The organism is Methylobacterium sp. J-059 (assembly GCF_022829485.1).
In the GTDB taxonomy this organism is placed as follows: domain Bacteria; phylum Pseudomonadota; class Alphaproteobacteria; order Rhizobiales; family Beijerinckiaceae; genus Methylobacterium.
Genome location: NZ_JAKSYA010000020.1, coordinates 1 through 56,252, shown reverse-complemented (window position 1 = coordinate 56,252; position 56,252 = coordinate 1). Strand labels below are relative to the sequence as shown.

The 56,252-nt window shown below is 68.8% G+C and carries 49 protein-coding genes, 2 tRNA genes and 5 pseudogenes (1 of these 56 running past the window's edge); 15 read left to right on the top strand and 41 right to left on the bottom strand.

Annotated features, from left to right (window positions below; translation table 11 throughout):
- Nucleotides 1–582: the 3' portion of a Crp/Fnr family transcriptional regulator gene (locus MKK55_RS01555; protein WP_243932950.1), read on the top strand. Its footprint begins 93 nt before the window's first position; the window shows 582 of its 675 coding nt (coding positions 94–675); its start codon lies beyond the left edge, outside the window; the stop codon is at nt 580–582.
- A gap of 542 nt (nt 583–1,124) precedes the next feature.
- Here MKK55_RS01555 and MKK55_RS01550 read toward each other — a convergent pair.
- Entirely contained in the window at nt 1,125–2,063 is a 939-nt protein-coding gene (locus MKK55_RS01550; RefSeq protein ID WP_243932949.1) for an IS481 family transposase, read from the bottom strand.
- A gap of 89 nt (nt 2,064–2,152) precedes the next feature.
- Here MKK55_RS01550 and soxC point away from each other — a divergent pair.
- Nucleotides 2,153–3,289, top strand: a pseudogene (gene soxC / locus MKK55_RS01545) (sulfite dehydrogenase); the annotation flags it as partial.
- Nucleotides 3,270–3,821, top strand: a pseudogene (locus tag MKK55_RS01540) (c-type cytochrome). The pseudogenes soxC and MKK55_RS01540, both read left to right, overlap by 20 nt.
- A 35-nt stretch (nt 3,822–3,856) precedes the next feature.
- On the opposite strand, the gene MKK55_RS01535 reads toward MKK55_RS01540, so the two are convergent.
- The 9 genes from MKK55_RS01535 to MKK55_RS01495 all read right to left on the bottom strand — a co-directional run bounded on the left by MKK55_RS01535 (nt 3,857) and on the right by MKK55_RS01495 (nt 12,749).
- Nucleotides 3,857–4,942 (bottom strand): YeiH family protein, encoded by a 1,086-nt coding sequence (locus MKK55_RS01535; RefSeq protein WP_409565999.1) that lies wholly within the window; start codon nt 4,940–4,942, stop codon nt 3,857–3,859.
- A 155-nt stretch (nt 4,943–5,097) separates the two neighbouring features.
- Nucleotides 5,098–5,448, bottom strand: a complete 351-nt coding sequence (locus MKK55_RS01530) for a cytochrome c (RefSeq protein WP_243932947.1) — start codon at nt 5,446–5,448, stop codon at nt 5,098–5,100.
- Between the two features lie 11 nt (nt 5,449–5,459).
- The gene (locus MKK55_RS01525; RefSeq protein ID WP_243932946.1) at nt 5,460–6,674 is read right to left on the bottom strand and encodes a molybdopterin-dependent oxidoreductase; all 1,215 of its coding nucleotides are present in this window, start codon (nt 6,672–6,674) and stop codon (nt 5,460–5,462) included.
- A 47-nt stretch (nt 6,675–6,721) separates the two neighbouring features.
- Nucleotides 6,722–7,450 carry a GntR family transcriptional regulator gene (locus MKK55_RS01520; protein ID WP_243932945.1) on the bottom strand — a complete coding sequence of 243 codons (729 nt, stop codon included), beginning with the start codon at nt 7,448–7,450 and terminating at the stop codon, nt 6,722–6,724.
- A 155-nt stretch (nt 7,451–7,605) separates the two neighbouring features.
- Nucleotides 7,606–8,601, bottom strand: coding sequence for an Ldh family oxidoreductase (locus MKK55_RS01515; protein WP_243932942.1), 996 nt, complete (start codon nt 8,599–8,601; stop codon nt 7,606–7,608).
- Entirely contained in the window at nt 8,598–9,575 is a 978-nt protein-coding gene (locus MKK55_RS01510; RefSeq protein ID WP_243932940.1) for a hydroxyacid dehydrogenase, read from the bottom strand. Before MKK55_RS01510 ends, MKK55_RS01515 begins: the two co-directional genes overlap by 4 nt.
- 30 nt (nt 9,576–9,605) lie before the next feature.
- On the bottom strand, nt 9,606–10,991 hold the full coding sequence (locus tag MKK55_RS01505; RefSeq protein ID WP_243932938.1) for a cation:dicarboxylate symporter family transporter: 1,386 nt from the start codon (nt 10,989–10,991) through the stop codon (nt 9,606–9,608).
- Between the two features lie 152 nt (nt 10,992–11,143).
- A complete protein-coding gene (locus tag MKK55_RS01500) occupies nt 11,144–12,406 on the bottom strand; it encodes a UxaA family hydrolase (RefSeq protein ID WP_243932936.1) in 1,263 nt (420 codons plus the stop codon).
- A 25-nt stretch (nt 12,407–12,431) separates the two neighbouring features.
- The gene (locus MKK55_RS01495; RefSeq protein ID WP_147763436.1) at nt 12,432–12,749 is read right to left on the bottom strand and encodes a UxaA family hydrolase; all 318 of its coding nucleotides are present in this window, start codon (nt 12,747–12,749) and stop codon (nt 12,432–12,434) included.
- Nucleotides 12,750–13,014: 265 nt separating this feature from the next.
- Between MKK55_RS01495 and MKK55_RS01490 the strand changes: the two genes are divergently transcribed.
- Nucleotides 13,015–13,758 (top strand): sulfite exporter TauE/SafE family protein, encoded by a 744-nt coding sequence (locus tag MKK55_RS01490; RefSeq protein WP_243932935.1) that lies wholly within the window; start codon nt 13,015–13,017, stop codon nt 13,756–13,758.
- Between the two features lie 16 nt (nt 13,759–13,774).
- On the opposite strand, the gene MKK55_RS01485 is transcribed toward MKK55_RS01490, so the two are convergent.
- The 9 genes from MKK55_RS01485 to MKK55_RS01445 form a co-directional block, all read right to left on the bottom strand.
- A complete protein-coding gene (locus MKK55_RS01485) occupies nt 13,775–14,791 on the bottom strand; it encodes an ABC transporter substrate-binding protein (protein ID WP_243932934.1) in 1,017 nt (338 codons plus the stop codon).
- A 40-nt stretch (nt 14,792–14,831) separates the two neighbouring features.
- Nucleotides 14,832–16,463, bottom strand: a complete 1,632-nt coding sequence (locus MKK55_RS01480; RefSeq protein WP_243932933.1) for a thiamine pyrophosphate-binding protein — start codon at nt 16,461–16,463, stop codon at nt 14,832–14,834.
- A 38-nt stretch (nt 16,464–16,501) separates the two neighbouring features.
- Entirely contained in the window at nt 16,502–18,232 is a 1,731-nt protein-coding gene (locus tag MKK55_RS01475) for an L-aspartate oxidase (RefSeq protein ID WP_243932932.1), read from the bottom strand.
- Nucleotides 18,229–18,837, bottom strand: a complete 609-nt coding sequence (locus MKK55_RS01470; protein WP_243932930.1) for a fumarate hydratase C-terminal domain-containing protein — start codon at nt 18,835–18,837, stop codon at nt 18,229–18,231. The genes MKK55_RS01475 and MKK55_RS01470 overlap by 4 nt, the downstream gene beginning before the upstream one ends.
- 38 nt (nt 18,838–18,875) lie before the next feature.
- Nucleotides 18,876–19,748: a fumarate hydratase gene (locus tag MKK55_RS01465; RefSeq protein WP_243932929.1), complete on the bottom strand. Its 873-nt coding sequence runs from the start codon at nt 19,746–19,748 to the stop codon at nt 18,876–18,878.
- 25 nt (nt 19,749–19,773) lie between these two features.
- Nucleotides 19,774–20,154 carry a succinate dehydrogenase gene (locus MKK55_RS01460; protein WP_243932928.1) on the bottom strand — a complete coding sequence of 127 codons (381 nt, stop codon included), beginning with the start codon at nt 20,152–20,154 and terminating at the stop codon, nt 19,774–19,776.
- Nucleotides 20,151–20,480: a succinate dehydrogenase gene (locus MKK55_RS01455; RefSeq protein ID WP_243932927.1), complete on the bottom strand. Its 330-nt coding sequence runs from the start codon at nt 20,478–20,480 to the stop codon at nt 20,151–20,153. Before MKK55_RS01455 ends, MKK55_RS01460 begins: the two co-directional genes overlap by 4 nt.
- Nucleotides 20,477–21,199 (bottom strand): succinate dehydrogenase/fumarate reductase iron-sulfur subunit, encoded by a 723-nt coding sequence (locus MKK55_RS01450; protein WP_313898949.1) that lies wholly within the window; start codon nt 21,197–21,199, stop codon nt 20,477–20,479. Before MKK55_RS01450 ends, MKK55_RS01455 begins: the two co-directional genes overlap by 4 nt.
- Before the next feature lie 66 nt (nt 21,200–21,265).
- The gene (locus MKK55_RS01445) at nt 21,266–22,285 is read right to left on the bottom strand and encodes an ABC transporter substrate-binding protein (RefSeq protein ID WP_243932925.1); all 1,020 of its coding nucleotides are present in this window, start codon (nt 22,283–22,285) and stop codon (nt 21,266–21,268) included.
- A 207-nt stretch (nt 22,286–22,492) separates the two neighbouring features.
- Between MKK55_RS01445 and MKK55_RS01440 the strand changes: the two genes are divergently transcribed.
- Nucleotides 22,493–23,212: a GntR family transcriptional regulator gene (locus MKK55_RS01440; RefSeq protein WP_243932924.1), complete on the top strand. Its 720-nt coding sequence runs from the start codon at nt 22,493–22,495 to the stop codon at nt 23,210–23,212.
- 12 nt (nt 23,213–23,224) lie between these two features.
- Here MKK55_RS01440 and MKK55_RS01435 read toward each other — a convergent pair whose 3' ends face one another.
- From MKK55_RS01435 to MKK55_RS01425, 3 genes are all read right to left on the bottom strand, one after another.
- Nucleotides 23,225–24,100, bottom strand: coding sequence for an ABC transporter permease (locus MKK55_RS01435; RefSeq protein ID WP_409566000.1), 876 nt, complete (start codon nt 24,098–24,100; stop codon nt 23,225–23,227).
- 16 nt (nt 24,101–24,116) lie between these two features.
- The gene (locus tag MKK55_RS01430; RefSeq protein ID WP_243932922.1) at nt 24,117–24,911 is read right to left on the bottom strand and encodes an ABC transporter ATP-binding protein; all 795 of its coding nucleotides are present in this window, start codon (nt 24,909–24,911) and stop codon (nt 24,117–24,119) included.
- A 575-nt stretch (nt 24,912–25,486) separates the two neighbouring features.
- Nucleotides 25,487–26,416 carry an AraC family transcriptional regulator gene (locus MKK55_RS01425; RefSeq protein WP_243932920.1) on the bottom strand — a complete coding sequence of 310 codons (930 nt, stop codon included), beginning with the start codon at nt 26,414–26,416 and terminating at the stop codon, nt 25,487–25,489.
- Between the two features lie 164 nt (nt 26,417–26,580).
- Here MKK55_RS01425 and MKK55_RS01420 point away from each other — a divergent pair, with 164 nt between their 5' ends.
- Entirely contained in the window at nt 26,581–27,171 is a 591-nt protein-coding gene (locus tag MKK55_RS01420; protein ID WP_243932919.1) for a DUF308 domain-containing protein, read from the top strand.
- A gap of 57 nt (nt 27,172–27,228) precedes the next feature.
- Nucleotides 27,229–28,464, top strand: a pseudogene (gene istA, locus MKK55_RS01415) (IS21 family transposase); the annotation flags it as partial.
- 483 nt (nt 28,465–28,947) lie between these two features.
- On the opposite strand, the gene MKK55_RS01410 reads toward istA, so the two are convergent.
- Genes MKK55_RS01410 through MKK55_RS01400 form a run of 3 tightly spaced genes read right to left on the bottom strand, consistent with a single transcriptional unit; the run spans nt 28,948 to nt 31,345 of the window.
- The gene (locus MKK55_RS01410) at nt 28,948–30,276 is read right to left on the bottom strand and encodes an ATP-binding protein (protein ID WP_243932918.1); all 1,329 of its coding nucleotides are present in this window, start codon (nt 30,274–30,276) and stop codon (nt 28,948–28,950) included.
- Nucleotides 30,177–31,064: a toprim domain-containing protein gene (locus tag MKK55_RS01405; RefSeq protein ID WP_243932917.1), complete on the bottom strand. Its 888-nt coding sequence runs from the start codon at nt 31,062–31,064 to the stop codon at nt 30,177–30,179. Before MKK55_RS01405 ends, MKK55_RS01410 begins: the two co-directional genes overlap by 100 nt.
- Entirely contained in the window at nt 31,064–31,345 is a 282-nt protein-coding gene (locus MKK55_RS01400; RefSeq protein ID WP_243932916.1) for a hypothetical protein, read from the bottom strand. Before MKK55_RS01400 ends, MKK55_RS01405 begins: the two co-directional genes overlap by 1 nt.
- A gap of 251 nt (nt 31,346–31,596) precedes the next feature.
- Between MKK55_RS01400 and MKK55_RS01395 the strand changes: the two genes are divergently transcribed.
- Nucleotides 31,597–31,902 (top strand): hypothetical protein, encoded by a 306-nt coding sequence (locus MKK55_RS01395; RefSeq protein ID WP_243932915.1) that lies wholly within the window; start codon nt 31,597–31,599, stop codon nt 31,900–31,902.
- A gap of 92 nt (nt 31,903–31,994) precedes the next feature.
- Here the strand turns inward: MKK55_RS01395 and MKK55_RS01390 are convergent, their stop codons facing one another.
- The 7 genes and pseudogenes from MKK55_RS01390 to MKK55_RS01360 form a co-directional block, all read right to left on the bottom strand.
- The gene (locus MKK55_RS01390; RefSeq protein WP_243932914.1) at nt 31,995–33,293 is read right to left on the bottom strand and encodes a DUF3987 domain-containing protein; all 1,299 of its coding nucleotides are present in this window, start codon (nt 33,291–33,293) and stop codon (nt 31,995–31,997) included.
- The gene (locus MKK55_RS01385; RefSeq protein ID WP_243932913.1) at nt 33,290–33,586 is read right to left on the bottom strand and encodes a hypothetical protein; all 297 of its coding nucleotides are present in this window, start codon (nt 33,584–33,586) and stop codon (nt 33,290–33,292) included. Before MKK55_RS01385 ends, MKK55_RS01390 begins: the two co-directional genes overlap by 4 nt.
- A gap of 206 nt (nt 33,587–33,792) precedes the next feature.
- Nucleotides 33,793–34,020 carry a helix-turn-helix domain-containing protein gene (locus tag MKK55_RS01380; protein WP_243932912.1) on the bottom strand — a complete coding sequence of 76 codons (228 nt, stop codon included), beginning with the start codon at nt 34,018–34,020 and terminating at the stop codon, nt 33,793–33,795.
- Nucleotides 34,021–34,129: 109 nt separating this feature from the next.
- Nucleotides 34,130–34,955, bottom strand: a pseudogene (locus MKK55_RS01375) (IS5 family transposase).
- Between the two features lie 39 nt (nt 34,956–34,994).
- Nucleotides 34,995–35,606 (bottom strand): hypothetical protein, encoded by a 612-nt coding sequence (locus MKK55_RS01370; protein WP_243932911.1) that lies wholly within the window; start codon nt 35,604–35,606, stop codon nt 34,995–34,997.
- A gap of 7 nt (nt 35,607–35,613) precedes the next feature.
- A pseudogene (locus MKK55_RS01365) lies at nt 35,614–36,795 on the bottom strand (tyrosine-type recombinase/integrase).
- A 142-nt stretch (nt 36,796–36,937) separates the two neighbouring features.
- A tRNA-Sec gene (locus MKK55_RS01360) sits at nt 36,938–37,030 on the bottom strand.
- 146 nt (nt 37,031–37,176) lie between these two features.
- Here MKK55_RS01360 and MKK55_RS01355 point away from each other — a divergent pair.
- From MKK55_RS01355 to MKK55_RS01335, 5 genes are all read left to right on the top strand, one after another.
- On the top strand, nt 37,177–39,528 hold the full coding sequence (locus MKK55_RS01355; RefSeq protein ID WP_147843073.1) for a sensor histidine kinase: 2,352 nt from the start codon (nt 37,177–37,179) through the stop codon (nt 39,526–39,528).
- A complete protein-coding gene (locus MKK55_RS01350; protein ID WP_147726345.1) occupies nt 39,525–40,895 on the top strand; it encodes a sigma-54-dependent transcriptional regulator in 1,371 nt (456 codons plus the stop codon). The genes MKK55_RS01355 and MKK55_RS01350 overlap by 4 nt, the downstream gene beginning before the upstream one ends.
- A 222-nt stretch (nt 40,896–41,117) precedes the next feature.
- The gene (gene hfq, locus MKK55_RS01345) at nt 41,118–41,372 is read left to right on the top strand and encodes an RNA chaperone Hfq (protein WP_066925253.1); all 255 of its coding nucleotides are present in this window, start codon (nt 41,118–41,120) and stop codon (nt 41,370–41,372) included.
- Between the two features lie 142 nt (nt 41,373–41,514).
- On the top strand, nt 41,515–42,921 hold the full coding sequence (hflX, locus tag MKK55_RS01340) for a GTPase HflX (RefSeq protein WP_243932910.1): 1,407 nt from the start codon (nt 41,515–41,517) through the stop codon (nt 42,919–42,921).
- Between the two features lie 26 nt (nt 42,922–42,947).
- Entirely contained in the window at nt 42,948–44,222 is a 1,275-nt protein-coding gene (locus MKK55_RS01335) for an adenylate/guanylate cyclase domain-containing protein (protein WP_147859538.1), read from the top strand.
- Between the two features lie 96 nt (nt 44,223–44,318).
- Here the strand turns inward: MKK55_RS01335 and MKK55_RS01330 are convergent, their stop codons facing one another.
- From MKK55_RS01330 to MKK55_RS01305, 6 genes are all read right to left on the bottom strand, one after another.
- On the bottom strand, nt 44,319–45,875 hold the full coding sequence (locus MKK55_RS01330; protein WP_243932909.1) for a SulP family inorganic anion transporter: 1,557 nt from the start codon (nt 45,873–45,875) through the stop codon (nt 44,319–44,321).
- Nucleotides 45,876–45,886: 11 nt separating this feature from the next.
- A complete protein-coding gene (locus MKK55_RS01325) occupies nt 45,887–46,597 on the bottom strand; it encodes a carbonic anhydrase (protein ID WP_243932908.1) in 711 nt (236 codons plus the stop codon).
- Nucleotides 46,598–46,784: 187 nt separating this feature from the next.
- Nucleotides 46,785–47,078: a hypothetical protein gene (locus tag MKK55_RS01320; RefSeq protein WP_147729318.1), complete on the bottom strand. Its 294-nt coding sequence runs from the start codon at nt 47,076–47,078 to the stop codon at nt 46,785–46,787.
- A 366-nt stretch (nt 47,079–47,444) separates the two neighbouring features.
- Nucleotides 47,445–49,700 carry a xanthine dehydrogenase family protein molybdopterin-binding subunit gene (locus MKK55_RS01315; RefSeq protein ID WP_243932907.1) on the bottom strand — a complete coding sequence of 752 codons (2,256 nt, stop codon included), beginning with the start codon at nt 49,698–49,700 and terminating at the stop codon, nt 47,445–47,447.
- Entirely contained in the window at nt 49,693–50,775 is a 1,083-nt protein-coding gene (locus tag MKK55_RS01310) for an FAD binding domain-containing protein (RefSeq protein WP_243932905.1), read from the bottom strand. Before MKK55_RS01310 ends, MKK55_RS01315 begins: the two co-directional genes overlap by 8 nt.
- Nucleotides 50,772–51,269: a (2Fe-2S)-binding protein gene (locus MKK55_RS01305; protein WP_243932904.1), complete on the bottom strand. Its 498-nt coding sequence runs from the start codon at nt 51,267–51,269 to the stop codon at nt 50,772–50,774. The genes MKK55_RS01310 and MKK55_RS01305 overlap by 4 nt, the downstream gene beginning before the upstream one ends.
- A gap of 225 nt (nt 51,270–51,494) precedes the next feature.
- On the opposite strand from MKK55_RS01305, the gene MKK55_RS01300 reads away from it, so the two are divergent.
- The gene (locus MKK55_RS01300) at nt 51,495–52,640 is read left to right on the top strand and encodes a sensor histidine kinase (RefSeq protein WP_147844257.1); all 1,146 of its coding nucleotides are present in this window, start codon (nt 51,495–51,497) and stop codon (nt 52,638–52,640) included.
- Between the two features lie 133 nt (nt 52,641–52,773).
- Entirely contained in the window at nt 52,774–53,286 is a 513-nt protein-coding gene (locus MKK55_RS01295; RefSeq protein ID WP_243932903.1) for a hypothetical protein, read from the top strand.
- A 289-nt stretch (nt 53,287–53,575) separates the two neighbouring features.
- Here MKK55_RS01295 and MKK55_RS01290 read toward each other — a convergent pair whose 3' ends face one another.
- The 3 genes from MKK55_RS01290 to MKK55_RS01280 all read right to left on the bottom strand — a co-directional run bounded on the left by MKK55_RS01290 (nt 53,576) and on the right by MKK55_RS01280 (nt 56,190).
- Nucleotides 53,576–55,213 (bottom strand): DEAD/DEAH box helicase, encoded by a 1,638-nt coding sequence (locus tag MKK55_RS01290; RefSeq protein WP_243932902.1) that lies wholly within the window; start codon nt 55,211–55,213, stop codon nt 53,576–53,578.
- Between the two features lie 63 nt (nt 55,214–55,276).
- A complete protein-coding gene (cobF, locus tag MKK55_RS01285; protein WP_243932901.1) occupies nt 55,277–56,035 on the bottom strand; it encodes a precorrin-6A synthase (deacetylating) in 759 nt (252 codons plus the stop codon).
- Between the two features lie 78 nt (nt 56,036–56,113).
- Nucleotides 56,114–56,190, bottom strand: a tRNA-Met gene (locus tag MKK55_RS01280).
- Between the last annotated feature and the right edge of the window lie 62 nt (nt 56,191–56,252).

Sequence of the window (56,252 nt, the reverse complement as noted above, 5' to 3'; positions counted from 1 at the left end):
GTGCAGTTCCCGGTGCTGGAGGCCGGTGCTACGGCCTACGAACTCGATGGCGAGTGCGCCAACTACCTTATGTGCCTTGAGGGGCGCACGCGTATCTTCCGCATGTCTGAGGGCGGGCGCGAGGTCTTGATCTACAAGGTCGGTCCCGGCGGCACCTGCGCCCTTACCACGCAATGCCTCCTATCCGGCGGTACCTTCCCGGCCCAAAGCGTAGCCGAGGAGCGGACTGAGCTTGCGGCTCTGCCGGTGAGCACATTCCAGCACTTGATGGGCGATAGTTCCGCGTTTCGCAGCTTCGTCATGGACGACTACACGCGGCTGATGTCCGGTCTGTTCACGCTGATCGACGAGGTAGCGTTCGCCCCGCTCAAACAGCGCCTCGCCCAACGGCTCTTAGCTGAAGCCGATCCACGCGGCGTCGTTGCCGTGACCCATCAGAAGCTGGCCGACGACGTCGGCAGCGTGCGCGAGGTGGTGAGCCGCATCCTGGCACAATGGGCCGAAGCAGGCCTGATCGAACTCCGTCGCGGCGCGGTCGAGATTGTTGAACGAACCAGCTTGGCCGCCGCCGGTAGGCGGTGAAGAGCGGCGCGCGCAGCGCCCGATTTCGGGCGAAGAGCTAAGGTCTGATCGCCACCTTAAACCGAAGTTGCCGGGGGGCTGACGAACGGCTGCTTTCGAGAAGCACCGACGGCGGTCCGAGTGGCTGGGTTGGGTCGATGACGGCCAGTCCGCATTGCATTAGATCGGGCGGCGAGGCTGGCGTCACGTGTCGCGCTGGCATCGACGTCTCTGTAATACGAATTTCCGCGTTGGCGGTGGGTCGACGCCGAACTGCTGCCAAGTGATCAATTGAAGCGTTTCCTTTCGGCGATCTCACCAAGAGAACTAGCTCGGGGATGACGCGGTCGGATTGGCGGAACTACAATCTCGCGTCCGACCACGGCCCAATCCAGCTGAGGAGATACAGGGTGAGCGGAACAGAGTCCGATGCCGAAGCGGTCCGAGACACCGAGGCGGTTGCGGGGACGTCGCGCCGGCGGTTCCTCGCGCGGGGATCCGCCCTCGTCTACGGCGGCATCGCTGCCGAATTTGCAGCTAGCCCGGCCTGCGCGAACGGGCCGCTAAGTGTCGTTGCCCAGAAGGTTGTTCAGCCTTTGCCAGGGTGTCTGTCGGCTGAGGGCGGAGTGGGTTCGGCTGGTGTTGTAGTGGTCGATCCAGGGGCTCATGGCTTGTGTCCGCTCGGCGGATGAGGCGTAGGGCTCGGCGTAGATCCATTCACGCAGCGAGGTCTGGATGAAGCGCTCGGCCTTGCCGTTAGTGCGCGGCGTGTAGGGCCGGGTCCGGACATGGCGCAGGCCGGCCTCGGCGAGCAGGTCGCGGAAGGCATGGCTGCGGTAGGCCGCGCCGTTGTCGCTCATCACGCGCTCGACGGTGACGCCATGTCGGGCAAAGAACGCCAGCGCCTCACTCATGAAGGTGATGGCGCTCTGCTTGGTCTCGTCGGGCAGGACGGCCGTGTAGGCGAGACGCGAGGCATCGTCGATGGCCACATGCAGGGCCTCCCAGCCGATGCCGCGCCGGCCGTCGCGCCGGTTGCCGGTGATGCGGTGACCGACGCCGTCGATCCGGCCGAGCTTCTTCGTGTCGATGTGGATGAGTTCGCCCGGCCTCTCGCGCTGATAGCGGATGACCGGCGGCCGAACGTCCAGCGCGCTCAGACGGCCGAGACCGAGACCGCGCAGGACCCGGCCGATGGTGGAGCGCGGGATGGTGAGGCGCTCGGCGATGGTCTGCCCCGTCAGCCGCGTGCGCCGCAGGGCCTCGACCTGCGTGCAGATCGCGGGCGTGACGCGCACCTTTGGCCGGAGGGGCGCCGAGCTTCTATCGCGAAGTGCCCCCGCGCCGCCCGCCCGAAAGCGGGCCAGCCACTTGTAGGCCGAGCGCTCGCTGAGGCCCGCAGCCTGCGCGGCCTCGGCCACGCGCCAGCCTTCGACCAGGATCCGGTTCACCAGAAGGGCTCGACCATGGACCGTCATGCGGGCATGCTGATGGGTGTTCATCCGGGGCGCTCGGTCAGGGTTGGTTGGCTTCGCAACCCCAGCCTCTCACCCCCGCCCCGGGTGAACAACCTTCATAGCTTCGACAGCTAAGCGTACCGCCTTGGATGAAGGTACCGGGCGCAGATACAGGGGCGCAGCCTTACGGGACGCCGTCGCCGTTCGAGGCGCACGTCGTTAAGAACATCCCGAAGACCCTGAAGCAGTCGATATCGGCCTCGGTCCGCACGCCGCTGCAGGAGCTCGACGGGATCATTACGCCCAACGGCCTGTTCTACGAGCGCAACCATGGCGGCGTCCCCGAGATCGACCCGGCTCAGCATCGCCTGATGATCCACGGCCTGGTCGAGCGGCCGCTGGTGCTCACCATGGACGACATCCGGCGCTTCCCGAGCTTGTCGCAGATCCATTTCATCGAGTGCTCGGGAAACCCCGACTTCAAGGCGGTGCATGCGGGCCAGACGGCATCGGACCTCGTCGGGCTGCTGAGCTGTGCCGAATGGACCGGCGTTCGGCTCAGGACGGTGCTCGAGGAGGCCGGGCTCAAGCCCGGTGCCAAGTGGGTCATCGCCGAGGGCGCCGATGCGGCCGCGCTGACCCGCAGCATCCCGATCGAGAAATGCCTCGACGATGCGCTGCTCGTCTACAGCCAGAACGGCGAGCGCCTCCGCCCACAACAAGGCTACCCGCTGCGTGTGCTGCTGCCCGGCTTCGAGGGCAACATGAACGTGAAGTGGCTGCGCCGCCTCAACGTTACGGACGAGCCGGCCTATTCCCGCGAGGAGACCGCGAAGTACACCGACCTAATGCCGGATGGGACCGCGCGGCAGTTCACGTTCATGATGGAGGCGAAGTCAGTGATCACGCGGCCGTCGGGCACGCAGCGGATCGAGCCCGGCTTCAACGAGATCACGGGGATCGCCTGGAGCGGGCGCGGGAGGATCGCCCGGGTCGAGGTCTCGGTCGACGACGGCCGGACCTGGCAGGAGGCGCAGCTTCAGACACCAGTCCTCGGCAAGGCGCTGACCCGGTTCCGGCTGGCTTGGACCTGGACCGGCGCGCCTGCGATCATCCAGAGTCGCGCCATTGACGAGACCGGGTACGTGCAGCCGCTCTTCGCCGAACTGGCCGATGCCCGTGGGCTGAACTCGTTCTACCACAACAACGCTGTCATCCCGTGGCGCATCGCAGGAAGCGGAGAGGTGTCGAATGGCTATGCCAAGGCTTAGCGGCGCTGCGGCCGTCCTGATACTCGTCGGCGCCGCGAACGCCCTGGCCGCCCCAGCCTCGGCTGAAGGTCGATACGGCATCGGACGCGCCGCCACCGAGGCGGAGATTGCCGGCTGGAACATCGACATCGATCGTGACGGCAGGAAGCTCCCCGCGGGAAACGGCAGCGTCGCGCGTGGCCGTTCGGTCTTCGCGGAACACTGCGAGTCCTGTCATGGCGAGAAGGGGGAGGGCGGCATCGGCGACAGCCTCGTCGGGGGACAGGGCACGCTGGCCTCTGCCAAACCAAAGAAGACGGTCGGGAGCTTCTAGCCCTATGCACCGACGCTGTTCGACTACGTCCGCCGTGCGATGCCGGTGAACGCACCGCAATCGCTCGACGACGACGAGGTCTACGCTGTGGTCGGCTATCTGCTGAACTTGAACGGCCTGCTGTCGGACGATGCCGTCCTGGATGCCCGGACGCTTCCGGCAGTGCGGATGCCCAATCGCGACGGCTTCGTTCCCGATCCGCGGCCCGACGTGCCCTGAGGCGAGGCGGCGCGCGTATTCCCGAACGATGGCGGTCAGGCGATCTCAAGGGCCCAGATCAGGAACAGGCTGACGACCAGTAGGACGACGAGAGAGCCGGTCACCGCCAGAGTGACCCGTCCGCCGACTCGCGCCAAAACCCGCACGTCGACGCCGAGGCCGAGGGCCGCCATCGACACCACGGTGAGGAGGCCCGCGAGACGCGTCACCGGCTGGGAGGCCGCGTCCGGAACGAGCCCCAGCGAGCGCAGGCTCGCCAGCGCCAGGAAGCCAAGAATGAACCAGGGCACGATCTTGAAAAATCCGAGGCGGCCGGGCCGGACCTTGGCCGAGGCGCCCTCCGCCGGCAGATGCGGTGCGATAAACGAGAACGCAACGACGACCGGCCCGAGCATCAGGACGCGCACGAGCTTGACCAGGGTGCCAACCTGGGTCGCCAGGAGGCCGACCGGGACCGTCGCGGCAAGCACCTGCGGCACCGCGTAGACCGTGAGGCCCGCCAGCGTCCCGTATTGATGCTCAGACAGGCCGACGAGGGGGATGAACAGGGGGAGGCCCAGTACCATCAACACGCCGAGAACCGCCGTGAAGGCGATGGCCGCGACCACGTCCTTGCTGTCGGCCCCGATCACCGGCGCCACCGCGGCGATCGCGGAGTTGCCGCAGATGGCGTTGCCGCAAGCGACCAGGATCGCCATGCGGGGTGGCAAACCGAGCATCCGGCAGATGGCGTAGCTGGCGACGATCGCCACCATCACTGTGCCGACGATGCCGACGAGGAGGCTCGTACCGGACGCGACGATGGCCCCGAGGCTGATCGAGGCGCCGAGCAGGGTGACGGCGAGTTCGAGCACTTGCTTCGCGGAGAACGCAATCCCACCCCGGAAGCGCTCGCCAGGGCTCCACAGGGTGCGTAGGGCGATCCCGAGCAGAATCGCGATCACCAGCGCCTCAACATAGGGATGGCCCGTTACCCGCTCCTCCAGAGCCTGCACGGCCAGCGCCACCACCGTGACCGCCAGACAGACCAGGATGCCGGGCACGAGCGAGACGACCCAGCCGCTGGCTGCTTCCGGCCTGCTCGCTCCGGCGGCGGCCGTCGTCATATTCTTGGCGCTCATGCGAAGATTTCGAAGCTCCTGGTGCCTTTCCGTGATGGATTCGGAAGAAACACCTGCCTTGGCCGCCGTCGGCGAGAGCGATGTCAGCCCCCATCACTGACATCCTCTAAGATCCCGGCGCTTTTCAAATCGGGGCCCATCGTCAGTCCCAACGCCTAGTACGCCCCCGCGAGGTAATCGGCGATGACTTGACTGTCCGCATCGCTGATCGCCGCATGATAAACCTTGCGCATCTTCGTCACCTCGCTGGTCCAAAAGACCGATCCTTTTCCAGGCGGCTGCATCGCGATGTAGTCGACCGAATGGCAGCTCTGGCAGTTAGCCTCGGTCGCCGCGCGGCCCGCGTCGTGGCTGGGCGCGGGCCGAAGCTGTGCGGTCGGCTCCGGCAGATCGTAGCTCCGGGGCGCGGCAGCGGCGGGCAGACCAGCCAGAAAGCCGGCTCCCGCAAGCGCGGCCGCGAGGGGAAGGAACGTCTTCCCGGCCGTTCTCCTTATGACCCTCGTCATCGTGATCCTCCTCATGCCGCCCGCACCCGAACGGACTCGATGAAGTTGCGCATATAGCCCGGCGGGTTCCACCGGGGCTCCATCGGCTGGGTAGCGCCGTCGTTGGCCGTGGCCTTGACCCGGATCGCGTGCGCCCCCGTGGCCAGATCGACTTCCGCGTTCCAGCGCCGGAAGGCGTAGCCGCCGAGGTCTTGCTCAAGCTTGGCCGGACACCAGCTCCGCCCGTCGTCGGCGGAGATCTCCACCGTCTTGATGCCGGAGCCGCCGTCGAAGGCGATGCCGCGCAGGGCCACCTTGCCCGCCTTGACGTCCGCCCCGTCCGTTAGGTTCGTCACGAAGGAGCGGACGTTAAGGCGGCCGATCGGTACGGTCTTGTCCGCCGCCTTGCCAGACTCGGTGCAGGCGCAGGCGTTGTCCGGGATGCGGTAGGCCGTCTTCATCCAAAACCCTTCGTAGGGCTTGTCGAGGACGGTGACGGCGTTGAGGTGCTTCACCCAATAGGTACCGTAATAGCCTGGCACCACGAGGCGCAGCGGGAAGCCGTTGAGCCAGGGCAGGTCCTCCCCGTTCATGCTCCAGGCCAGCATCACCGCCCCGTCGCGGGCGTGGTCGAGGGTGAGCGCCTTCGCAAAGTCCGGCGTTTCCGGAAGGACCGGCCCGTCGAGCCCTTCGAAGGAGACCTGCACGGCTCCGGCCTTCACGCCTGCCTTGTTAAGGACGGTCTTCAGGGGCACGCCGACGAAGCGGGCGCAGCCCATGGCCCCGTTCGCGAGCTGGCCGCCCGCGACCCGCGGCTCGACGAAGCCGCGCGAGTTGCCCGAACACTGGTTGACCGCGACCACCTCGGTTCCGCCCATCTCCTTGAGGTCGGCGAGCGAGAGGGAGACCGGGCGCTCGACATGGCCGCCGATCTCGACGCGGAAGGCCTGAGGGTCGATCTCGGTGGGGATGTCGGCGAGATGGTAGCGCACGAAGAAGGCGTCGTTCGGGGTAATCGCGCCTTCGTCGAACACTGAGAACGGCGTTTCGAGCTGCGGCGGCCGCGCGGTCATCTGCAGGAGCGGGCGCTTACCAGGATAGGCCACGAGCGGCCGCTCCCCGTTGCCGAACGGGAGTGTGACGGCCTGGCCGGCCCGGGCGGCGAAGGGCGCTAGGGATGCGCCGGAGGCCGCGAGCAGCCCGGCTCCGGCCTGCATTAGGAGTGTTCTGCGATCGATGTTGGTCATCCCGGCATGTCCCCGTCCGGCTGAAGGCGCCTGCAGCGTCCGCGCGGTCATCGCAGGACGGAGGCGTAGTGAATGTCTTCGGTGAGACACGTCGACAGGCGCCACTCCACAGGGCGATCCTCCAGATCGACGGCGATGCGGTCGACCTCAAGCACCGGTGTCCCCGCCGGCTTGCCCAGCAGCTCCGCCTTGTCTGGGTCGAGCGGAATCGCCTTCAGGCGCTCGTGCGCGGTGGCGATGGTGATCCCGAACCGGGTGGCGTAGAGGCTGTAGAGCGTGTTCGGGAGCTCCATCGCCGCTAGTCCGGGAAACAGGCTCGACGGAACCGCGATCGTCTCGAACAGGCAGACGCGTCCGTCGAGAGCGCGCACCCGATCCAGCCGCACCACGCGCGCGTTGCGTAAGAGGGCAAGACGGTCGCGCTCGTCGACGGTGGCAGCGGTCTCTGCGATCGAGACGACCCGGCTCGTCGGCGTGCCGGCCACCGCCCCGTCGGGGCGCAGCTTGAAGAAGCGGAAGACGCTCTGCACGTCGTCGTGCTCGGCCACGAAGGTCCCGCGCCCCTGGCGGCGCACCAGCAGGCTGTCGGCGGTCAGCGCGTCGAGGGCCTTCCGGACCGTCCCTTGGCTGACGCCGAGTTCCGTCGCGAGCACCCCCTCGCTCGGGAGGATCTGGCCCGGCTGCCAGACCGCGTCGGCGAGGCGGCGCAGGAGCGTGTCGTAGACTTGCCTGTAGAGCGGCCGGAAGCCCACCGCCTGACCACCCGTACGTTCCATGTCGGCGCGCCCTCGATCCCCGGGCGTGGGAGGAAGGAGGGAGAGCTTTCCCAGCACGGTGTTACGTTCTTCGTTAAGGCCGAGCCTCGCTCCGGGCAATCGCTCGATCCGGAGGGCCGGCGGCCGGGGGCGGGACCCGTCCGGGATGATGGCCTTCATCGACCGAGCGCCTCGATCTCGGCCACAAGGGCGGCCGGGACGGCGAGGCCCTCGGCCTCGGCCCGGACCCGGAGGGCGAGGCGGCGCGCACCGGGCAGGCGGGCTCCGTCCTGGGCCTCTATGGAACCGGCGAGGTCCGCGAACCGCGCCAGCGCCCCTGGCCCGAAGGCATCCGCCGCGAACGCGATGAAGAGTTGACCGGTGCCCGGAGGATCGCCATCGGCGTCGAGGAACGAGCTCGCCTCTCCGGCGAACCGCCCCCCGGTCAGGCCGGCGGCGAGGAGTTCCACCATCAGGGCGAGCGCCGTGCCCTTGGCGTCGCCGAGCGGCACCATGGTGCCTTTGAGGGCCGCAGCTGGGTCGGTGGTCGGTTGCCCAGCGGCATCGAGGGCCCAGCCCTCGGGAATCGCCTCGCCGCGCTGGCGGGCGGCCATGATCGCGCCACGCGCCACTTTCGAAAGGGACAGGTCGACGACGATGGGGGCGCGGCTCGGCAGGGGGCAGGCGAAGGCGAGGGGGTTCGTCCCGAAAACCGCCCGCGACCCTCCCCAGGGGGCCATGGCGGCGGGGGTGTTGGCCAGCAGGATCGCCACGAGCCCGGCCTCAGCCAGGGCCTCGACAGGCCGGCCGGCCGCGCCGCAATGGTGCGAGCGGCGAATGCCGGCCGCCGCAACGCCCTGTTCCCGGACGATCGCCGGAAGTTGCTCCATTACCGCGTCGAGGGCCGGATAGGCGAAGCCATGGGCGGCGTCGATGGCCAGCAACCCGGGCCGGGGTCGCGTCACTGCGACTGTGGCGTCGCCCACCACTTTGCCGGCCTGGACCTGGGCCGCGTAGGAGGCCACCCGCGAGAGCCCGTGGCCCTTCAACCCGTCGGCCTCGGCGCCGACGAGGGCGCGGGCGACGCTCTGCGCGGCAGAAGCCCGCGTTCCGCAGCGGCACAGGGCTTCTGCGACGAGCGTGTGGGCGGCGGCGAGGCTTAAGGTGGTCATGGTCGACCCTCGGAGAGGTGGCGGCGCACGGCCTGAGCGGTCACGCGCGAGACACGCACGTTCGATTCCTGCGTCACGCCCGCGATGTGCGGCGTCAGGATGAGGTTGGGCAGATCCCGGAAGGCCGCGCCTGCGGCGGTGTCGAGGGGCTCCTGCTCGAAGACGTCAAGGGCAGCACCGCCGAGATGCCCGGACCGCAACGCGTCCGCTACGGCCACGCCGTCCACCACCTCGCCCCGCGCGGCATTGATCAGCACCGCCCCGGCCGGCATTCGGGCGATGGCGCCCGCATCGATCATCCCGCGAGTCTCGGGTGTCAGCGGCACATGCAGGGACAGGACGTCCGCGCTGGCGACGAGCGCCTCGAGATCGACTCGCGCCACCGCACCGCCATCCGGCCGCCAGGCCAGGTCGTCGGCCGGCAGAAAGGGGTCGTGGGCCGTGACCTGCATCCCTAGGGCGAGGGCGCGGCGGGCGGTTTCGCGGGCGATGGCGCCGAACCCGACGAGGCCGAGGCGCTTGCCCGCGATCTCCCGGCCCATCAGCGCGTTGCGCGGCCAGGTCCCGGATGCCACCGCGATGGTGGAGCCGTAGGCGCCGCGCAGAAGCAGCATCGCAGTGCCGATCACGTACTCGGCCACCGCGACGTCGTTGGCGCCAGTGGCGGGGTAGACCGCGATGCCGCGGTTCCGGCAGGCGTCGAGGTCGATATTATCGAGGCCGACGCCGAGACGACCGACCGCCTTGAGATCGGGTGCGGCGGACAGCAGTGCCGCGTTCACCTGGGTGCGGTTGCGGACCACGAGGGCGTCCGCATCGGCCAGCACCTCCCGTAGGTCGCTCGGCCGGTCGACCAGGCCCGGGTCGTAGAGCGTCGCGAACGCACCGAGCTCAGCTGCGATGGCAGCCTCGTCCATGAATTCGCTGATCACGACCTTCGGTACGCGGCCCGTCGGGGTGTCTGATGTCGGCATGGCACTGGGACTCTGATTGCGCACTGAGGTTCAGGTGGCAGCAACCCCGGCGGGCATCGCCCCGTGACGGACGGGTTTCGAGGCAGCTCTCGGCGGTGCCGGTTCGTCGATCACCTCGTCCGGCTCGTCGAGGCTGTCGAAGTCGGGCTGGATGCGCCCGTCCAGGACGTCGCGGGCATGGGCGAGGTCGATCTTGCCCTCCCACCGGGCGATCACCAGCGTGGCCACCATGTTGCCGATGGCGTTGGTGATGGCGCGCAGCTCGTTGAGGATGCGGTCGACGCCGATGATCAGCGCGATGCCGGCGACGGGCAGGAGCTGGGACGCCTGAAGCGTCGCGGCCAGCACGAATAGGATGGCGCCGGCTACACCCGCTACGCCCTTGGAGGTCACGAGGGCGATCGCGAGGAGGCCGAGCTCCTGCTCCCAAGTCAGTGGGATGTTCAGGGCCTGGGCGATGAAGCCGATTGCCATGGTCAGGTAGATGCACGACCCGTCCATGTTGAAGGACAGGCCGGCCGGCATCACCAGACCGGTGACGCCCTTCTCCACGGAGAGGCCCCCGAGCTTGGCCATCAGGCGGGGAAGGACGGACTCGGTGCTGGTGGTGCCGAGGAGAATGAACATCTCTTCGCGGACGTAGAGGAACAGCTTCCATAGGCTGAGACCGACGTAGAATCGCATCACGCTGCCGAGGAACAGCACGATGAAGACGAAGAACGTCAGGTAGAGGGATACGATCAGCAGTCCGTACTGAGCGAGGATGCCGAGGCCGAATTTGCCGATGGTGAAAGCCATGGCACCGAACGCCCCGATGGGCGCGAAGCGCATGATGATGCCCACGACCTTCATCAGGATATCGCCGAAGGCGTGGATGACCTTGAGGGGGAACTGTCCCTTCGGCCCCATGGCGGCGAGCCCCATCCCGACCAGCACGGAGAAGAACATCACCTGCAGAAGGTCGCCCTTGGCGAAGGCGTCGACCGCACTGTGCGGGATGATGTTGGCAATGATCTCCATCACGCTCTGGGCATGCGCCTTGCCGGCGATGGTGGCGACGCTCTTGGCATCCAGGCTCTCGACCGTGGCGTTGATGCCGTCGCCCGGCCGCAGGAGGTTGACGAACAGCAAGCCGGCGCCGAGCGCCACGGTGGTCGAGACCTCGAAGTACACGAGGGTCTTCAGACCCATGCGGCCGACGCTCTTCATGTCGCCGACATGGGCGATGCCGACCACCACCGTGCAGAAGATCACCGGCCCGACGACCATCTTGATCAAGTTGATGAACATGTCGCCGAGGACCTTCAGACCAACGGCGAAATTCGGAAATAGGACGCCCACGACGATGCCGAGCGCGATGCCGATCAGGACCTGACCGTAGATCGACTGCAGGAATTTCGATCCTGAACTTTTCACTCGCGTTCCTCCCGTAGAACCTTCGAACGGGATGCGCCGCATCGCTACTGTGCGGTCTTCATCCCTTGGCGAAATTCGCCTTCGCGAAACCCCGATGGCGTCGGGATGGGGCGCCGCGTTCCTTACCGGAACGCGGCGGGAGGGCTCGCCGGTTAGGCGCTCCGGTACAGCTTCGTCATCACGAACTCGCGGTGGCCGAGGGATTCGGCGGCCGTGAGCCGTCCGTTCGCGGTGCGCACGACCATGTCGATGAGCGCGTCGCCCGCCTGCGGGATGGTCATCTCACGGGTCAGGACGCCCGAGACGTCGACGTCGATGTGCTCGCCCATGGTCCGGACCGTGCGCGGGTTGCCGGTGATCTTGATCACCGGGACGATCGGATTGCCGATGACGTTGCCTTGCCCGGTGGGGAAGGTGTGGACCACGTAGCCCGCCGCCGCCATCAAGGTCACGCACTCGGCCGCCGCCGACGAGGTATCCATGTAGTACAGGCCCGGCCCCTTGGCGGGGGACTCGGCCGGCTGCAGCGCGTCGATGTAGCGGCAGTCGTGGCCGATCTTCTCAAGGTTGCCGAGCGCCTTCTCCTCGATGGTGCTCAGGCCGCCGAGGATGTTGCCCTTGGTCGGCTGTGAGTCCGAGAGGTCGTCGGTCTTGTGCGCCTCGATCACGTCGTCCTGGTAGGACTTCCACATGGTGAACCACTTGTCGCCGATCTCGGGCGAGGCCGCGCGTTCGCGACAGAGGTGCTCGGCGCCGGTGATCTCCGAAGTCTCGCCGAACACGCCGTAGATCCCCTGCGGGATTAGCTTGTCGTAGAGGTTGCCCACGGTGGGGCAAGAGGACAGGCCGGTGGTGGTGTCGGACTCGCCGCACTTGGTCGAAATCCAGAGGTCTGCGATCGGGCATTCCTCGCGGGGCAGCTCGGTCGCCCACTGCACGAAACGCTTGGCCTGGTAGCTCGCCTTGGCGATGGTGGCGATGTCGCCGTGCCCCTCAATGCCGAATCCGACCACGGGCTTGCCCGTCTTGGCGATGCCTTCGACGATCCGGTTGGTCCACTGGTCCTCGATCCCGATGACCACCACGGCCGCGACGTTTGGGTTCGAGCCGATGCCGATCAGGGTGCGGAAGTGGAGATCGAGATCTTCGCCGAACTGCAGCCGGCCGTAGGCGTGGGGCAGGGCCATCGTGCCCTTGACGTTGTTGGCGACCGCCTCGCAGGCGGCGTTCGAGAGGTCGTCCAGGGGCAGGAGGACGACGTGGTTGCGTACGCCGACGCGGCCGTTCTCGCGGCGCCAGCCCAGGAAGCTGGCGGCCTTGACGTCCGTTGAGGGCCGAGCGGAGCCGAGGGCCCCCGTCGCGAACTGGTCGGGGGCTCCGCCAACGAAGGGGGAGGTGGTCTCTGGGGCGTTCATGATCGTCTCTCCGGGCATCGCGACCTCACCAGCGCTTCGTCTTGAGGTTCTGGACGTGGACATGCTCGCCCTTGGCGACGTCCTTGATGATCTTGCCAATATCCTGGCCGTACTTAATAGCGGTGTCGCCGGCCTTCAGGTCGGTGAGCGCCACCTTGTGGCCGATCGGGATGTCGTGGCGGACGTTCACCGCGAAGGTCGAATCGTCCTCGGTGATGACGCCGAACGCATCGGTGTCGGCGCTCAGGCCCTCAATGACAGCGACGGCAACGTTGTCCAGCGGGCTGTGGGCGAGAAGGTGCGGCTTCGTCCGCCCCTCGCCCGATCCGGCGTGGCTGCTCATTCCAGGATCCTCCTTAGTGAAGCCGTCGGCTCTTTGCAGCGACTGAGTCTTGTATAAGACATCAGAATTTGTGTCGTCAATCATGGATCTCAATGAAAGCTCCGGCGATCGGAAAACGCGCTTCGTGGCTTACGCCGCTTCGGGTACCAAACGCTCTCTCGCGCGCCGCGACGAACCTGCTTGATCAGTCATTAATCTTATATAAGACATATTGTCGGCTGCATCTTGCGCGGCCCGACGCGCCGTTCGGAGACCGAGACGCACCGTGAGCGAAACCCTCCAGATCGTCCTGTGCCTGAGCTGCGCCGGCCTCATCTCCGGTCTGACGGGCTTCGCCTTCGCCCTGGTGGCCTCTGGCACCCTGCTCTCGATCCGGGCTCCCATCGAGGCGACGGCCCTCGTGCTGACCTGCAGCATCCTCTCGCAGGCACTGTCGGTGATACGGCTGCGGACCCTGCCGCCGCGCGCGACGGCACTGGCGATGATCGGTCCCGGCCTCCTCGGGGCGCCGATCGGGATCTACCTCCTCAAGGACCTCAATCCCGAAGTGGTGAAGGTGATGATCGGGGTCTTCCTGATCCTCTACAGCGCCGTGGTGGCATTGCTGCGCACCGACTACCGGGTGTCGTACGGCAATGCCTGGAGCGACGGCGCCGTGGGCTTTCTTGGCGGCATCCTCGGCGGCATCGCCGGGCTGTCGGGCGCGCTTCCCACCGCCTGGAGTCTGGTGCGCGGTTGGGAGCCGCGTATGCAGCGCGCGGTCTACCAGAGCTTCACCCTTGTCCTGCAGGTCTGGTCCCTGACGATCCTGGCCGCGTTCAATCCGTTCCCGCTCGAGCTGATGGCCGATCTCGCTCTGGGCCTCCCGATCGTCCTCGTCAGCGTGCTGGCCGGGCTATCGCTGTTTTCCCGTATCGACCAGCGCCGGTTCCGGTCCATCGTCCTGGCGCTGCTCGCGGCCATCGGCTTCACCACCACCGCCCTGGCGCTCCCGGGTCTGTTTCACTGAGCCCCTGGGCGAGGCTTCAACTACCGGGCTTGCCGTGAACGTTGGCGAAGAACAGCTCCCGCCAGTCCCGGGCCCCGCGGCGGATCGCCTTGGTGCGGGCCATGAAGTCGACGTAGTGCAGGATCGCTTGAGGCGTCGTCGTGAAGGTGACCTGGGGCGAGGCCAGGATCGACGCGATGAGGCCGATGTCGGAGCCGTCGCGGGCGAGGCGCGCATAGGCCTCGGCCGCTGCTTGGGGGTCGCCCGCGATGGACGCGACCGCCTCCTCGAGGGCTGCCGTGAAGGCGGCGTGGACGGTGGGATTGGCCTCAACGAAGGCGGCGGAGGCCCAGACCACGTTGAAGGTCGAGGGACCGCCGAGCACGTCGAAGGTGTTGAGGATCGTGCGGATGCCGGGCTTGCGCAGCTCCAGCTCCTGGATCGGCGCGGCGGTGAAATGCGCGCTGACCTCCTGACCTGACAACAGGGCCGCCATACCGTCCGGGTGCGACAGGGTCACGGTCAGGCGGTCGAGATCGTTCCGCCGCGCCTCCCCGAGCGCCTTCTCGGCCGCCATCTGCAGGAACATGGCCTGGACCGAAACCTTCACCGCCGGCAGGGCGATCTTGTCCCGGTCGGTAAAGTCGGCGAGCGACCGGACGCGCTCCGCATTGGTGTTCATGAGGAGCGGCATGGCGTTCATCGCCGCCACCCCCTTCACGGCCATGCCGGTTCCCTCGGTCTTGGACCAGAGCAGGACGAGGGGCGGCACACCGCCGGCCACGAACTGGACCGAGCCGGACAGGAGCGCGTCGTTCATCGCGGCCCCGCCCGCCAGCGTGATGTAGCGGGCGCCGAGCCCGGACAGGCCCCGCGCCGCGGCGTGCTTCTGGAGCAGGCCTTGGTCCTCCATGAGCATCAGCGGCAGGTGCCCCAGGCTCGGCTGGCGCGCGATGCTGACCGCCTGCATCTCGGCCTGCGCCGACTGCAGCCCCGCTAGGAGGGGCAGTCCCGCGCCGAGCAGTCCCCGGGCCAGTACGTCGCGTCGGCGCATGTGAACCTCCCTGGGTCGGAGCCTTGTCGGAGATGTGCGGTCAGCCCGCCTTCGGCCGCCGGATTACCGGGGCGGGCACGCTCTCGATCAGCACGTTGAGGCAGGCCGGCAGGCCGCTGGCATGGGCGTCCTCTAGGGCCTGGGGCAGGTCCTCGGCCCGGGTGACGAGGGCCCCGTAGCCGCCCAGCGCCGTCGCAACGCGATCGTAGCGCGAGCTCAGGAGGTCGCAGTGCCGCGCCCGCGCCGCGCCGTACTGGCGTAGCTGGATCTGGTACTCGGCGTTCCAGCGGGCATCGTTGCCCACCACGGCGATGAAGGGCAGGCCGTAGCGCACGGCGGTGTCGAACTCGGCCATGTGGAAGCCGAAGGTGCCGTCCCCCAGGACCGCCACCACGGGACCGGCCGGATTGTGGAGTCGGGCCGCGAGAGCGAAGGGCAGCGACGCGCCGATGGTGCCCGAAACCCCGTTGATGAGGCGCCGGGGAGCGTTCACCAGGGCTTGGGGCCATTGCCCGATCTCGCCGCCGTCGCAGATCAGCGTGCCGCCGGGATGCCGGTCGAGGAAGGCGGCGACGCCCCGGCACAGCTCCACCGGATGGAGGCGGCCCTCGGAGCCGCGCCTATCGTCCCAGTCCGGCGGCCGGTAATCGACCGCCGCCCGCACAGTGGCGTGCCAGTCTGGCCGCGGCTCGTCGCCAAGACGGCGCGCCAGGGCTTCGAGGGTGGAAAGAGCGTCTGCCGCGCCCGAGACCGCTAGGCGGGCAGGGTCGACCCGCGCGACGAGGGCCGGGTCGGGGTCGATAACGACGAAGCGGCAGGCTGGCGCCACCGCGGACGCATCGCCGAACTTCAGGGTGAAGTCGAGGGGCTTGCCGAGGAGCACGAGGCAATCGGCCTGCGTTAGCACCTCGGCGAAGGCGCCTAGACTCGGATCGTTGAGGCCGCGCGGACTCTCCATGCCGAGGACGGGGATGCCGGAGGCGCTCTCCAACGCCGCCATCCGCCCGCGTCCCTCGGCGCCGCAGGCGGCCGGGCCGCACAGGATCAGGGGGCGCCGCGCTCGGCCGAGCTCCGCCGCTACGGCCGCGATGAGGTCGGCGCCGGGCTCGCCGACTCGGATTGAGGCGTCGAGAGGGATCGACGGTGCGGCCGCAGCGGGCGCCTCCAGGAGATCGACCGGGAGGCTGAGATGCACGGGGCCCGGTCGCCCTTCGCGGGCGATCCGCATAGACCGAGCGATGTCGTCGGCCAGGGTATCGACGGAGGCGGCCGTCCACGAGGCTTTGGTCATCGGGCGGGCGATATCCGCCTGGGCGAGTTCCTGGAACGCGCCGCGCCCGATCTCCGACAGGCCGGCATGGCCCGAGAGCAGCAGAACGGGGCTCTCCGCCGCAAGAGCCGTGAACAGGGCGGCGGCGCCGTTGGTCTGCCCCTGGCCGCCGGTGACCAGGGCGACCCCGACCTCACCGGTCAGGCGGCCCCAGGCATCGGCCATGTGCACGCAGGCGGCCTCCTGACGGACATGCACCACCGCGATGTTCGTGCCCAGCAGGGCGTCGAAGATCGGCATGATGTGGTTGCCCGACAGGGTGAAGATGCGGCGGACGCCGAGGCGCTCCAGCGCCTCGACGACGATGTCGGCTCCGCGCGGCCGGTCCCGGGAATAGTCCATGGCGTCTCTCTCCAAGATCCCGCGTGCGGGGGGCGGCCTCAGGCCGCCGCGTCGAGCAGGGAGGCGCCGGGGCGCACATGGGTGAAGGCGACGGGCTCCATGGTGACGTCGAGACCGGCCGCGCCCTGGCGCACCACGGTGTAGTGCGAGGTGGCGAGATCCGAGGCGTCAGGGAAGTCCTCACGGAAATGCGCCCCGCGGCTGTCGGTGCGGGCCAGCGCCGCGGCGCGGATCGAGCGGCTGACGAGGACGAGGTTCTCGAGGTTGAGCCGGTCCATCCAGGTCAGGTTGTAGCGGCGGTCGCCGTCGGGGATGCCGGCCTCCGCGACCGCGGCGGCGAGGGCGTCGAGGCGCTCGCCGGCCTGCTCCAGCCCGGCCGCATCGCGCAGGATGCCGACATCGTCCCACATGGTCGCGTAGAGGGCCTCCCGGATCGCCTCGAGGTCCCCAGCCGGGCGCCCGAGGGGGCCGTAGGCGCGGGCGAGCCCCACCTCGACCGCGCGGGGATCGGGCTCGGCGCGGAACCGCATGCTCCGGATGTCGCGGGCCATGGCGGAGCCGGCCAGCCCCCCGAAAACCGTCGAGTTGGCGACGCCGTTGCCGCCGAGGCGGTTGGCCCCGTGAACCCCGCCGGTATCCTCCCCGGCCGCGTAGAGGCGCGGCAGCTCGGTGCTGCAGCCGGGACGGAAGGCGACCCCGCCCATCATGTAATGGGCGGTGGGGATGACCTCGACTAGGCCCCCGGCGAGGTCGAAGCCACAATCGGCGCAGCGCTCGACCATGCCCTTGAACTTGCGCCGCACGTCCTCGGGCCCGAGATGGCTCATCTGGATGTAGACGCCCCCGTTCGGGGTGGCATGGCCGTCGCGGATGCGCCGCATGATCGAGCGGCTGACGACGTCGCGCGTCGCCCGCTCCGCGCGCGGATCGTAGTGATGCATGAAGCGCTCAGTCGAGGCGTCGAGCAGGTAGCCTCCGGCCCCGCGCAGGCCTTCCTCCAGCACCGTGCCGGTCATCCGGGTGCCGGCCCCCGCCAGCAGGCCGGTGGGATGGAACTGGACCATCTCCATGTCGCGCAGGGGCAGGCCCGCGCGGAGCGACATGGCAAGGCCGTCGCAGGTCTTGTCGCCCGACGGCGTGTGGAACTTGTACATGGTCGGGCCGCCGCCCGTGGCGAGCAGGGTCGCTTTGGCCCGCACCAGGACCGGGATGCCGGTCCGCATGTCGAGCATCAGCACCCCGGCGAGGCCGGAGCCGTCGGCGGCTGGGATCAGCTCGAGGGCGCGGTGATCCTCCAGGCGCCGGACGTCGCGGCGCCAGACCTGCTCGGAGAGGCGATTGATGATCTCGATGCCGGTAAGGTCGCCCTTGTGCACGGTGCGGTCGAAGGTCTGACCGGCGAAGGCCTTCTGGTGGACGCTGCCGTCGGGATTGCGGTCGAAGAAACAGCCGAGCTCCGTCTCGAGCTCGCGGATGCGGACCTGCGCCTCGGTCACCAGGGTCCAGGCTAGCTCCTGGTTGTTGAGCCACTTGCCGCCCTCGATCGTGTCCATGAAGTGGCGCTCAACCGAATCGCCCGGGGCGAGGGCGACGTTGTAGCCGCCCTGGACCATGCGGGTGCAGCCGCACTTGCCGAGCAACCCCTTGACCGCGACGGTGACCTCGAGCTCCGGGGCGGCCTTCTTGGCGTGGAGGGCGGCGAACAGGCCGGCTCCCCCCGAGCCCAGGATGAGGATGTCGGTCTCGATGGTCGTCGGCACGGCGTTCATCGGGCGGCTCCCAGGCTCGCGATGACGGCATCCCGCCGGCTGGCGACGTCGCGCTGAACATCGGCGAAGAGCGAGCCGCCGTGGGAATCCATACCGACCAGAAGCGGTCCGAAATCATGAATCGCGAACTTCCACAGGCTCTCGGGATGCAGGTCGTCGAGGTCGATGTCCTCGATCCGCTCGATCCAGGTCGTTTCCAGGGCGGCGGCGCCCCCGACGATGGCGAGGTAGGCGCCGCCCTGCTCGGCGAAGGCCTCTAGGGTCTTCGGACCCATGCCGCCCTTGCCGACGATGAGACGCACGCTCTCCCGCCGCATCAGCGCGTCGGTGAAGCGCTCCATCCGCATGGAGGTGGTGGTGCCGATGCAGAACGGCGCGTAGCCAACGGGGGCCTCGGCCGAGACCGGCACTCGGTGGACGTTGGGCGCGGTGTGGATGACCGCGTGGCCGGCGAGATCGAGATGTGTCCGCCGCTCCCGGTCGAACATGTGGATCAGGGTGGCATCGCGGATGCCGAACAGGGTCTTCCGCAGGGTGACGGTGTCGCCGACTTTTAGGAGGCGGACCTGCGCCTCGTCGATCGGCATGTCGAGAACGTGGTGCATGGCGCTGCCCTCCCGGCGGTGTCGATAAGGCGTTCCGGTCAGTCGAAGGCGATGCCGCCGGGTGTGAAGGTCGCCTTGGCCCGGCGGGCTGAGTGGCACTGGATGTTCACCGCCACCGGGTTCTGAGTGATGTGGGTCGCGGCGATTTCCACATGGACTGCAAAGCTGGTGGAGCGGCCGCCAAGCCCCTGCGGGCCGATGCCGAGCTCGTTGACGGCGTGCGACAGCTCCGCCTCGATGCGTGCGCCCTCCGGGTCGGAACAGGCGGTGCGCAGCTTGCGCGTGGCCGCCACCTTGGCGAGGTGCATGCACAGGTCCGAGGTGCCACCGATGCCGACGCCCACGATGGTCGGCGGACAGACGCGGCCGCCGAGCTCGATCACCCGGTCGATGACGAACCGCTTGACCGCGTTGATGCCGTCAGAGGGCAGGAGCATCTGCAGGAACGAGCCGTTCTCCGAGCCCGAGCCCTTCGGGATCATCTCGACCGACACGGTCTCGGGCCGATCGTCGAAATCCACGTGGATGATCGGCACGCGGATGCCGCAGGAGGTCTGCTCGTTCACGCGGGTGATCGGGTGGACCACCGAGGAGCGCAACGAGTGCTCGGTAGTGGCACGAGCGCAGCCGCGCCGGATGGCAGCCTTGAGGTCGGCGCCGTCGAAGCGCACGTCGCGCCCGACCGTCACGTTGTAGATCGGGATGCCGGTATCCTGGCACAGGATGTTCTTGGTGCGCTCGGCCACCGCGATGTTCTCGACCATGGTGCCGAGGATCGCTCGGCCGGTGGCGCTGGTCTCCTCCCGTGCCAGCACCGCGAAGCCCGCCTTGATATCGGGGGGCAGTAACTTCAGGGCGCGGACGTAGAGGTCCTTGCACACCTCTTCGACTTCGGTGAGGTCGAGATCCATGCCGGTCTCCTTTCAGGGATTGGGTTCAGGCGCCGCCGAGCAGGAACAGGAGCCCGACCGCGAGCCCCGCCGCCACGCAGGCCGAGACGATGAGCGCCGTCCGCTCCTGGGTCGCGAACCACTCGATGGCGAGCACGCGAAGACCCAGGATCATGTGCAGGGCGAGCGCACTGACGAGCCCCCACTCGGCCGTCCGCACGAAGCTGTTATGGGTCAGCCCGAGAAAGCTCTCGAGGCGGTCAGCCCCCTGCAGCGCGGTGCCGAGGGCGATGAAGTGCATCGGCAGGAACAGGGCAAGGGCGATCCCGGAGAGGCGATGCAGCAGGGCGGCGGCGAAGCCCGCGCGCAGCGGTGCCGCGCGGCGGGTGCCGCGCCTGGGGAGGTCGGTCTGTGTCCCGGCGCTCATGCGACGTAGACCGCCAACGCCGCGCGCAGGCCGAGGACGAGGAGGAGCGCCGAGACGGCGAGCATCGCCCCGTCGAGGGAGCGTCCGCGCCAGCGCGTCCACTCGCGCAGGATGCTGCGCAGGCCGATCGGTGCGTGGATGGCGGCGGCCACGACGAAGAGGCCGTAGAACAGCAGGAAGGCAAGGTTGCCCTGCGTCCGTCCGAGGATCTCCCCGGCGGTGAGGCCGCCGCGCACGGCGTACAGGATCGTGCCAAGATGGACCGTCACGGCAACGGCCAGGATCATGGCGGTGCCGCGCTGCGCCACGTAGAGGAGGGGGCTCATGCCGACCTCCGGAAGTGCCGGGTGCCGAAGCGCTTCAGGGCGGACCGGGCGGTAGCACGCTTCAGCCCCGCGATCGCGAAGGTCGGCGCTAGCGCCTTCGGACAATGCTCCGTGCAGCTCATGTGGGTGTGGCAGGACTGGCAGCCCGCATCCCCAGACACGGCCTCGAGCCGAGCGTCCTGGCCTCGATCGCGGACGTCGTTCACCAGGGTCCAGGCCCGGTTAAGCGCGGCCGGGCCGAGATAGTCCGGGTTCCAGGTGACCACGTCGCAGGCGGCGTAGCAGACGCCGCAATTGATGCACTCGATGCCGGCATCCACCGCCCGACGCTCGGGCGAATCCGGGGATACCACGGCGAAGTCCTCAGGCGGTTCGTTGCCCGGCTCGAAGGCGCCGTGGGCGGCCGTCCATTTCTGGAAGAACGGCTCCATGTCGACCGCCAGGTCCTTGATCACCGGCAGGTTGCGCAGGGGTTCGAGGGTCAGGCCGTCGTTCTCCGCCACCGCCGCGACCCGGGTTCGGCAGGTCCAACGCGGACGGCCGTTCACCATCATGGCGCAGGAGCCACACATGCCGACTCGGCAGGCGAAGCGGTAGGCCAGCGTCGGATCCTGCTCGCGCTGGATCTCGGTGACCACGTCGAGGATGGTCTGGGCCGGGCGCCGCGCCACGGTGAAGGCCTGGAAGCCCTCTTCACGCCGGATGCGCACCGTCAGCATCGCACCGGGCACGGATTCGATCGTTGGATCGGCCAGGGACGCGTTGGGGAAAGGAGCGTTCATGCCTTAGCGCTCCGCCTTAGCGACGGCGCCGGGGAAGAACAGCTCGCCCTGATCCGTGGCCTTTGCGGCCACGAGGCCGGCGCGGTTCATGTAGTCGAGGTAGGCCAGCATGTTCAGCGGCGCGCTAATCCACTGGGTCTGTGGCGCGCGGATGATCTCCACGGCTTCCGCCTCGGTCAGCCGGCCGTTCTCCGCTTTGATCCACAGAGCCGCCACCTTGGCGGGCCCCGCCTTGATCAGCGCCAGGCTCTCCTCCAAGGCGGCCCGGAAGGCCGCCACGATCTTCGGGTTGGCGCTTACGAAGCGGTTGCTCGCCCAGACGAGGTTGAAGGTATGCGGCCCCCCCAGCACGTCATAGCTGTCGAGCACCTTGTGCGCGCGCGGGTCCTTCAGCTCCATCTCCTGGAACGGCGGCGAGCCGAAATGCCCGGTGATCTCGGAGCGACCGCCGAGCATCGCCGTCTGCGCATCAGGATGCCCCATCGAGACCGTCAGCGGATCGAGCTTGCCTTGCTGGCCAGGGCCAAAGGCTTTCTCGGCAGCCATCTGTAAGGTGATCGCCTGGATCGAACTCTTCACCGTCGGCAGCGCGATCTTGTCCTTGTCGGTGAAGTCCTTGATCGACTTGACGGCCGGGTTCACCGAGACCAACCAGAGCGGCATCGCGTTGAGCGCCGCCACGCCCTTGACCTGCAGGTTGGCCCGAGTCCGCCCCCAGATCGTCAGCATCGGCCCGACGCCGCCGGCGGCGAAGTCGAGGTTCCCCGAGAGCAGGGCCTCGTTCATGCCGGAACCGCCGGTGAAGCGCAGCCACTCGGTCTTGAGTTCCAAGCCCTGCTGGCGGGCCTGCTTCTCGAGGAGGTGCTCCTCCTCCATCACAGTGAGGGGCAGGTAGGAGATGCCGAACTGCTTGGCGAGGCGCACCACGGGGGCCTCTGCCTGGGCGGATCCCGAGCCGGCCAGAAGGCTCGCCGAGAGCAGGGCCGCGGCTCCGCAGAGCCGGATGAGACGGCCGAGTGCCATGTGTTCCTCCTGCGCAGGCCCGAATTCTCTGGTCCGGTGCCGAGGGCCACGATAGCCTCGTATCAACCGCTGTCAACGGTCATATGTCATATACATGAGTTGCCGATGTCAAATCGTATGCGCGCCGTCGCACCGCAGGCGCATTCCGCAGCGCCGTCACCGGGCGAGCCGCTGGCCGCGCGCTTGGCCGCTCCTCTGACTGCCCCGGTGGCTGCCCCCTTGGCGAGCCGTCCGCTCTACTTGCAGGCACGCGACCTGCTGCTGCGCCGGATCGTAGATGGGACCTGGAAGCCGGGCGGCTACCTGCCGAGCGAGCCGCAGCTGGCCTTCGACCTCGGCGTCTCCATCGGGACGATCCGCAAGGCCATGGAGGACCTCGTCGGGCAAGGCCTGCTGGAGCGCCAGCACGGACGCGGCACGCAGGTGGTGCCCCATTCAAGCGACCGGTCGCGGTTCCGCTTCCTGCGCTTCGTCCACGGCGACGGGCGGCCGTTCCGCCCCGTGGCGCACGTCCTCGCGGCTGGGACCGCACAGGCCGATGCCCAGGACCGCGCCGCCCTCGGACTGGGAGCGGGGGTGAAGGTGCTGGTCTTGTTGCGGACTCGGAGCGAGGACGGCGTGCCATTGATCTACGAGCGGATTGCCCTGCCGGCGGATCTTTTCGCCGCGCTGAAGGCGGAGCCCGGCGCCGAGATGCTGGAGGAGATCTACGTGCTCTACCAGGCGCGCTGCGGCCAGACCGTGGCGCGGGCGCGGGACACAATCGCCACCGACCGGGCGAGTTCTGCCATTGCGGACGCCCTCTGCTGTCCACCGGGGGCGCCCCTGCTGCTGGTGCGCCGGGTCGCCGTCGCCCTCACCGGCGAACCGATCGAGTACCGTCAGAGCTGGACGGCGGCGCTCCAGTACAGATCCGACCTCGATTGACGCTTGGCCTGACTAGGCGTGCATACCCCAGCGCTGCAGGGTGTGGCGTTCGATGGTCTGGAAGATGAGGTTCTCGACGCAAAGGCCGATGAGGATCACCGTCAGCAGCCCCGCGAAGACGTTGGGGATGTCGAGCATGTTCTTGTTCTCAAAGATGAACCACCCGAGACCGCCCGAGCCGGAACTTACCCCGAAAACCAGCTCCGCCGCGATGAGTGTGCGCCAAGCGAAGGCCCAGCCAACCTTGAGCCCCGTGAGGATGCTGGGGAAGGCCGCCGGGATCAGGATCTTGGTGATCAGCCGGGTGCCGCGCAGTCCGTAGTTGCGACCGACCATCTTCAGGGTCCGGCTGACCGAGAGAAAGCCCGAATGAGTGTTCAGCGCGATCGCCCAGGTCACGGAATGGACCAACACGAAGATGAGGCTGCCGTTGCCGAGGCCGAACCAGATTAGCGCCAGCGGCAGCAACGCGATCGCTGGCAACGGATTGAACATCGACGTCATCGTTTCGAGGAAGTCGGTGCCGATGCGCGAGCTGATCGCGATGCTGGTCAGCACCGTCGCCAACAGGATCCCGAGGGCGTAGCCTATCAGCAGCACCTTGATCGAGCCCCAGGCCCGCAGCACCAGCGTCCCGTCCGCGACCCCGTGAGCGAAGGCCGTGACAGTGGCGGTGAAGGTCGGGAACAGGAGGTCGTTGTCGAGGTAGCGTCCATAGGCCTCCCAGATTAGGGCCAGCACCGCCAGGATCACGAGCTTTCGTAGCCAGCCGTGATTGTAGAGGCGCTCGACCTTGGATAGCGGCTTCTCGACGATGGCGCCGCCATAGGCGCCGCCGGTGTCGCGGACGATCTCGGGGCGGGCGGCTCGAATGAGGATCGGGGACATGAGCGTCTTCGCGGTCTTAGACATTCTCCGCCTCCTTGATCTCTTCGGAAAAGAGCATCTGGTGGATGCGCTGCTCCAGTAGCAGTGTCTCCTGCGGTGAGCTGGCCGTGTTAAGCTCGGCCTTGACCTCGCCGGGATGGGGCGAGAGCAGGAGGATGCGGGAGCCGATCTTGATCGCCTCGGGGATCGAGTGCGTGACGAACAGGACCGTGAAGCGGGTCTCCTCCCACAGAGCCAGGAGCTCGTCCTGCATCCGCCGGCGGGTCAAAGCGTCGAGCGCCGCGAAGGGCTCGTCCATCAGCAGGATGTCGGGCTCCATCGCCATGCCGCGGGCGATGGCCACACGCTGCTTCATCCCGCCCGATAGCATGTGCGGATAGCTGTCGGCGAAGGCCGATAGGTTGACCTTGTCGATATAGTGCATGGCCCGCTCGTCGGCGGCCCGGCCAGCGAGGCGTCCCGAGGCTTCAAGGGCAAAAGCCACGTTCTGGCGCACGGTCTTCCAGGGCAGGAGCTGGTCGAATTCCTGGAACACCATCATCCGGTCCGGTCCGGGCTCAGTGACGGCCTGGTTTTTCAGGCGGATCTGGCCCTCGGTCGGCGCCATGTAGCCGCCGACCGACTTCAGCAAGGTAGATTTCCCGCAGCCCGAGGGTCCGAGCAGGACGAACCGATCGCTTGGGAACACATTAAAGCTGACCCGGTAGGTCGCTGTGACAAGGTGATGGGGGGTCTTATACTGCAGCGTAACGCCGCCGACTTCCAGCAGCGGCACAGTGAAGTCCGATGGCAAGCCTGTTACCAAGCTCATGACATCCTCCCTTAAGCCACGCGCATGGCGGCAATGCTCGTTTTGTAAGCGGTCTGATGCCGCCTTTGATTCGAGCAGTCGGTCTCCCGGATCCCAAGGCGTTGGGCCGGGCCGAACCACTCGCGACACGACTGGATACCAAGCACAATCCTTCCTGTAAATATAATAGCTATCTTTTATAAGACAGGAATATATACTCTCTGCGGTTCTGATATTCGTACGAGGGCCGAGGATAACGTGTGTGCTGGTTGAACAGGGAGACGTGTTCCTCGGTCAACAGGAAGGCCGCGGGTTGATTCACCTTCTACGCCAGCGCGAAACGGAGTAAGCTCGAATGTTCGCCCTCCCCGCAAGCGAACAAGCCTGTCAATCGTTTTCGCCTGCGTGAGAATCCGGGCGGACGTCCGGTTTAGGGCGGTGGTGGCAGTAGCCCGTACAACCGGGTTGGGTCGAAAGCGGAAGGGCTGCTTTGGAGTGGAGCGATCACAAAAGCGGACGGCCTGCTACACACGACCTAGCGTTACAGGCTGCTATGATGGTCGTCGATGCGCGGACGCAGCGTGGGTTCGACTCGCTCAGTTCCCCTGTCGCAAGTCGCCGTCCTGCTCGCGTGATCCGGCACCGCTCGACAGCGCAGGTTCGTCCCGCGGCGGGTGTCCGAACATGGCCTTGTAGGCGCGGCTGAAGGCTGCCTCCGACGCGTAGCTGACGCGCAATGCGACCTCACCAACACGCGCCTCGCGGGCGACCAGCATGTCCCGGGCAAGCGTGAGCCGCCACTCGTTCTGGTAGCGCAGGGGCGAGCGCCCGACGAGTGCCGTGAACCGCTCGCAGAAGCTCGACCGCGACATGCCGGCCGCGTCCGCCAGGGCCTCGACGCCCCAGGGACGTGATGGACGCTCGTGCATGACCTTCAACGCCCGGGCGATGCGGGCGTCCAAGAGACCTCCCAGCCATCCGGTGGTGTGCCCGCGCCGTACCCAGGTCCGAAGGGTGCGGATGACGATGACGTCGATGATCCGCGAGATCATCAGGGCCGCGCCTGGCTCGTCGTCGGTCACCTCGACCATCAGGAAGGGTACGATGCCCTCCAGCCACCCCGCCCCCTCGTCGCGCCGAATGTGGATGCGCCCGGGCAAGGCCGAGACCATGCCGCGCAGGGTGTAGGGATCGAACCAGAACTGACAAAGGATCACCGAAGCATGCGAGGCGGATGCCACCAGCCTGGCTCCTCCGAGCCCGCGAGGCAGAAGCACGAGATCGCCCGTGTCGATGACGACGCGTTCTTCGCCATCGCCCTCGACGTGGAGCGAACCCTCGGCGACCACGAGGACATGAGCGGCTCCGACCTCCAGGTCCAAGATCCCCGACGGCTCGACCTCAAGGGATCGGACGTGGTCCCCGGTGAGCCTGATCTGCGCCAGGACGAGGGAGAGGAGGTCGCCGGTGGCAACGCTCGGTCCACTCTCCGGAGGAGTGGTCAAGTTTTCCAGCAATCCGGTCATGGGTGCCATCGGCGTCCGTTTGTAAAAGCGCCTTCCGAAGCGAGGCATATCCCCCTGGAAAGACACCGCTTTCACGAAGCCCGGCGTTTCGGTCGCCGGCGTCCTCCGCGTGATTGCCCCCTGTCCCGATCCTCCGCCTCGCCGCTCACCCGAAGGGAACATCGATGACGACCGTCCAAAGACCCGGCCGTGACGCTTCGCGCTGGCTGAGCTCCTATTACTTCCTCCGTGCCGGGGTTTCCGTCGGCTGGGTCGCTGCTGCCTTCACCATCGGAAACGCCGTGACGCCGGCCGCGGCAGCGCTCGTGGTCGCCTATCCCGCCTGGGATGCCGTCGCCAACGTCATCGACGCGCGTCGCAGTGGCGGCTTGGCCGCCAATCCCAGCCAGGCCCTCAACGTGGCCGCCAGCACCGTCGTCGCCGTCGCGATAGCCGTCGCGCTCGGATGGGGCATGCACGCGGTACTGACGGTATTTGGGGTCTGGGCCATCCTGTCCGGCTTGTTGCAGCTTGCGACCGGTGTGCGGCGGTGGCAGGCGGGTGCCCAGTGGGCGATGGCGCTCAGCGGAGCCCAGTCAGCCCTCGCAGGCACCCACTTCATCTTCAAGGCGAACGGTGCCTTGACGCCGGGGATCACGGACATCGCCCCCTACGCCGCGTTCGGCGCCGTCTACTTCCTGGTCTCGGCCGTGTGGTTGACCGTGGTGTGTAGGGCGGTGACAAAACCATCCACTGGAGCGTCGGCGGGTTGCTGATGCGGCCGGGGTAAAAGCCGGCCAGTGGAGAGGCTTCTCTTTCGAGAGGGGCCCAGGATGTTTGCCGTGGAAGTCTACGCGGCCGTTCGGCAGTTCGTTTTCATCGACGGCCACTCTCGTCGCGAGGCAGACCGGGTATTCGGGCTCAATCGCGAGACGATTGCCAAGATGTGCCGGTTCTCATTGCCACCGGGCTATACTCGCACCAAGCCGATCGAGAAGCCGAAGCTGGGGCCGCTACTGCCGGTGATCGATGCGATCTTGGAGGCGGACCGGATCGCACCCATCAAGCAGCGGCACACGGCCAAGCGGATCTTCGAGCGTCTGCGCGACGAGCACGGCTACGCTGGCGGCTACACGGTGGTGAAGGATCACGTCCGGATCGCACGCGCGAGTGGGCGGGAGACCTTCGTACCGTTGGCGCACCCGCCGGGCCATGCCCAGGTCGACTTCGGCGAGGCGGTCGCCACCATCGGCGGCGTGGGCCGGAAGATCCACTTCTTCTGCATGGACCTGCCGCACTCCGACGCCTGCTTCGTGAAGGCGTATCCGCAGGAGACCACCGAGGCGTTCCTCGACGGGCATGTCGCTGCCATGGAGTTCTTCGACGGCGTGCCGCTGTCGATCCTCTACGACAACACCAAGATCGCGGTCGCCAAGATCTGCGGCGGAGGCCAGCGCGAACGTACCCGTGCCTTTACCGAGCTGGTGAGCCACTACCTGTTCCGGGACCGCTTCGGGCGTCCGGGCAAGGGCAACGCCGAAGGCCTGGTCAAGTACGCCCGGTCCAACTTCATGACCCCGGCCCCGGAGGCGGCCTCGTTCGAGGCGCTGAACGCGGATCTGGAGCGACGCTGCCGGACCCGGCAGGATGAGCGGGCCGGACAGCATGCCGAGAGCATCGGCACGCGACTGGTCGCCGATCGTGCCGTTCTGCGTTCCTTGCCGGCGGTCCCGCTGGAGCCGTGCGAGAAGCGGGCTGGGCGCGTCTCCTCGACCGCGCTGGTTCGCTACCGCTGCAACGACTACTCGGTGCCGACCGCCTACGGCTTCCGGGACGTGCTGGTGAAGGGCTTCGTCGAGGAGGTCGTAATCCTGTGTGGCGGCATCGAGATCGCCCGGCATGAGCGCAGCTACGGCACCAGCGTGTTCGTGTCCGATCCGCTGCATTACCTCGCGCTGATCGAGATCAAACCGAACGCCCTCGACCAGGCGGCCGCGCTCCAGGGCTGGGATCTGCCCGAAGCGTTCCAGCACCTGCGCCACCTCCTGGAGGCGCGCATGGGTAGGCGATCCACCGCTCGGCCCAGATCGCGATGCGGCGATCGCGAGGTGCAATCTCCATCGGCTGCCAGGGTTTCGACATGGCTGCCCCAATGGCGCTGCCCCACCCTGAGAAAGTGAGGCGTGGCAAGGTGTGGCGGTGTGGCGCCTGAAATGCCTTGCCCCACTGCCACACTTGCCCCACCACCCTTTAGGGTGGGGCAGGTGTGGCGGGGCGGGGCACCGGGGTTTCCGGGCCGAGGCGAGGTGGGGCGGATGGAGGCAGCGTTGCGGCGCAAATACCGGATCAGGATGCTTGTCCATTCGAGCAAAAGTCCCGACGCACCTGCCGTCCGGACTCCAAGGGAAACCCCAGGTCCTTGATGCTGGCAAAGGCGCTCACTTCGTCACGATCGTCGTCGATGAAATGACGAAAGACGAGATCAAGACAAGGAACTACGTCGGCCTGCTCGGGGCTCAAGTCGTCTTCGACCGGTGGGAGAGCTACATCTACTAATCGCTGGCCGTCTCTCCGACTTCGATGAACGAGCGCTTGTTCCGCTTCTCGTCACGGCCCTCGACCACCACGAACATCCCGGAGGCAAGCCAAGCCTTCAGCATCGCCTTCACCCGCCCCTTGCCGCCGACGTCGAGTTCGATCCCGAGCGCACCGGCGATGGCGATGCCGGCCCAATCCTTCGCCTGCGCGTCCTCCCGCCACCGGCCGGCGGCGACCGCGCGCTGCGCCTTCCGAAGGTCGTCGACTGTCACGCCTTCCAGCATGTCCGGCCATTGCCAGGGCTCGACCACAGCGACGTGATCCCCGCCGCTGGGCCCGTTGCCCAGCTCGACCGATGCGAGTTTGAACCAATCGCTGCGGTCCGAGGGCGGCGCGAGGTTGGCCTTGCCGTTGTCGGCCCGGAAGTAGCCGCGGTGCGAGGCAAAGTTGGCGCGCTTGGCTTGATCCTTCGACATCGGATTGAGGACCCGCGCCGAGCGAGCCGCGGCAAGCAGCGCACCGGCCCCGCGCCCGTCCTCGACCGTGAACTCGGCGCCGCCGCCCTGGCCCTTCCGGACGTGGTGCACGAGCTCGATCGCAGCCCGGCCGGTCTCGGCCACCCGATTCCAGGCCTTCGCGACCAGATCGATCGCCGCGTTGTCGTTCTCGCTGACCCGATGCGAGGACACGAAGGGGTCGACCATCGCCACGTCAATCCGGTTGGCGACGATCGTCGCGACCAGTCCCTCGACCACCGGTTCGGCGACCTTGGCCCCATCCTTCGTCGTAATCGCGATGACGATTTCCGACGTCCGACCGCTGTCGAGGAACAGCCGACCCTCAAGCTCCCGCGCCTCGATGCCGTAACGAATGCAGATCGCGGCCACGCGCCTTTCAATCTCTTCCAGCGGATCTTCCAGCGCCACGTACCAGACCCGCAGGCAGGCCGGCGGCGTCACTCCGAGCAGCGGCCGGCCCGTCACCATGGCGATTGCCTCGACGAGCACGAGGCTCGACTTGCCGACCGCACCGGGCGCCACCGTCGTCGACAGGAACCGTCGGATCAGGTGCCGACCGTACAGCCATTCCCGCGGTGGGATCGTCGCCGGGTCGCGCCACCGGTACGGCGTCGCCTGGATCGTCACCGGCGCCGGGCCGGCGCCTGCCGCTACATCCGGCGCGTCGGGTGCGAACGGGGCGAACTCGACGTGATCGTCCGCCGACAGGTGCTCTGCGTCCGCCATCAGCGCCGAGCCTCCCGGATTGCGTCGTTCATGTCGCCGGGCACCCGCGGGGTCGCGAGGATGACGTCGCGGCCGGCCGCGTGCCACCGCGCCCCGCATTCTCGTGCCGCCGCCGCGCTGGCGCCGCCGTCGTCCGTCTCGCAAAGGATCGTCAGCGCCTCGATGCCGGGCAGCACCGGGAACGTGCGGATCGCACCGACCGAACCGAGCGCCCATGCCGGCAGGATGCCGAGCTGCCGAGCCGCAAGGCACGTCTCGACGCCTTCGCCGATCGCCAGCCCGCGCGTCACCGCGTCGTCCGGGTCGAGCTTCACAGCCGCGCCGCCGGCCGGCCCGAACATCTTGCGGCCGACCTTGGTCCCGTCGGGCGCGAGCGCGGTCCGGTGAACAGCCTGCGGTTGATCGGTGCGGACGCATCGCAGCGCCGCGACCATGACCGGCAACCGTTCTTCGCCGAACGCGCACGCCGCGTGGAAGCGCAACACCTCACCGGCGACGGTCGCGGGCAGGTCGAGGCCGCGCGAGGCCAGGTAGCGCTCGACCAACGTGCCGGTCGGATTGCCGACCGAGTACCACACGCCAAGCGCGCGTCGGCGCCGGTCCGCGTCCACCCCCGCAGCCCGTGGCGACACCCGAGAAAGCGGGGCTGGCGCAGGCTTCGCTTGGCCGCGACGCTCCCGACCCAACCCAAGCCGCCCGGCGATGTAGTCCTTCACCGCGCGCCAGTCGTCGCCAGCATGGCTATGCACGCGTAGCCCATCGGGCGATTCGGGGCCCGGGCGCACGGTGACGCTGCGATCCCGCGCCGAGTGACCGGGACCTGGGCACAACACCTGATGCCCTGCCACCTCGCCGCCGAGGGCGTGCGCCATCTCGCGCAGCGTCATCACGGGCGATGGTCTTGGCGCGTGGTCGCCAGCACGATCGCGACGTCGGCCGGCGCGACGGCGTGCACGAGGTCGAGCCATTCCGCCTCGCGCTCCGGCCGGGTCTCAATGGTGGCGACTGGCTGGCGGTGCTTGACCGTCCACTGTGCGGTCTCGGCGTACAGCGGTACCACGGGCTCGGACGCGACGATGGTCACGGCTCCGCAGCGCGCGAGGAAGGCGATGATCGATTTCCGGTCGAACCCGTTCGGGCCGAGCGCCGCCGCGAGGTCGTCACCCACGATGAGTATCGTCGGCGGGTCGGCCGACACGGTGAACGGACGCCGGCTCTGCGCTACCATCACCAAGCCGCATCCCTCGAAGCGAACAGCCCAGAGCAACGGACGCCGGTGCGGCGCGGTCTGCGACGCACGCGAAAGGGCGGCGTCGAGCGCATCGCGCCCGGCCCCGGTGAACGAGACGTGCATCGGATTACCCTGCTAATCTCAAGTTGGCGGAGCTGAAGATTGATTCGGCAACGAGGAGCACCAAGATGCCGAAGTTTTTAGTCACCTACGACTTGCAAGACGCGCCGCATGATCCGCATGCTACGTTCATCGCGGAAGCTGAAGGGTTAGGCTGGCACGCATGGTCCCTTAGCGGAAGGAACGTTTGGTACAAGCTTCCAAACACAACGCTAAGAGGTGAATTTAATACGTTGTCTAGTGCGGTTGCTGCTTTCAAGAAGGTCTGGACTGCAACAAGAAACCGCGGATATCGTGTAACAATTGAGAAATGGATCGTTGTCGAGTGCGTGGCGGCATCCTACGATTCAAACGTGCAGCAGCCGAGCGAGTGATCGTTGCGCCCCAGGCGTCGCGCATTGGCCGACCGACTCCCGTCAGCTGGGATCGACCGACCCCGCCCATGGCGCGCGGATCTCGGAAAGGGTCAAACGTCGGGCTTGGTGATGATCGCGTAGCTCGCCAGCGCCCGCCGCCGGTCGAGGGCGTCGAGACGCCCGATCTCCGCGAGCGCCGTCGGCAGCGCGTCCACGTCCGTCTCAGCGGCGCGCAGGGCCGCCACGGCAGCGCGACCGCGGGGCCGGTGATTAGATGCACGATTGCGAGTAGGCACCGCACCCGTGCGACGCGCTCGCTCTGATCGAGGCCCGCTGCGAACGGTCTCCATGCGTCTATGCTCGGGATCACGGCCGGCGCTTGATCTGCGCGGCGATGTCGTCGAGCACCGCGGCCTGCTTCGAGCTGGGCGGCCGTCCTCGACACCACGCGCGAGCGTGAACTTGGGCTTGGTGTCCGCCCATGCCCAGAGCAGGCGTGAGGCAAGGCCGTCGTCTGGGCCGTTGAGGATCATCTCAAGCTTGTCGGGCTGGACGCCGCCCAGCACGCCGATGCTGAGGTGTCGGATGTGTAGCGGCTCTGGGTTCTTCATCCGGTCGACGACGTACGATCTTCCGCCATACATCTCGATCGCGAAGGCTCGATCGGACCCGCCGCCGCCATACTTGTCGAAGGCGCCGAGCCATCCAGCCAACTCGTCGCGCACGAGGAGCAGGCCGCGTGGCAGGCCTGCCGCCAATGCGCCGAGTGCCTCAACGGTAGCGTCGGCGACGCGAATACGAGCGCAGACCGGAGCCGGCGGTTCGTGGGCATTGTCCGGCATCGGCGGCACATCTGGGTCACCGTTCTTTACGGCTGTCTTAACTTCGATTTTCCAAGCCTCGACCCGCGCGTCGCATGCTTGCTTCATGGTGGCGTGCTCCTGCTGCACCAGCTCGAAGCCGTAGGCCATCCGATCTTCGGCAAAGCGCACCAGCGAGAATGCCGCGTCCATGCTCGGTGACTTCGACGAGGACGGGGGTCCGACTAAACTGCACCACAAGACCGGTTGCTCAGTCCAAGCCGTACCGGCCTGAGGCCAGCGCACGTTTGCGATCGTCGCACCGACGCTCGCGAGCAGCGCCACCGAAACGTAGTCCACCGGCGCCGAAGCACTCCGAGCCTTGCGCTCGCACCAGTCGGCCCACGGACCGAGGAGGTATAGCGGGAAGGCGGGAGCCGGGCGGCGGCCAGTTCCGAGCAGACTGAGATCCGGCTCACCCCAGGAACCATGCCCTTCTGTGCCGGCAGTGCTTCTAGCGCCAATAGGTGCATGATGACGATCGTGCCAGTCGTCGGCGGCCGCCGGTCCGAGACACTCCAACTCGTTGGCGGATGGGGCGAATTTCATGCCCGCACCTCCAGATTGTCGGTTGCGGGATGTTGGCCGGGGGCAGGCGTCCGTCGCTCTGCCTGCTCCGCCTTAAACTTCTTCAGTTCGGCAAGGACGCTGGCCGCCACGCGGACGTTCGCGATCAGGCACCGAACTGAATATTTGAGACCGGCATCATCGCCGGCTTCGACGTAGCTCTGACCGATCCGGGCATGGATCTCGGCGCCGGCCAAGGTTTCCGCGATGAACGCGCGGTAGGCATCGAGCAAGCCGTACGCGATGTGATCGCGAGGCGAGTGGGGGGCACTCATGCGCGCCTCCCGTCAGCCTGCCCGAAGGCCAAGTCTGCCATGGCCGCGTCGAACGCAGGGCTTAAGGCGAAGCACGCAACGATGCGTGCGGTCTGGATTTCGCTGGCAGCGAGTGCTATTTCGAAAGCGTCGATCGAGCGAGCGACAACTTCCGAGGGACGTGAGCGCTGGCTGGCGCTCCGTCCCTCAACTGTTTTAGCCATGTGCTATGCGGCCTCGATCATGAGCGATGTCATGAAAGCGCGAATGCTTTCGTCAGTGACGCGGCTCGATCCATAGACTTTCACCGTGACGAGCTTTCCCTCGGCGATCAGCCGGTAAAGTGTGGTCCGGCCGACACCGAGCATATCGCAAGTGTCGTTGATCCGATGCAAAAGCTTCCCATCTGGCGCTCGCAGGTCTTCCTGCAGCGTCTGAATGCTTTGTGTACTCATGGCGATTGTCCTCGTGTGCCCGCCGGTGCTCTAGCGGATGACAAGGAACTTCGCCTCATTCGACCTCGATGTCTCCGGGGAAATACGGGGAAATACGGCGCAATTAGAGCTAGGGACAAAACCGTTTGGCCAGAGTTCGGCAGATGAGGGCGCAGGCGAGGGTCGTGAAGGCGAGGTGGAGGTCAGTGCGTCGCTCGTAGCGGATGGTCAGCCGGCGGAAGCGAGCCAGCCACGCCAGCGTGCGTTCGACGATCCAGCGGTAGCGGCCGAGGTGTTGGCTGCTCTCGATGCCGCGCCGGGCGATGCGCGGTGTGATGCTGCGCGCCCGGCACTCACCTCGACACCGGCGATGATCGTAGCCCTTGTCAGCGTGCAACTTGTCCGGTCTGCGCCGAGGGCGACCCCGACGCCCTGTGCGCACGCCCGGCACCGCGTCGAGGGTGGCGGCCAGCATGCGGCTGTCGTGGCAGTTGGCTCCGGTGAGCGTCAGGCCGATGGTTCGACAGGCTCACCATGAGGGGCGTGCCGTTGGCGTACACGACGAGGTGGCGCTTCGTCCCCGGCTTGCCCCGATCCGTCGGGTTCGGCCCCGTCGCGAGCCTTTTTTTCGCCGGCAGGCTCGCACTGTCGAGGGCGGCCCGTGACCAATCAAGCGCGTCTGCATCTTGAAGCTGCTCCAGCATCACGCGATGCAGTGCGGCCCAGACGCCAGCTGCCTGCCACACGCCCAGCCGCCCTCAACTCGTCTTGCCGCTGCAGCCGACATCGGAGCGCGGCACATGCTTCCACTGCATGCCCGTGCGCAGAACCAGAATGATGCCCGCCAGTGCCGCCCAATCCGAAGCGCGCGGCCGACCACCCTTCGGCTTCTCCGGCTCGCATGGAAGAAGCGGCTCGATCACCGCCCAGAGGTCGTCAGGTACAAGAGTGCCCATGCCCGCCTAACCCGCTCAACGCGGTTTTGTCCCGCGCTCTTATTCTCTGCTCGCCTTATAGCGGTACAATTCCTCTACGAACCGCTCTATCTCACGCTTATCTGGATACCCTCCGTTTTCCTCAAACCAGAGACGCGCCACCTGATTTAGAATAGATCTTTTTTTTGGATAATCATTTTGAACTATATAATGCGCGATAAACCCAGCTAATCTAGACCATTCGTATTTCATCGGTCGACCAGCCCGAGCTTTTGGATTGGTGACCATGACCTTGCTTGCGCCGGCAACAGGCCATAAAAGTTCTACATGCTTTCTAAAAACTTGGAGACCTTCTGCGCGCCAGGTTTCTTTAGTTCCTGGCACTGATGAATCGATAGTTGCTGTAATGTGAGTATTTTTGTGGTCATATTCCAAGAAGTACCCGGACTCCTTTTTCAGAGCGTTAATCCAGTCCGAACCCTGCAAGAAAAAAGTATTGGCTACTCGGACGACGTCATTTCTCGTTCGTGTTATTTTCTCAGCACGCGATCTTATTTTCTCGGCCTTCAAGGCCTCAAAAAGTTTAACCAAGGCATGACTCGGCAGCACCTCCTGAGTAGCACCAAACTCGACGGCTTCTTTCAAAGATAGCCATTGCGCATTTTCGGCCATGGTCATTTCAATCTACTATAGCGTATTTTGCCCAAGCATCCATCAACTCGCGCCGCTTCTCGAAAAGATCGCCGCGCCGATATGCACGTTCGACCTTGGACTCGACGGTGTGAGCCAGAGCCATCTCAACCACCTCGGACGGGAAGTGGGTCGTCTCGGAAGCCCAATCGCGGAACGACGACCGGAAGCCGTGAACCGTGAGATCGGTGCGCTCCATTCGTCGAAGCAGCACGAGCATCGCCATGTTGGACAGCGGTTTGCCGCGCCGTCCGCCAGGGAACACGAATATTTCGTCGAGACCGCGCATCTGAGCCAAAAGGGTCAGAGTGGCTTTGGAGAGCGGCACCCTGTGCTCCGCACCGCTTTTCATCCGCTCCGGAGGCACAACCCAAATCCCAGTCTCCATGTCGATCTCGGACCAGCGGGCGCCGAGTGCCTCACCCGTGCGGGCTGCGGTCAAGATAGTGAAAAGCATTAGTTTGGAAGCAAGGCCCGGCTGGCTTTCAAGCAGGCGCATAAATGCCGAGACCTCGACGAAGGGGAGGGCGGCGTGGTGCGAGACACGCTGGATCTTGGCACGCCGTGGGAGAAGGTTTTGAAGGTGCCCGCGCCAACGGGCCGGGTTTTCGCCTACTCGAAATCCTCGAGCCTTCGCCCAATCGAGAATGGATTCGATTCGACCGCGGACCCGCACGGCGGTTTCCGGCTTCGTGGTCCAGATCGGTTCGATCGCCTTCGTCACAAGCGCAGTATCGATCGCCTGAACTGACCGGTCGCCAAATACCGGATAGACGTAGGCTTCGAGCGTGGCAGCCCATTGCGCGCCGTGCTTGGCGTTGCGCCACCCAGCCTTGTGCGCCTCGATGTACGCCTCCCCGCACTGCCGGAAAGTCATAGCGCGGGCTGCCTCGACAACGGCGTCGCGACGCTGCTGCTGCCTGGCTTCGATTGGGTCGACGTTGTCGAAGCAGAGCTTCCGGCAAATGAGGGCTTTGTGACGCGCCTCGACGAGAGAAAATGTGTTCGCCGATCCGAGACCCATCTCGCGCGATTTGCCGCACAGGGTGTATCGAAAGACCTAGCTTTTCCCGCTCTTACCAGACACCTGAAGCCACAGCCCACCGCCGTCTCCATAGAGACCGGGGGTCTTCAGGCGGGCAACAGCGAGGGCAGTGAGCTTACCTTGCATACTATTCGCATCCACGACGCTATCCACATCGTAGGCGAGAATTTGGAAGAACGCCAGCGGCTGCTTGCGAACTGCCCTAACGGGCAAATGCTAGCTTCTCAGGGGCTTAGCGGCCATTAGCGAACGGCTACGGATGGGTCGTTGGCGGAAGCGGATGGGAATCGAACCCACCGTACGCTTTGGGCGTACCACTGGTTTTGAAGACCAGGAGGGCCACCAGACCCCGTTCGCCTCCGCCGACCGGGATAGCATCGTCCGGCCCGGGGTCCAAGCGCGCGCGGAGGCCGAAGCGTCGCGGCCGGAGCGCCGGGCGCGCGGCGCGACCGGGCGAATGCCCGATTCGTAATAATTTCGCCACACTGTGGTGGCTCTGCATCAGCCATGCCGTTTCTGCGATCCAGGACTTCGGAGGCCCCGTCGGCGAGGCCCGACGAGGGCGGTGCCTCCGTCCCCGACGCGCTGCGGGCGGGGCCGCGCGGGCCCGGCTGGATCGGCGCCGGGGTGGTCGTCACCGCCCTGATCTCGGCGATCGCCACCTTCCTGGTGCTGGCCGGCGTCATCCGCGTGACGCCGACGCCGACGATCGGCGTCACCCTGCTCGCCATCAACGTCGCCCTGGTGCTCGGGCTCGCGGTGATCATCGCCTGGGAGGCGCGGGTCTTCCTGCATGCGCGGCGCGCCAACGCGGCGGTGGCCCGGCTCCACACCCGCATCGTCGGCCTGTTCTCGCTGATCGCGATCCTGCCGACCTGCCTGCTGGCCGTCGTCGCCTCGGTGACGATCGACCGCGGCCTCTCCCTCGGCTTCACCGACCGGGTCCGCGACGTGGTGCTGAAATCCGTCGAGGTGGCCGACGCCTACCAGGAGAACCAGTGCCAGTCGCTGGCGCGCGAGATCCGCATCCTCAACGACGACCTGACGCGGGCGCGGCCGAACTTCGACGTCAACCGCGACTGGTTCGAGGGCTTCCTCACCACCCGCGCGACCAATCTCGGCCTGCCGGTCGCCCAGATCATGCGCGGGCCGAACGAGGTGGTGGCGCGCGCCAAGATCGACGTGCTCAAGACGACGCGCCTGCCCTCGGCCGCCGCCTTCGAGGACGCGGCCAAGTCCAGCGACCCGATCTGCCTGCTGCCGACCGAGGGCCGCGTCTTCGCGGCGATGTTCCGGATGCCGGCCTACGACGACGCGGTGCTGCTGGTGCAGCGCGAGGTCAACCAGCTCGCCATCGACTTCCCCGGCGTGTCGCGCGCGGCGGCGGCCGAGTACCTCACCTACGATTCGCTGCGCACCTCGATCCAGGTGACCTTCGCCTCGATCTTCGTGCTGATCGCGCTGATCGCGCTGCTCTCGGCGGTGTGGTTCGGGATGAACTTCGCCAACCGCTTCGTCGCCCCGATCCGCCGCCTGATCAACGCCGCCGACCAGGTCGCCTCGGGCAACTTCTACGCTCAAGTTCCGGCGCGGAAGACCGACGGCGACCTCGCTCATCTCGGCGAGAGCTTCAACAAGATGACGCAGGAGCTGCGCCGCCAGCATGCCGGGCTGACCGCGGCGAGCGACCTGATCGACCGCCGCCGGCGCTTCACCGAGGCCGTGCTGTCGGGGGTCTCGCCCGGCGTCGTCGGCGTCGATGCCGCTGGCTTCGTCACCATCGCGAACCCGGCCGCCGAGCGGATGCTCGATCTCGCCGACGGCGCGCTCGTCGGCCAGCGCCTGTCCGACGCGGTGCCGGAGCTCGCCCCGCTCCTGCCCGGCGCCGAGGGGCGCCAGCGCGCGCAGGCGCACCAGATCCAGCTCACGCGGGGCGGGCGCGAGCGCACCATCGCGGTGCGGGTCACCAGCGAGCAGGCGCAGGGCGGCGCGCGCGGCTTCGTGGTGACGGCCGACGACATCACCGACCTCGTCTCGGCCCAGCGCACCTCCGCCTGGGCGGACGTCGCGCGCCGCATCGCCCACGAGATCAAGAACCCGCTGACCCCGATCCAGCTCTCGGCCGAGCGCATCCGGCGCAAGTACGGCAAGGTCATCACCGCCGACAAGGAGGTGTTCGACCAGTGCACCGCGACGATCATCCGCCAGGTCGACGAGATCAAGCGCATGGTCGACGAGTTCTCCTCCTTCGCCCGGATGCCCAAGCCCGCGATCGCCGAGAACGACCTCACTGAGATCGCCAAGCAGAACCTGTTCATGATGCGGGTGGCGCACCCCGACATCGACTTCGCCTTCACCGCGCACGGCCTCGGCGGCACCGGCACGGCGGAGGCCGAGAAGATCACCGCGGCCTTCGACATCCGCCTGCTGAGCCAGGTGATCACCAACATCCTCAAGAACGCCGTCGAGGCGGTGGCCGAGGTGCCGGAGGCCGAGCTCGGCAAGGGCAAGATCGGCTTGAGCCTCACCGTCGAGGAGGGCTTCGCCACGATCGCGGTGACCGACAACGGCAAGGGATTTCCCGTCGAGGGGCGCCAGCGCCTGCTGGAGCCCTACATGACGACCCGCGAGGGCGGCACCGGCCTCGGGCTGGCGATCGTGAGCAAGGTGCTGGAAGAGCACGGCGGCGGGATCGAGCTGAACGACAACCCCGCCGGCCGCGGCGGCCAGGTGCGCATGCGCGTGCCCCGCGCGCTGTCGCCCGCGGACGACGCGGTCGCGGGCCCGGCCCGCCCCAACCCTGACGAGAAGGGCGCCGCGACGACGGCCCCCCGAGAGATTGCGGAGATGCAGCCATGAGCGCCGATATCCTGGTGGTCGACGACGAGGCCGACATCCGCGACCTGGTCGCCGGCATCCTCGACGACGAAGGCCACCGCTCGCGCACCGCGGGCAGCTCCGACGAGGCGCTCGCCGCGATCGAGGCGCGCCGCCCCCACCTCGTCTTCCTCGACATCTGGCTGCAGGGCTCGCGCCTCGACGGCCTGCAGGTGCTCGACCTGATCAAGGCGTCCCACCCGGACCTGCCGGTGGTGATGATCTCGGGCCACGGCAACATCGAGACCGCGGTCTCGGCGATCAAGGCGGGCGCCTACGACTTCATCGAGAAGCCGTTCAAGGCCGACCGGCTGATCCTGGTGGCCGAGCGCGCGCTCGAGGCCTCGCGCCTGCGGCGCGAGGTCCGCGACCTCACCGCGCGCTCCGGCACCGCCAACCGCATCGTCGGCGGCTCGGTGGCGATCAACCAGCTGCGCCAGACGCTGGACCGCGTCGCCCCGACCAACGCCCGGGTGATGATCACCGGGGCGCTGGGCTCCGGCAAGGAGCTCGCCGCGCGCGGCCTGCACAAGGCCTCGGCCCGGGCGAGCGGGCCGTTCGTGCTGCTCAACGCGGCCGCGATCCTGCCGGAGACGATGGAATCGGAGCTGTTCGGGGTCGAGGCCGGCGGCGAGCAGGGGAGGCGGGTCGGCGCGCTGGAGGAGGCGCATGGCGGCACCCTCTACCTCGACGAGGTCGCCGACATGCCGCGCGAGACGCAAGGCCGGATCCTGCGCGTCCTCGTCGACCAGAACTTTCAGCGCGTCGGCGGCACCACCCGCGTCCACGTCGACGTCCGCATCATCTCGTCCTCCTCCCGCGACCTCGCCGAGGAGATCGCCGCCGGGCGCTTCCGCGAGGACCTGTTCCACCGGCTCTCGGTGGTGCCGATCCGCGTGCCCTCGCTCTCGGAGCGCCGCGAGGACGTGCCGGAGCTGATCCAGTTCTTCATGGACAACATCTCGGCCCAGACCGGGCTGCCGCGCCGGGTCATCGGGCAGGACGCGATGGCGGTGCTGCAGTCGCACAACTGGCCGGGCAACGTGCGCCAGCTCAAGAACAACGTCGAGCGGCTGATGATCCTGACGCAGGCCGACCCGGACCAGGAGATCACCTCGGAGATGCTGCCCTCCGAGATCGGCGCCCTGGTGCCGACGACCCCGAACGGCGCCGGCGGCGAGAAGCTGATGAGCCTGGCGCTGCGCGAGGCGCGCGAGATCTTCGAGCGCGAATACCTCGTGGCGCAGATCGCCCGCTTCTCGGGAAACATTTCCCGGACCGCCGAATTCATCGGCATGGAGCGCTCGGCCCTGCACCGCAAGCTGAAGTCCCTGGGGATCGGCCCCTGAGCGCCTTGCGGGCGGATGACGGAAGCGGTGAGAAGCAACCCCCGTTCGTCGCGTGCGGAGCCGGTTCGGGTCTTGCATCGGCGCCGGAATTGAACCTGTAATGCACGATTCCGCTCCGCGGCGGGCTCCTCAAGACCAGCGCTGCGGCGGCAGGATCGATGCCGCGGATAGAACGAAAACCCGCTCCCGAAGGCGGGCGCCAAGACAACAAAGGACAAGAAGATGGCGGCCGAACGCGCACAGAACCTGCAAGACACCTTCCTCAACCATGTCCGCAAGAACAAGATTCCGTTGACGATCTTCCTCGTCAACGGCGTCAAGCTGCAGGGCGTGGTGACTTGGTTCGACAACTTCTGCGTGCTGCTTCGCCGCGACGGCCATTCCCAGCTCGTCTACAAGCACGCGATCTCGACGATCATGCCGGGCCATCCCGTGCAGCTGTTCGAGCCGGACGAGACCGCCCCCGAGAAGGCGTGACCGGGCGCTCCTGACGCGCGGCCGGCCCCGGTCCGCGCGAGCGTGTTCCGCGCCATCTTGGTTCGCCGGCTGCTCAGCCCCATCTGAGGGGTTCCGAAACGCATCACGCCGCCGCCCCGACGGGCGGCGGCTCAAGGATTCCATGACCGAGACGCTGACCTCCGGCGAGGCCCGACTGCAGGCGATGGCCGCGCCGGAAGGCGAGATCGCCGCCGCGACCCACACCCTCGTCATCGGTCCCTACCTCAGCCGCACCGCGGCCGCGTCGCCGCACGGGCCGGCGCCGGTCTCGCGCTCGACGCAGGCGCGGCTGGAGGAGGCGGTGGGGCTGGCCGCCGCGATCGAGCTCGACGTGGTCGAGGCGATCCCGCTCAGCCTCGCCCGCATCCGGCCCTCGACCTATCTCGGCAAGGGCCGCGTCGAGGAGATCGCCGGCCTGATCAAGGCGAGCGAGATCGGCCTCGTGGTGATGGATTGCGCGCTGTCGCCGGTGCAGCAGCGCAACCTCGAGAAGGAATTCGGCGCCAAGGTCATCGACCGTACCGGCCTGATCCTCGAGATCTTCGGCCGCCGCGCCTCGACGCGCGAGGGCACGCTCCAGGTCGAGCACGCCCACCTGGCCTACCAGAAGTCGCGGCTGGTGCGGTCCTGGACCCACCTGGAGCGCCAGCGCGGCGGCTTCGGCTTCCTCGGCGGCCCCGGCGAGACCCAGATCGAGGCCGACCGGCGCATGATCCAGGAGCGCATGACGCGGATCGAGCGCGACCTCGACGCCGTCACCCGCACCCGCGGCCTGCACCGGCAAAGCCGGGCGCGCGTGCCCTACCCGATCGTGGCGCTGGTCGGCTACACCAATGCCGGCAAGTCGACGCTGTTCAACGCCCTGACCAAGGCGCAGGTGGTGGCGCAGGACATGCTGTTCGCCACTCTCGACCCCACCGCCCGCGCCACTAAGCTGCCGCACGGCGAGACCGTGATCCTGTCCGACACCGTCGGCTTCATCTCCGACCTGCCGACCGCGCTGATCGCCGCCTTCCGCGCCACGCTGGAAGACGTGATCGAGGCCGACATCCTGCTCCACGTGCGCGACGTCGCCCACGTCGATTCCGAGGCGCAGGCCGAGGATGTCGGCACGGTGCTGGGCGAGCTCGGAATCGAGATGTCGGCCGACCGGATCATCGAGGTCTGGAACAAGGCGGACCTGCTCGACGGGGGCGAGCGCACGCGCCTCGCCAACCTCTCGGCCCACGACCGCAACGACCGCGACGGCGCCGCACCGGTGCTGGTCTCGTCGCTAACGGGGGAGGGGCTGTCGGCGCTGACCGCGCGGATCGAGGCGCGCATCGCCCGCGCGCGCTCGACCTTCGCGGTCATCCTCGGCCCCGAGGAGGGCGCGGCCCTGCACTGGCTCTACGAGAACGCCGAGGTGCTCGACCGGCGCATGGAGGAGGGCGGCACGCTGCACCTTGCCATTCGGATCGCGCCGGAGAAGGAGCCGCGCTTCCTCAACCGCTTCGGCGGCGCCCGCCGGCTCAGCCGGGCCGGGTAGTCCCGACCCGCGCGGGCGCCCGCCTCATGCTCGACGACAGGGCCGCACAGCGCGCGCAGGACGAGAACACCGTCCTGCGGCTGATGCAGCGCGCCACCGGCGGTCGCCTGCTGGTCCTGCGCGTGGTGATCGTGCTCGTGCTGCTGATGGCGGCGCAGGTCTACGACGGCTCGCTGCACGCGCTGAGCCACTGGTTCATCCTCGGCCTCTATGCGGCGGGCTCGGTCTGGTTCGGCCGGGCCGAGCGCGGGGAGGGGCGCCACGCGGAAGGCTTCGCCTGGGCCGGCACCGGGCTGAACGCCGGGCTGGCGATCTACGTCCTCGTCGAGCACATGCTGGCGGGCGCCGCCGACGATGGCGGGGCCGCCGACGCGGTGAGCCGGCTGCCGGCCTTCCTGCTGCTGCTGCAGACCGCGCTCAGCATGCGCGTGTGGCACGCGGCCCTGTTCTCCGGCACGGTCGTCTTCGCCTGGGGCGCCGCGATCCTCGTCGGCCTCGTCAATCCGGCCGGCTTCCTCGGCCCGCATGTCGATCTCGGCGAGCAGGTGCCGGGGCTGCTGACCTTCCTGGCCGCGAGCGTCGTGGTGGTCGACGGGGTCGCGCGCCTGCGCCACGCCGCCGGCGAGGCCGTGCGCCTCGAGCACGAGCGCACGCAGCTCGCCCGCTTCGTTCCCGACGGCGTCGCGACCGAGCTCGCCCGCGACGGCGACCTCGGAACGGCACGCCGGCGCCATGCCTGCTTGCTGGCCCTCGACGTCCGCGGGTTCTCGCGCCTGAGCCGCGAGCACCCGCCCGAGGCGATGGTGCGCGCGCTGCTCGCCATCCGCGCCCTGGCGCATGCGGCCGTGACCGAGCACGACGGCATCGTCGACAAGTATGTCGGCGACGCCGTGCTGGCGCAGTTCGTGGTCGGCGGCCCCGTGGCGCAGGCCCGCGGCGCGCTGGCCTGCGCCCGCGCGATCCGCACCCGGCTGTCCGCCCTGAACCGCACCCGCGCCGAGGCCGGCGACTTCCCGCTCCGCGTCGTCGTCGCGCTCCATGCCGGCGACCTCCTCGTCGGCGTCTTCGACGACGGGCTGCGCGCCGAGTACACCGTGCTCGGCCCGGCGATGAACACCCTCGCCCGCCTCGAGACCCGCGCCAAGGCGGCCGATCTCGACGTCGCCGCCTCCGAGGATTTCCTGCGCCTTCTGGGGCCCGCCCTCCCGGACGGCGCGCGGGCGGTGCCGGTGGCGGAGGCGGGGGCCCTGCAGCCGCCCCTCTTCGCGATCGCGGATGCCGCCGTCCCGGCGGACGCGTAAGGCCGGAACGCGCGGGCTCGGGCACGCGATGAGCCGGCACCGCTCGCGCGATGCCGGCCCCGTCGTTCCGTCCCCTCGTTCCCGCGCGTCCGCCGCTCAGTCCTTGGACGGTGCCGCCACGGCCGCGACGAGCTTCTCGTGCGGCCGGCCGAACCCGCCGACGACCGACACCCGCGTGCCCGAGGCGGCGCGCCGTCCCGCCCAGTCCCCGATCATCTCCAGGCAGGTGTGGTCGATGTGGGCGAGGTCCTTCGTCCCAAGGCGGACCTCGCCGCCCTCGGGGGTCCGCTCCAGCGCTTCGGTGAGGTGCGGGAGCTGCAGGAAGGTGGCCGAGCCCGAGAGGCGCAGTTCCGGCACCCCCGCCACCTCCGTCGCCGCCGCGTGCTCGATCCGCAGGCGGCCCATGCGCAGCGTAGGAATGACCTGGAGCAGGCTGAGCCCGAGCCCGACCAGCACGCCGGTGAGCAGGTCGGTGGCCACCACCATCACCATCGTCGCGAGCCAGATCGCGGCGGTGAGCCAGCCGTAGCGCGCGTGCAGGTGGACGGCGTGGTGGGGCCCGATCAGGCGCCAGCCGGTGACCACCAGGATGCCGGCGAGCGCGGCCGTCGGCACCAGCTTCAGCACCCAGGGGAGGGCGAGCAGGAAGGCGAGGATCCACGTCCCGTGCATCACCGTCGAGGCCCGCGTCGCCGCGCCGGCCTGGACGTTGGCCGAGGAGCGCACGATCACCCCGGTCATCGGCAGGCCGCCGATCAGGCCGCAGATCAGGTTGCCGACGCCCTGCGCGCCGAGCTCGCGGTTGTACTGCGTGCGCGGCCCGTCGTGCATCCGGTCGACGGCGGCCGCCGACAGCAGGCTCTCGGCGCTGGCGACGGCGGCGATGGTCAACGCCATCACGATCATCGTCGGCTCGAGCAGCCGGCCCCACTCCGCCGCCCCCGGCATCGACAGGGTGGACAGGATCGCGTCCGGGACCTCGATCCGCTTGACCGCGAGGCCGCCGAGCCCGGCGACCGCGGTGCCGGCGAGGACGCCGATCAGCGCGCCGGGCACCATCCTCATCCGCGCCGGCCGCAGGCGTTCCCAGGCGATCATCGCCGCGATGGTGGCGAGGCCCACCGTGACGGCGCCGACGCGGTTGCCCTCGCCCGTGACGAAGTCGAAGAACGCGGCCGGGATCGCCACGAGGTTGTCGAGGCCCGAGGCCAGCGGCAGGGCGTCGGTGAGCACGTGGACCTGGCCGAGCACGATCAGCAGGCCGATGCCGGCGAGCATCCCGTGCACCACCGCCGGCGAGATCGCGCGGAACCAGCCTCCGACCCGGAGCGCGCCGGAGGCGACCTGGACCGCGCCGGCGAGCACGAGCACCGGGCCGAGCATCCCGAGCCCGTGCTGGCGCACGAACTCGAACACGATGACGGCAAGCCCCGCCGCCGGCCCGCTGACCTGCAGCGGCGAGCCCGCGAGCAGTCCGACGACGATGCCGCCGACGATCCCGGTGATCAGCCCGCGCTCGGGCGGCACCCCCGAGGCCAGGGCGATGCCCATGCACAGCGGCAGCGCCACGAGGAACACGACGAAGGAGGCCGGCAGGTCCCGCGCGAGGGAGGCCGGGAGGATGCGCGCGGGGGGCGTTTGGGTGGGGCGCATCGGCCCGGCCCCTACGCGGCCGCCTGCGGCGGCGCGTATTCCGGCGCCGCCATGCGCACGGCCGAGCCTTGGGCAACGGGGAAGTCGCCGGCGGAATCGAGGGCGTCGAGCGGCAGGAAGCGGCCGGCCTCGCCGTCATAGGCCAGCAGGGTGCCGGTCTCGATCTCGAAGAACCAGCCGTGCAGCCGCAGCTGGCCCTTGGCGAGGCCCGCGGCCACGCTCGGGTGGGTGCGCAGGTTCGCGAGCTGGACGATCACGTTCTCCAGGGCGAGCGCCCGGTGGCGCTCCTTCGGGTCCATGTCGGCGGGATAGGCCTCGCAGACGATCCGCTCGGCCGCGTGGCTGTGCCGGAGCCAGGCGGCGACGTTGGGCATCCTCGCCAGGGCCTCGGGGCTCATCAGCCCCTTCATCGCGCCGCAATCGGAATGGCCGCAGACCACCACGTCGCGGACGCCGAGCGCCACGACGGCGTACTCGATCGCCGAGGAGACGCCGCCGGTGGCGGTCGAGAACGGCGGCACGATGTTGCCGGCGTTGCGGCAGACGAACAGCTCGCCCGGGCCGGCCTGGGTGATGTGCTCGGGCGAGACGCGGGAATCGGCGCAGGCGATGATCAGGGCCTTGGGCTGCTGCCCGTCCCTGACCAGCCGCTGGTACATCGCCTGCTGCCCCGGGAAGACCTTGTCCTGAAACTCGGAGATGCCTTGGATGATGTTGTCCACGAAGGATCCTCTTGCGCTGAAACGATGTGGGCGCCGACTCGCGGCGATCGCTGCGATGCCGGCACGGCGGGGCGCCTGCCGTCGAGCGGCGCGGCGCGGACGCGAGCGAGCCCGCGCGGGGGCGGCCGTGCGGGCTCGGATGTCGGGCGGGGCGGCGCCGGATGCCGGCGCCGGTCGGCGGATCGGATCAGCGGCGGCCGCGGGGGGCCGCGCTTCCGGACGCCCAGTGCGGCGAGACCACGTCGCGGCGCGCGACGGTGGCGCCCGGCATGTCGGAATACATCGGTGCGCCCAGAAGCTGCCCGGTGCGGTTGCGCTGCGAATGGGCGGAGCGGGGGTCGTGGTAGGGGTCGTTCACGTAGGAGCTCATGTGGCCGCCGCCGGCCGGCTGGCGGTCGCCGCCACCGCCCTCGCCGGCCCGAGCCGCGACGGGGAGGGCGAGAACGGCGGCGAAGAGCGCCGAGGCAACGATGCGCGTCATGAGATAATCCTTCCTCTCGAAGTTTTCTTCTGCAGGACATGCCGCCCTGCGCCAACGAGAAGAACATAACCAATGTCGTTCGACGAATATGTGTGCGAATGCACAAGTATAGCAAACTATATTTAATCCGTTTCTCTTTCGACTTGGGTGCGGCGGCGCACGCGGACCGTCCGCTGCGTCGAACGGAGCGGGATTAGACGCTGGCCGGCACCGCCGCAGCCCTTCGGGAGCGCAGGCGACCTGCGGATCGCGGGTCGGGCCGAACGACGACGGAGGCCGCGCCGCTGAGCGACGGGCCTCCGGGAGGGCAGGGCGGTCGGGACCGGGTTCGCGCCGGCGTGGGCTGCCGGATCGCGACGGCGGGCGCTACCCGAGCAGCTTGTCCAGCGTGATCGGGATCTCGCGCACCCGGATGCCGGTGGCGTGCCAGACCGCGTTGGCGATGGCGCCGGCCGAGCCGGTGATGCCGATCTCGCCGACGCCCTTGATGCCGAGCGCGTTCACGTGAGCGTCGTCCTCGTGCACCAGGATCGCCTCCATGGCCGGCGTGTCCGCGTTCACCGGCACGTGGTATTCGCCGAGGTTGTCGTTGAGGAAGCGGCCGGTGCGGGCGTCCATCGCCGCGTGCTCGTGCAGCGCGAACGACATTCCCCAGATCATCCCGCCGTAATACTGGCTTGTGACCAGGCGCGGGTTGACGATGCGGCCGGCCGCGAACGCGCCGACGAGGCGGGTGACGCGGATCTGGCCGAGATCGGGGTCGACCTTCACCTCGGCGAAGACCGCGCCGTGGGCGTGCATGGCGTAGGTCTTGGCCGCCGCCGGATCGGTCGAGGCCTTCCCGGTCGCGGTGAGGCTCGCCCGTCCGGCGCGTGCCAGGATGTCGGAATACGCCTCGCTGCGGCTCTCGTCGTCGCGCCGGAAGAGTCGTCCGTCGCGGGCGACGAATCCGGCATTGCCCGCGCCGTAGAGCGGGGAGGCGGAATCGTTGGTGGCGAGGTCGGCGAGCTGCGCGATCACCGCCTGGCCCGCCGCGTGGATCGCCCCGCCCGCGGTGGCGGTGTGGGCCGAGCCGCCGGCGATGCCGGCGTTCGGCAGGTCGGAGGAGCCCATCCGGAAGGTCAGCCTGTCGAGGCCGATCCCGAGCCCGTCGGCGGCGATCTGGCCGAGCGCGGTCCAGGCGCCCTGCCCCATGTCGTGCGCGCCGGTCTCGATCAGGCCGGTGCCGTCGGCCCGCAGCTCGGCCTTCGCCTGCGCCTCGAACATCAGCGCCGGGAAGGTCGCGGTGCCCATGCCCCAGCCGACGAGGAGACCGTTCGCGTCGCGGGTCTGCCGCGGCGCTCTCGGCCGCGCCGACCAGCCGAAGCGCTCGGCGCCGCGGGTGTAGCACTCGCGCAGGGCCTTGGAGGAGAACGGCTTCCCGGAGATCGGCTCGACCTCGGCATAGTTCGCCAGGCGGAATTCCAGCGGGTCCATGCCGCAGGCCAGCGCCATCTCGTCGATCGCGCTCTCCAGCGCGACGCTGCCCGAGGCCTCGCCGGGCGCGCGCATGAACAGCGGCGTGCCGGTGTCGACCCGCACCGCCTGGTGCCGGACCGCGATGGCCGGGCTGGCGTAGAGGGTGTGCGAGACGCCGCCGGCCGGCTCGAAGAAGTCGTCGAACCGGCTCGAGGCCGTCAGCGTCTCGTGCTCCAGCGCCGTCAGCTTGCCGGCGTCGTCGGCGCCGAGGCGGAAGCTCTGCCGGGTCTCGGCGCGGTGGCCGACCGGGCCGTACATCTGCGCGCGCGCGAGCACCAGCTTGACCGGCCGGCCGACGAGGCGCGCGGCCATGCAGGCCAGGATCTGCGGGCCCGAGATCAGGCCCTTCGAGCCGAAGCCGCCGCCGAGGAACGGGCTCTCGATCCGGATGTTCTCCGGCGCGATCCCGAACAGCCCGGCGAGGCGCCCCTGGGCCATCGACATGCCCTGGCTCGGCGTGTGCAGCGTGAGCCGGTCGCCGTCCCAGGAGGCCACCGCCGCGTGCGGCTCCATGGCGTTGTGGTACTGGGCCGGGGTCTCGTAGGTCGCCGCGATCCGCCGGCTCGCGGCGACGAGGCCGGCCTCGACGTCGCCGTGGGTCTCCTCCGGGGGCTGGCCGACGCCGATGCCGGGGGGCGTGAACGGCGGCTCGGCGTCGAGGCCGATGCGCGGCGTCTCGGCCTCGTAGCGCGGGCTCAGCAGGCGCGCGCCCTCGGTGGCCGCCTCCAGCGTCTCGGCGATCACCACCGCGATCGGCTGGTTGGCGTAGCGGACGGCCGAATCCTGCAGCAGGTCGAGGCGGAAGATGAAACCGTGGGGCTTGTCGTCCGGGTGCTGGGCGAGAGCGGGAGCGTTGTCCGGCGTCATCACCGCGACGACGCCCGGATGGGCCTCGGCCGCCGCCACGTCGAGATGGGTGACGCGCCCGCGGGCGATCCGGGCGACGCAGAGCGCCGCATGGAGGGCGCCGTCCGCGACGTTGTCGGCCGCGAAGGTCGCCCGGCCGGTGACCTTCAGCGGCCCGTCGCGCCGGGTCAGGGGCTGGCCCATGCTCGATCCGTGGCGGGCCCGCTGCGGCGCGGACGTCAATGCGATCTCAGCCATGGGCGGCTCCTGCCGGCGAAGAGGAGGGGACGGCGAAAGGGGCCGCGAACGGCGAGGCCGGCAGCGCCGGCAGGCGCTCCGGCGTGCCGGCGGCCGCCAGCGTCAGGGCCCGCACGAGGATGCGGCGGGCGAGCTCGATCTTGAAGACGTTGGCTTCGCCCGACGGCTTGGCCCCGGCGAGCGCCGCGTCGGCGGCCTTTCGGAACACATCCGGGTCCGGCGCCTGGCCGGCGAGCAGGTGTTCCGCCTCCCGCGCCCGCCACGGCTTCAGCGCCAAGCCGCCGAGCGCGAGGCGGGCCTCGCCGATCCGGTCGCCGTCGAGGCGCAGGCCGGCCGCGGCGGAGACCACCGCGAAGGCGTAGGAGGTGCGGTCGCGGACCTTGAGGTAGCGGGCATGGGCCGAAAACCCGGCCGCCTCCGGCGGCAGGCGCACCGCGACGATCAGCTCGCCCGGCGCCAGGTCGGTCTCGCGCTCCGGCGCATCGCCGGGCAGGCGATGGAAGTCGACCAGCGCCACCGCACGCCGGCCGCCCGCGCCCTCGATCTCGACGACGGCGTCGAAGGCCGCCAGCGGCACGCAGAAATCCGATGGGTTGGTGGCGATGCAATGCTCGCTCCAGCCGAGCACCGCGTGCAGCCGCGTCGCCCCGCCGATCGCGGCGCATCCCGAGCCCGGCGCGCGCTTGTTGCAGGGGGAGGTGGCATCCGCGAAGTACGGGCAGCGGGTACGCTGCATCAGGTTGCCGGCGGCGGTCGCGGCGTTGCGCAGCTGCGCCGAGGCGCCCGCGAGAAGCGCCTCGGCCACCGCGGGATAGGTCTTGGCGAAGCGCGGATCGTGGGCGAGGTCGCTGTTGCGCACCAGCGCGCCGATGCGCACGCCGCCGTCGTCCAGGAACTCGATCCGGTCGAGGCCGGGGAGGCGGGTGACGTCGACGAGGCGGGCCGGCGTCACGACGCCGCCCTTCATCAGGTCGAGCAGGTTGGTGCCGGCGCCGAGATAGGCCGCTCCGGGCGCCTGCGCCGCCGCGATCGCCTCGGCGACGCTGACGGGACGGGTGTAGTCGAACAGGTTCACGCCGCGTCCTCCCGCATCGCCGCGCCGTCGCCGGCGCCCTGCGCGGCCAGCACCGCCTCACTGATGCCGGCATAGGCGCCGCAGCGGCAGAGGTTGCCGCTCATGCCTTCGCGGATCCGCTCGGGATCGGTCCCCGCCTGCCCCTCCGTGATCAGCCCGACCGCGCTCATGATCTGGCCCGGCGTGCAGAAGCCGCACTGGAAGCCGTCATGCGCGATGAACGCCGCCTGCACCGGATGCAGAGCGTCGCCGTCCGCCAGCCCCTCGATGGTGGTGACGGAGGCGCCGTCGAGGCTGATGGCGAGCGCGAGGCAGGCGTTGATCCGCCGGCCGTCGACCAGCACCGTGCAGGCGCCGCACTGGCCGCGGTCGCAGCCCTTCTTCGATCCGGTGAGATGGAGGCGCTCGCGCAGCAGGTCGAGCAGGGTCACGCGGGGATCCTCCAAGAGGACCTCGCGCACCGTGCCGTTCACGGTGAGCCTGAGAGGTATCATGCGATCTCCGGGCATGGCGCAGCTGGGATGGCGCAGCTTGGAATGAAACCAGATAGGATCGTGCGGTGCGAAGGCCAGGGGACGGACCTTCGCGCGGCGAGGGCAGGGGGCGCGGCAGCGCGCAGGGCGGGGGCAGGGAAGGGGGCGCGAACGGGAACGCCGCGGGCAGGGCGGTCCGCAACGTGCGTCGCCTCCCGCACCCATCCCTGCTACCCTCCCCGCGTCATGAGCGATCACCATCCGGACCTGAACTACCGCCTCCGCCAGCAGGCGATCCTGTCCGAGTTCGGCGTCGAGGCCCTGCGCGGCGAGGACGTCGACGCGCTGCTGCAGCGGGCGACCGAACTCTGCGCCGAGGGCATGGGCGCCGAGTTCTGCAAGGCGCTGGAGCACCTGCACGACGAGGACATGCTGCTGGTGCGCGCCGGCGTCGGCTGGGGACCGAACGTCGTCGGCCACGCCCGCGTCGGCGCCGACCTCGCCTCGCCCGCGGGCTTCGCCCTCAAGACCGGCCGGCCGGTGATCTCCAACCACCTCGAGAACGAGAACCGCTTCCGCACGCCGCAGATCATGGCCGAGCACGGCATCCGCCGGGCGATCAACGTGCTGATCGAGAACCGCGAAGGCGCCTTCGGGGTGCTCGAGGTCGACGATACCCGCGAGGGCATGTTCACCGAGGCCGACATCGCCTTCATGCAGGGCTTCGCCAACCTGCTCGGCGGCGCGATCGAGCGGCAGCGCACGGAGGGGCTGCTCAAGCAGGCGCTGGCGCGGCAGGACCTGCTCGTTCGCGAGATGAGCCACCGGGTGAAGAACAGCCTGGCCATCGTCGCGAGCCTGCTCGCGCTGCAGGCGCGCAACGCCGACGACCCGGCCGTGCGCGACGCCCTGATCGACGCCCGCACCCGGGTCGAGGCCATCGCCGGTGTCCACGACCAGCTCTGGCGCCAGGGCGACACCACGCCGGGCGAGATCGACCTCGCGCAGTTCCTGGAGACGTTGACGGCCAACCTGCAGAGCAGCGCCCCGAACCACCGCATCCGCTGCAGCGCCGAGCCGCTGCGGGTCTCGGCCGACCGGGCGATCCCGATGGGATTGATGGTCAACGAGCTCGTCACCAACGCGATCAAGTACGCCTATCCCGACAGGACCGGGGAGGTGCGCGTGGGCGCCGCCTGCACCGGCGCGGCGCTCGTCCTCGACGTGTCGGACGACGGCGTCGGCCTGCCGGCGGATTTCGACATCGGCCGGGCCTCGGGCAGCCTGGGCATGCGCGTGATCGCGAACCTCGCCCGCCAGCTCGACGCCCGGATCGCGACGCCGCGCGGGCAGGGCGCCCGCTTCCACATCGAGATCCCGCTGGAGGCGTGAGACCGGTTCCGGCACGGTGGGCGCCGGAGGGCGCTGCGCGACCGCACGAAGATTTGCATCGGGCCGGCCGGTCATGCGTCATGCGCCGGACGCTGGCGCACCCTACGCTGCAGGCCGGATACGAGGAGATGCCATGCCCCGCTTCCCGGTCTTGTCGCGCGTCCCGGCCATGCCCCGCTTGCCGATCGCCGCGCTCGCGGCCCTGTGTCTCGCCGCTCCCGCCTGCACGCGCCCGGCCCTCGCCACGCCGGCCGATCCGATTCCGCCGACCACGCTGACGCCGCCCGCGCCGCCCACGCCTCTGCCGCCGGCCGCGTTCCCGCTGATGCGGGTGGTGCCGAAGGGCGAGGCCCGCACCATCGCGTTCTTCGCCTCGCTGTTCCCGGACTGCTCCTCGCAGGGCCCGGTGGTGATCCGTACCCTGGAGCAGCCCCGGCACGGCTCGATCGAGCTGGCGCAGACGGATTCGTTTCCCCGTTACGGCGTGGGATCGGCGCTGGCGGCCTGCAACGCCCGCAAGGTGCCGGGCTTGAAGCTGACCTACACCTCGGAGGAGGGGTTCGAGGGGCTCGACACCTTCCGCATCTTCGTCATCAACGCCGACGGCACCGGCTACGAGTCCGACGTGCGCGTCACGGTGCGCTGACCGCACTCGATTCCGGCCGCCGACCGCCCGGGATCGCCTGCGGAAACACGCCCGTAAAGGGCACATCCGTCATTCGCATAAGATATATTATGGAACTTAATAGACCGATGTCCCGGGGCGAGGGGGCTTCGGCCGGTCCCGAACCAGCTGGCATGCCAGCATCCGGCAGGATCGCCTTCACGGCCTCGGCGATCCGGGCCCGGCGGATCCAGGCTCGCGTCGTCCCGGGCGAGGGCGCTCCGAGCCCCCTGCCCTCTACGCTTGCCCCGGGTCACGAACGCCCTCGGCATCAGGCGGCCAGCGCATCGGCCAGGCGGCGGACATCGGAGACGATGCGTCCGTCGGGGAAGCGGCAGGCCACCTCCTCCGAGGCCCGGCCGCTCGGGCGGATGCGGATCGCCGCCGGACACACCAGCTCGTCGCGGCGGTCCAGGGCTTCGGCGACATCCATCGGCGCCGCGCGACCGCCGCCGAGCCCGCGCCACCACTGCACCGCCTTGTCGCGGGCAAAGCCCGTCCGCTCCAGAGCGAGCCGGATGCGATGGGCGCCGTCGGAGCAGCGCAGCACGATGTCGAGGCCGTCCGCCCCGCGCTCGAAGCGCCAATCCGAGACCGGCCGCCAGCCGTCCGCGCGCTCGGACAGGATCGGCAATTCGTCGTCGGCTGCGGCCTCGTGCTTGGCGGACGCCGCGTCGTCCTCCGGTTCGATCCAGCAAGGCTCGCAGGTCGAGGCGTTGAGCGCGATCAGCGCGCCGCAGCCGGGGCAGGGCTTGGCCCGCGCCAGCCCTTCCCTGCCCTTCACCGCGGCGGCGGTGCGGGCGGTGACCACGTCCACCGGGCCGTGCATCCGCACCAGGCCGGCATAGTCGAGGATCAGCGCGTCGCGCTTGCCGGGCGCGTTGCGCAGCGCGCGCCCGACCTGCTGCACGTAGAGCCCGGTGCTCTGGGTCGGCCGGAGCAGGGCGATGAGGTCGACCTCCGGCACGTTGAAGCCGGTGGCGAGCACGCCGACGGAGGTCAGGCAGCGGATCCGCCCGGCGCGGAAGGCCGCCACGATCCGGTCGCGCTCGCGCCGCGGGGTCTCGCCGGAGATCGTCTCGCAGGAATGGCCCTCTGCGCGGATCGCGTCGCGCACCGCGTCCGCGTGGCTGAGCCCGGCACAGAAGGCGAGCCAGGCCCGGCGCTCGCGGCCGTAGCCGACCATCTCCTCGACCGCGGCGCGGGTGATCCAGTCGCGGTTGACCGCCGCTTCGAGCTGGCTCGGGATGTAGTCGCCGCCGCGCTTGCCCACGCCGGCGACGTCGAGGGCGGTCAGCGTCGCCTTGGACAGGAGCGGGCAGAGATAGCCCTGTCCGATCAGGTCGCCGGCATCGACCTCGTAGACGATGCCCTCGAAGATCCGGCCCGCGCCTTCGTCGAGGCGTCCGCTGTCGAGCCGATAGGGCGTCGCGGTGAAGCCGACGACCCGAAGCTCCGGCCGCAGCGCCCGCAGGCCGGCGAGGAAGCGGCCGTAGCGGGTCTCGGCCGAGCGCGGGATCAGGTGCGCCTCGTCCACGATGACCAGGTCGCGCGGGCCGATCGCGTCGAGCCGGTCGGCGACGGATTGGATGCCGCAGACCAGCACCTGCGCCCCCGCCTCCCGCCGCCCGAGCCCGGCGGAGAAGATCCCGGCTGGCGCCTCCGGCCAGTAGCCGGTGAGCTCGGAGAAGTTCTGGGCGATCAGCTCCCGGCTGTGGGTGACGACGACGATGCGGGCGAGGGGATCCGCCTGCAGCGTCTCCCGCGCGAGCGCCGCGATCACCAGCGCCTTGCCCGCGCCGGTCGGCAGCACGATCAGGCCGTCGCGCAGGGGCTGGCCCCCTGCCCCGCTCCAGGCGGCGGCAAGCGCGTCGAGGCTGGCACGCTGGTAGGGTCGCAAGGTCAGCATGGCGCACGCTCTACCGCAGCCGGGCGCACGCGTCCGTGGCCCGTTCGCCGCGCCCGGCTGGGATCAGGGCGTCTCGGGCGGTTGCAGCAGGTAGACGTCCATGATCCAGCCGTGGCGGGCGCGTGCCGCGGCGCGCTGCCGGCGGATCTCCGGCCCGACGGTGCCGAGCCGCCCGACGATCAGGAGTTCGTCCGGCGAGCCGAGATAGGCACCCCAGTGGATCGTCAGCTCGGGATCGAGATGGTCGAAGCGCGGGTCGGCGTCGAGCATCACCACGACGCTGCCGACGCCCGGCGGCAAGCCATCGGCGATCGCGCGGCCCGTGGTGATGTGGACGGCCCCGCCGATCCGGTTCAGCGGGATGCGGTAGGCGGCCGCCAGCATCTGCACGCTCGAGATGCCGGGGATCACCGTATAGGCGAAGGCTCGGGCATCGCGGGCGAGGATGCGCTCGAGGATGCGCAGGGTGCTGTCGTAGAGCGCCGGATCGCCCCAGACCAAGAAGGCGCCGACCTCCCCTGCCCCGAGATTCGTCGTGATCAGGCCGCCGAGGAGGTCGGCCCGGGCGGCGTGCCAGGCCTCGACCGTGGCAGCGTAGTCCGCCGGCCGGCGCTCGCGCGGGGGATCCTGCGCCACGACCAGGCGATACGCCTTGCGGATGTGCCGGGCGCAGATCGTTCGGCGCAGGGCGACGAGGTCGTCCGTGTCGGCGCCCTTGTCGAGGACGAACACCGCGTCGACGTCGGCCAGGGCCCGCACCGCCTGGAGGGTGAGGTGCTCTGGATCGCCGGTCCCGATTCCGATGACGCGCAGGGTTCGCATGAGGCTTGACGAGGCTCGTTGACCGCGCACGACGAAGCCCGCGCCGTCGTGTCGGACGGCGCGGGCTTCATGCTGATTTGGTTGCGGGGACAGGATTTGAACCTGTGACCTTCAGGTTATGAGCCTGACGAGCTACCGGGCTGCTCCACCCCGCGCCAGGGTGCGTGCTGGTCCTGGTGTGTGGACCGGCACGTTCGGCGATCGTGGTGAGGGACTG

Coding starts and splice junctions, on each gene's coding strand:
- MKK55_RS01550 (WP_243932949.1), bottom strand. CDS start 2,063: ATGAACACCCATCAGCATGCCCGCATGACGGTCCATGGTCGAGCCCTT.
- MKK55_RS01535 (WP_409565999.1), bottom strand. CDS start 4,942: ATGAGCGCCAAGAATATGACGACGGCCGCCGCCGGAGCGAGCAGGCCG.
- MKK55_RS01530 (WP_243932947.1), bottom strand. CDS start 5,448: ATGACGAGGGTCATAAGGAGAACGGCCGGGAAGACGTTCCTTCCCCTC.
- MKK55_RS01525 (WP_243932946.1), bottom strand. CDS start 6,674: ATGACCAACATCGATCGCAGAACACTCCTAATGCAGGCCGGAGCCGGG.
- MKK55_RS01520 (WP_243932945.1), bottom strand. CDS start 7,450: ATGGAACGTACGGGTGGTCAGGCGGTGGGCTTCCGGCCGCTCTACAGG.
- MKK55_RS01515 (WP_243932942.1), bottom strand. CDS start 8,601: ATGACCACCTTAAGCCTCGCCGCCGCCCACACGCTCGTCGCAGAAGCC.
- MKK55_RS01510 (WP_243932940.1), bottom strand. CDS start 9,575: ATGCCGACATCAGACACCCCGACGGGCCGCGTACCGAAGGTCGTGATC.
- MKK55_RS01500 (WP_243932936.1), bottom strand. CDS start 12,406: ATGAACGCCCCAGAGACCACCTCCCCCTTCGTTGGCGGAGCCCCCGAC.
- MKK55_RS01495 (WP_147763436.1), bottom strand. CDS start 12,749: ATGAGCAGCCACGCCGGATCGGGCGAGGGGCGGACGAAGCCGCACCTT.
- MKK55_RS01485 (WP_243932934.1), bottom strand. CDS start 14,791: ATGCGCCGACGCGACGTACTGGCCCGGGGACTGCTCGGCGCGGGACTG.
- MKK55_RS01480 (WP_243932933.1), bottom strand. CDS start 16,463: ATGGACTATTCCCGGGACCGGCCGCGCGGAGCCGACATCGTCGTCGAG.
- MKK55_RS01475 (WP_243932932.1), bottom strand. CDS start 18,232: ATGAACGCCGTGCCGACGACCATCGAGACCGACATCCTCATCCTGGGC.
- MKK55_RS01470 (WP_243932930.1), bottom strand. CDS start 18,837: ATGCACCACGTTCTCGACATGCCGATCGACGAGGCGCAGGTCCGCCTC.
- MKK55_RS01465 (WP_243932929.1), bottom strand. CDS start 19,748: ATGGATCTCGACCTCACCGAAGTCGAAGAGGTGTGCAAGGACCTCTAC.
- MKK55_RS01460 (WP_243932928.1), bottom strand. CDS start 20,154: ATGAGCGCCGGGACACAGACCGACCTCCCCAGGCGCGGCACCCGCCGC.
- MKK55_RS01455 (WP_243932927.1), bottom strand. CDS start 20,480: ATGAGCCCCCTCCTCTACGTGGCGCAGCGCGGCACCGCCATGATCCTG.
- MKK55_RS01450 (WP_313898949.1), bottom strand. CDS start 21,199: ATGCTGACGGTGCGCATCCGGCGTGAAGAGGGCTTCCAGGCCTTCACC.
- MKK55_RS01445 (WP_243932925.1), bottom strand. CDS start 22,285: ATGGCACTCGGCCGTCTCATCCGGCTCTGCGGAGCCGCGGCCCTGCTC.
- MKK55_RS01435 (WP_409566000.1), bottom strand. CDS start 24,100: ATGTCCCCGATCCTCATTCGAGCCGCCCGCCCCGAGATCGTCCGCGAC.
- MKK55_RS01430 (WP_243932922.1), bottom strand. CDS start 24,911: ATGAGCTTGGTAACAGGCTTGCCATCGGACTTCACTGTGCCGCTGCTG.
- MKK55_RS01425 (WP_243932920.1), bottom strand. CDS start 26,416: ATGACCGGATTGCTGGAAAACTTGACCACTCCTCCGGAGAGTGGACCG.
- MKK55_RS01420 (WP_243932919.1), top strand. CDS start 26,581: ATGACGACCGTCCAAAGACCCGGCCGTGACGCTTCGCGCTGGCTGAGC.
- MKK55_RS01410 (WP_243932918.1), bottom strand. CDS start 30,276: ATGCGGGGCGCGGTGGCACGCGGCCGGCCGCGACGTCATCCTCGCGAC.
- MKK55_RS01405 (WP_243932917.1), bottom strand. CDS start 31,064: ATGACGCTGCGCGAGATGGCGCACGCCCTCGGCGGCGAGGTGGCAGGG.
- MKK55_RS01395 (WP_243932915.1), top strand. CDS start 31,597: ATGCCGAAGTTTTTAGTCACCTACGACTTGCAAGACGCGCCGCATGAT.
- MKK55_RS01390 (WP_243932914.1), bottom strand. CDS start 33,293: ATGAAATTCGCCCCATCCGCCAACGAGTTGGAGTGTCTCGGACCGGCG.
- MKK55_RS01385 (WP_243932913.1), bottom strand. CDS start 33,586: ATGAGTGCCCCCCACTCGCCTCGCGATCACATCGCGTACGGCTTGCTC.
- MKK55_RS01380 (WP_243932912.1), bottom strand. CDS start 34,020: ATGAGTACACAAAGCATTCAGACGCTGCAGGAAGACCTGCGAGCGCCA.
- MKK55_RS01370 (WP_243932911.1), bottom strand. CDS start 35,606: ATGGCCGAAAATGCGCAATGGCTATCTTTGAAAGAAGCCGTCGAGTTT.
- MKK55_RS01355 (WP_147843073.1), top strand. CDS start 37,177: ATGCCGTTTCTGCGATCCAGGACTTCGGAGGCCCCGTCGGCGAGGCCC.
- MKK55_RS01350 (WP_147726345.1), top strand. CDS start 39,525: ATGAGCGCCGATATCCTGGTGGTCGACGACGAGGCCGACATCCGCGAC.
- hfq (WP_066925253.1), top strand. CDS start 41,118: ATGGCGGCCGAACGCGCACAGAACCTGCAAGACACCTTCCTCAACCAT.
- hflX (WP_243932910.1), top strand. CDS start 41,515: ATGACCGAGACGCTGACCTCCGGCGAGGCCCGACTGCAGGCGATGGCC.
- MKK55_RS01335 (WP_147859538.1), top strand. CDS start 42,948: ATGCTCGACGACAGGGCCGCACAGCGCGCGCAGGACGAGAACACCGTC.
- MKK55_RS01330 (WP_243932909.1), bottom strand. CDS start 45,875: ATGCGCCCCACCCAAACGCCCCCCGCGCGCATCCTCCCGGCCTCCCTC.
- MKK55_RS01320 (WP_147729318.1), bottom strand. CDS start 47,078: ATGACGCGCATCGTTGCCTCGGCGCTCTTCGCCGCCGTTCTCGCCCTC.
- MKK55_RS01315 (WP_243932907.1), bottom strand. CDS start 49,700: ATGGCTGAGATCGCATTGACGTCCGCGCCGCAGCGGGCCCGCCACGGA.
- MKK55_RS01305 (WP_243932904.1), bottom strand. CDS start 51,269: ATGATACCTCTCAGGCTCACCGTGAACGGCACGGTGCGCGAGGTCCTC.
- MKK55_RS01300 (WP_147844257.1), top strand. CDS start 51,495: ATGAGCGATCACCATCCGGACCTGAACTACCGCCTCCGCCAGCAGGCG.
- MKK55_RS01295 (WP_243932903.1), top strand. CDS start 52,774: ATGCCCCGCTTCCCGGTCTTGTCGCGCGTCCCGGCCATGCCCCGCTTG.
- MKK55_RS01290 (WP_243932902.1), bottom strand. CDS start 55,213: ATGCTGACCTTGCGACCCTACCAGCGTGCCAGCCTCGACGCGCTTGCC.
- cobF (WP_243932901.1), bottom strand. CDS start 56,035: ATGCGAACCCTGCGCGTCATCGGAATCGGGACCGGCGATCCAGAGCAC.